This is a genomic window from Lactiplantibacillus sp. 30.2.29, from assembly GCF_018991255.1.
Taxonomy (GTDB): domain Bacteria; phylum Bacillota; class Bacilli; order Lactobacillales; family Lactobacillaceae; genus Lactiplantibacillus; species Lactiplantibacillus pentosus.
On record NZ_JAGYGU010000018.1, the window covers coordinates 1 to 57,671 of the forward strand.

General features: G+C 47.7%; 52 protein-coding genes and 1 other annotated feature. Of the genes, 28 read left to right on the forward strand and 24 right to left on the reverse strand.

Features of this window, described 5'->3' with window-relative positions; all coding sequences use genetic code 11:
• The first annotated feature begins 792 nt into the window (after nucleotides 1-792).
• The 5 genes from KGF65_RS10790 to KGF65_RS10810 all read left to right on the forward strand — a co-directional run bounded on the left by KGF65_RS10790 (nucleotide 793) and on the right by KGF65_RS10810 (nucleotide 7,361).
• Nucleotides 793-2,760, forward strand: coding sequence for a peptide ABC transporter substrate-binding protein (locus KGF65_RS10790; protein WP_101874126.1), 1,968 nt, complete (start codon nucleotides 793-795; stop codon nucleotides 2,758-2,760).
• A gap of 102 nt (nucleotides 2,761-2,862) precedes the next feature.
• On the forward strand, nucleotides 2,863-4,353 hold the full coding sequence (locus KGF65_RS10795) for an ABC transporter permease (protein ID WP_101874125.1): 1,491 nt from the start codon (nucleotides 2,863-2,865) through the stop codon (nucleotides 4,351-4,353).
• Nucleotide 4,354: 1 nt separating this feature from the next.
• Entirely contained in the window at nucleotides 4,355-5,320 is a 966-nt protein-coding gene (oppC, locus tag KGF65_RS10800; protein ID WP_216748463.1) for an oligopeptide ABC transporter permease OppC, read from the forward strand.
• Nucleotides 5,321-5,332: 12 nt separating this feature from the next.
• Nucleotides 5,333-6,424, forward strand: a complete 1,092-nt coding sequence (locus tag KGF65_RS10805) for an ABC transporter ATP-binding protein (RefSeq protein ID WP_101874124.1) — start codon at nucleotides 5,333-5,335, stop codon at nucleotides 6,422-6,424.
• Nucleotides 6,414-7,361, forward strand: coding sequence for an ATP-binding cassette domain-containing protein (locus tag KGF65_RS10810; protein WP_216748464.1), 948 nt, complete (start codon nucleotides 6,414-6,416; stop codon nucleotides 7,359-7,361). The genes KGF65_RS10805 and KGF65_RS10810 overlap by 11 nt, the downstream gene beginning before the upstream one ends.
• A gap of 217 nt (nucleotides 7,362-7,578) precedes the next feature.
• Here KGF65_RS10810 and KGF65_RS10815 read toward each other — a convergent pair whose 3' ends face one another.
• Both KGF65_RS10815 and KGF65_RS10820 read right to left on the reverse strand, forming a co-directional pair.
• The gene (locus KGF65_RS10815) at nucleotides 7,579-8,550 is read right to left on the reverse strand and encodes a GMP reductase (protein ID WP_216788200.1); all 972 of its coding nucleotides are present in this window, start codon (nucleotides 8,548-8,550) and stop codon (nucleotides 7,579-7,581) included.
• Nucleotides 8,551-8,599: 49 nt separating this feature from the next.
• Entirely contained in the window at nucleotides 8,600-9,889 is a 1,290-nt protein-coding gene (locus tag KGF65_RS10820; protein WP_003639882.1) for an adenylosuccinate synthase, read from the reverse strand.
• 316 nt (nucleotides 9,890-10,205) lie between these two features.
• Here KGF65_RS10820 and purB point away from each other — a divergent pair, with 316 nt between their 5' ends.
• Nucleotides 10,206-11,504 carry an adenylosuccinate lyase gene (gene purB / locus KGF65_RS10825; protein WP_050339902.1) on the forward strand — a complete coding sequence of 433 codons (1,299 nt, stop codon included), beginning with the start codon at nucleotides 10,206-10,208 and terminating at the stop codon, nucleotides 11,502-11,504.
• A gap of 1,097 nt (nucleotides 11,505-12,601) precedes the next feature.
• On the opposite strand, the gene KGF65_RS10830 is transcribed toward purB, so the two are convergent.
• Nucleotides 12,602-13,936, reverse strand: coding sequence for an NAD(P)/FAD-dependent oxidoreductase (locus tag KGF65_RS10830; protein ID WP_101874123.1), 1,335 nt, complete (start codon nucleotides 13,934-13,936; stop codon nucleotides 12,602-12,604).
• A gap of 136 nt (nucleotides 13,937-14,072) precedes the next feature.
• On the opposite strand from KGF65_RS10830, the gene KGF65_RS10835 reads away from it, so the two are divergent.
• The gene (locus KGF65_RS10835; RefSeq protein ID WP_101874122.1) at nucleotides 14,073-15,191 is read left to right on the forward strand and encodes a glycerate kinase; all 1,119 of its coding nucleotides are present in this window, start codon (nucleotides 14,073-14,075) and stop codon (nucleotides 15,189-15,191) included.
• Nucleotides 15,192-15,405: 214 nt separating this feature from the next.
• On the opposite strand, the gene KGF65_RS10840 is transcribed toward KGF65_RS10835, so the two are convergent.
• The 3 genes from KGF65_RS10840 to KGF65_RS10850 form a co-directional block, all read right to left on the reverse strand.
• On the reverse strand, nucleotides 15,406-16,347 hold the full coding sequence (locus KGF65_RS10840; protein WP_101874121.1) for an alpha/beta hydrolase: 942 nt from the start codon (nucleotides 16,345-16,347) through the stop codon (nucleotides 15,406-15,408).
• Nucleotides 16,348-16,796: 449 nt separating this feature from the next.
• A complete protein-coding gene (locus KGF65_RS10845) occupies nucleotides 16,797-17,123 on the reverse strand; it encodes a TM2 domain-containing protein (RefSeq protein ID WP_216748465.1) in 327 nt (108 codons plus the stop codon).
• Between the two features lie 905 nt (nucleotides 17,124-18,028).
• Complete coding sequence (locus tag KGF65_RS10850) at nucleotides 18,029-18,727, reverse strand: zinc metallopeptidase (protein WP_101874119.1); 699 nt, start codon at nucleotides 18,725-18,727, stop codon at nucleotides 18,029-18,031.
• Between the two features lie 166 nt (nucleotides 18,728-18,893).
• Here KGF65_RS10850 and KGF65_RS10855 point away from each other — a divergent pair, with 166 nt between their 5' ends.
• From KGF65_RS10855 to KGF65_RS10870, 4 genes are all read left to right on the forward strand, one after another.
• Nucleotides 18,894-19,061 carry a hypothetical protein gene (locus KGF65_RS10855; protein WP_003639876.1) on the forward strand — a complete coding sequence of 56 codons (168 nt, stop codon included), beginning with the start codon at nucleotides 18,894-18,896 and terminating at the stop codon, nucleotides 19,059-19,061.
• Nucleotides 19,062-19,769: 708 nt separating this feature from the next.
• Nucleotides 19,770-20,609: a DegV family protein gene (locus KGF65_RS10860; RefSeq protein ID WP_050339898.1), complete on the forward strand. Its 840-nt coding sequence runs from the start codon at nucleotides 19,770-19,772 to the stop codon at nucleotides 20,607-20,609.
• Nucleotides 20,610-20,785: 176 nt separating this feature from the next.
• Nucleotides 20,786-21,514 carry an LrgB family protein gene (locus KGF65_RS10865; protein WP_216748466.1) on the forward strand — a complete coding sequence of 243 codons (729 nt, stop codon included), beginning with the start codon at nucleotides 20,786-20,788 and terminating at the stop codon, nucleotides 21,512-21,514.
• A gap of 19 nt (nucleotides 21,515-21,533) precedes the next feature.
• Complete coding sequence (locus tag KGF65_RS10870) at nucleotides 21,534-21,953, forward strand: CidA/LrgA family protein (protein WP_050339896.1); 420 nt, start codon at nucleotides 21,534-21,536, stop codon at nucleotides 21,951-21,953.
• A 463-nt stretch (nucleotides 21,954-22,416) separates the two neighbouring features.
• Here KGF65_RS10870 and KGF65_RS10875 read toward each other — a convergent pair whose 3' ends face one another.
• On the reverse strand, nucleotides 22,417-22,959 hold the full coding sequence (locus KGF65_RS10875) for a GNAT family N-acetyltransferase (RefSeq protein ID WP_033619776.1): 543 nt from the start codon (nucleotides 22,957-22,959) through the stop codon (nucleotides 22,417-22,419).
• A 370-nt stretch (nucleotides 22,960-23,329) separates the two neighbouring features.
• Between KGF65_RS10875 and KGF65_RS10880 the strand changes: the two genes are divergently transcribed.
• The 3 genes from KGF65_RS10880 to KGF65_RS10890 all read left to right on the forward strand — a co-directional run bounded on the left by KGF65_RS10880 (nucleotide 23,330) and on the right by KGF65_RS10890 (nucleotide 25,151).
• A complete protein-coding gene (locus tag KGF65_RS10880) occupies nucleotides 23,330-24,202 on the forward strand; it encodes a metallophosphoesterase (RefSeq protein ID WP_181185317.1) in 873 nt (290 codons plus the stop codon).
• 56 nt (nucleotides 24,203-24,258) lie between these two features.
• The gene (locus KGF65_RS10885; RefSeq protein WP_216748467.1) at nucleotides 24,259-24,498 is read left to right on the forward strand and encodes a PLD nuclease N-terminal domain-containing protein; all 240 of its coding nucleotides are present in this window, start codon (nucleotides 24,259-24,261) and stop codon (nucleotides 24,496-24,498) included.
• Between the two features lie 296 nt (nucleotides 24,499-24,794).
• Entirely contained in the window at nucleotides 24,795-25,151 is a 357-nt protein-coding gene (locus tag KGF65_RS10890) for a bacteriocin immunity protein (protein ID WP_101874116.1), read from the forward strand.
• Nucleotides 25,152-25,243: 92 nt separating this feature from the next.
• Here the strand turns inward: KGF65_RS10890 and KGF65_RS10895 are convergent, their stop codons facing one another.
• The gene (locus KGF65_RS10895) at nucleotides 25,244-25,726 is read right to left on the reverse strand and encodes a Fur family transcriptional regulator (protein ID WP_003639868.1); all 483 of its coding nucleotides are present in this window, start codon (nucleotides 25,724-25,726) and stop codon (nucleotides 25,244-25,246) included.
• A gap of 190 nt (nucleotides 25,727-25,916) precedes the next feature.
• Here KGF65_RS10895 and KGF65_RS10900 point away from each other — a divergent pair, with 190 nt between their 5' ends.
• Nucleotides 25,917-26,486 carry a hypothetical protein gene (locus KGF65_RS10900; RefSeq protein ID WP_088770590.1) on the forward strand — a complete coding sequence of 190 codons (570 nt, stop codon included), beginning with the start codon at nucleotides 25,917-25,919 and terminating at the stop codon, nucleotides 26,484-26,486.
• A gap of 248 nt (nucleotides 26,487-26,734) precedes the next feature.
• On the opposite strand, the gene KGF65_RS10905 is transcribed toward KGF65_RS10900, so the two are convergent.
• On the reverse strand, nucleotides 26,735-28,015 hold the full coding sequence (locus tag KGF65_RS10905) for a hypothetical protein (RefSeq protein WP_216748468.1): 1,281 nt from the start codon (nucleotides 28,013-28,015) through the stop codon (nucleotides 26,735-26,737).
• Nucleotides 28,016-28,356: 341 nt separating this feature from the next.
• Between KGF65_RS10905 and KGF65_RS10910 the strand changes: the two genes are divergently transcribed.
• From KGF65_RS10910 to KGF65_RS10940, 7 genes are all read left to right on the forward strand, one after another.
• On the forward strand, nucleotides 28,357-28,908 hold the full coding sequence (locus tag KGF65_RS10910; RefSeq protein WP_003639865.1) for an NADPH-dependent FMN reductase: 552 nt from the start codon (nucleotides 28,357-28,359) through the stop codon (nucleotides 28,906-28,908).
• 35 nt (nucleotides 28,909-28,943) lie between these two features.
• On the forward strand, nucleotides 28,944-29,201 hold the full coding sequence (locus KGF65_RS10915) for a hypothetical protein (RefSeq protein WP_003639864.1): 258 nt from the start codon (nucleotides 28,944-28,946) through the stop codon (nucleotides 29,199-29,201).
• A 106-nt stretch (nucleotides 29,202-29,307) separates the two neighbouring features.
• The gene (locus KGF65_RS10920) at nucleotides 29,308-29,976 is read left to right on the forward strand and encodes an endonuclease III domain-containing protein (RefSeq protein WP_088770591.1); all 669 of its coding nucleotides are present in this window, start codon (nucleotides 29,308-29,310) and stop codon (nucleotides 29,974-29,976) included.
• 245 nt (nucleotides 29,977-30,221) lie between these two features.
• On the forward strand, nucleotides 30,222-32,213 hold the full coding sequence (locus KGF65_RS10925) for a PTS glucose transporter subunit IIABC (RefSeq protein ID WP_101874114.1): 1,992 nt from the start codon (nucleotides 30,222-30,224) through the stop codon (nucleotides 32,211-32,213).
• A 283-nt stretch (nucleotides 32,214-32,496) separates the two neighbouring features.
• Nucleotides 32,497-33,360, forward strand: coding sequence for an SDR family oxidoreductase (locus KGF65_RS10930; RefSeq protein WP_216748469.1), 864 nt, complete (start codon nucleotides 32,497-32,499; stop codon nucleotides 33,358-33,360).
• A gap of 93 nt (nucleotides 33,361-33,453) precedes the next feature.
• Entirely contained in the window at nucleotides 33,454-33,909 is a 456-nt protein-coding gene (locus KGF65_RS10935; protein ID WP_050339885.1) for a MerR family transcriptional regulator, read from the forward strand.
• Nucleotides 33,910-33,984: 75 nt separating this feature from the next.
• The gene (locus KGF65_RS10940; RefSeq protein WP_216748470.1) at nucleotides 33,985-34,815 is read left to right on the forward strand and encodes a Cof-type HAD-IIB family hydrolase; all 831 of its coding nucleotides are present in this window, start codon (nucleotides 33,985-33,987) and stop codon (nucleotides 34,813-34,815) included.
• 111 nt (nucleotides 34,816-34,926) lie between these two features.
• Here the strand turns inward: KGF65_RS10940 and KGF65_RS10945 are convergent, their stop codons facing one another.
• The 3 genes from KGF65_RS10945 to rlmD form a co-directional block, all read right to left on the reverse strand.
• The gene (locus tag KGF65_RS10945) at nucleotides 34,927-35,781 is read right to left on the reverse strand and encodes an NAD(P)H-binding protein (protein WP_101874112.1); all 855 of its coding nucleotides are present in this window, start codon (nucleotides 35,779-35,781) and stop codon (nucleotides 34,927-34,929) included.
• A gap of 310 nt (nucleotides 35,782-36,091) precedes the next feature.
• Nucleotides 36,092-36,535 carry a hypothetical protein gene (locus KGF65_RS10950; protein ID WP_003639858.1) on the reverse strand — a complete coding sequence of 148 codons (444 nt, stop codon included), beginning with the start codon at nucleotides 36,533-36,535 and terminating at the stop codon, nucleotides 36,092-36,094.
• Nucleotides 36,536-36,565: 30 nt separating this feature from the next.
• Complete coding sequence (gene rlmD / locus KGF65_RS10955; protein WP_216788198.1) at nucleotides 36,566-38,011, reverse strand: 23S rRNA (uracil(1939)-C(5))-methyltransferase RlmD; 1,446 nt, start codon at nucleotides 38,009-38,011, stop codon at nucleotides 36,566-36,568.
• A gap of 149 nt (nucleotides 38,012-38,160) precedes the next feature.
• On the opposite strand from rlmD, the gene KGF65_RS10960 reads away from it, so the two are divergent.
• The 3 genes from KGF65_RS10960 (at nucleotide 38,161) to KGF65_RS10970 (ending at nucleotide 40,802) form a co-directional block, all read left to right on the forward strand.
• Nucleotides 38,161-38,811, forward strand: a complete 651-nt coding sequence (locus KGF65_RS10960) for an ATP-binding cassette domain-containing protein (protein WP_050339877.1) — start codon at nucleotides 38,161-38,163, stop codon at nucleotides 38,809-38,811.
• Nucleotides 38,808-39,563 (forward strand): iron export ABC transporter permease subunit FetB, encoded by a 756-nt coding sequence (gene fetB, locus KGF65_RS10965; protein ID WP_003639855.1) that lies wholly within the window; start codon nucleotides 38,808-38,810, stop codon nucleotides 39,561-39,563. The genes KGF65_RS10960 and fetB overlap by 4 nt, the downstream gene beginning before the upstream one ends.
• A 156-nt stretch (nucleotides 39,564-39,719) precedes the next feature.
• Entirely contained in the window at nucleotides 39,720-40,802 is a 1,083-nt protein-coding gene (locus KGF65_RS10970) for a YdcF family protein (protein ID WP_216748472.1), read from the forward strand.
• A 194-nt stretch (nucleotides 40,803-40,996) separates the two neighbouring features.
• Here KGF65_RS10970 and lepA read toward each other — a convergent pair whose 3' ends face one another.
• Together lepA and KGF65_RS10980 are read right to left on the reverse strand one after the other, a co-directional pair.
• Nucleotides 40,997-42,784: a translation elongation factor 4 gene (gene lepA / locus KGF65_RS10975; RefSeq protein ID WP_105923443.1), complete on the reverse strand. Its 1,788-nt coding sequence runs from the start codon at nucleotides 42,782-42,784 to the stop codon at nucleotides 40,997-40,999.
• Entirely contained in the window at nucleotides 42,781-43,443 is a 663-nt protein-coding gene (locus KGF65_RS10980; RefSeq protein ID WP_101874108.1) for a TetR/AcrR family transcriptional regulator, read from the reverse strand. The genes lepA and KGF65_RS10980 overlap by 4 nt, the downstream gene beginning before the upstream one ends.
• Nucleotides 43,444-43,735: 292 nt before the next feature.
• On the opposite strand from KGF65_RS10980, the gene KGF65_RS10985 reads away from it, so the two are divergent.
• Nucleotides 43,736-44,944: an ATP-binding protein gene (locus KGF65_RS10985; RefSeq protein ID WP_101874107.1), complete on the forward strand. Its 1,209-nt coding sequence runs from the start codon at nucleotides 43,736-43,738 to the stop codon at nucleotides 44,942-44,944.
• Between the two features lie 49 nt (nucleotides 44,945-44,993).
• Here KGF65_RS10985 and KGF65_RS10990 read toward each other — a convergent pair whose 3' ends face one another.
• A complete protein-coding gene (locus KGF65_RS10990) occupies nucleotides 44,994-45,926 on the reverse strand; it encodes a YafY family protein (protein WP_105923441.1) in 933 nt (310 codons plus the stop codon).
• A 122-nt stretch (nucleotides 45,927-46,048) separates the two neighbouring features.
• On the opposite strand from KGF65_RS10990, the gene KGF65_RS10995 reads away from it, so the two are divergent.
• Nucleotides 46,049-46,525 carry a GyrI-like domain-containing protein gene (locus tag KGF65_RS10995; protein ID WP_088770607.1) on the forward strand — a complete coding sequence of 159 codons (477 nt, stop codon included), beginning with the start codon at nucleotides 46,049-46,051 and terminating at the stop codon, nucleotides 46,523-46,525.
• Nucleotides 46,526-46,634: 109 nt separating this feature from the next.
• Here KGF65_RS10995 and KGF65_RS11000 read toward each other — a convergent pair whose 3' ends face one another.
• The 8 genes from KGF65_RS11000 to KGF65_RS11035 all read right to left on the reverse strand — a co-directional run bounded on the left by KGF65_RS11000 (nucleotide 46,635) and on the right by KGF65_RS11035 (nucleotide 54,198).
• A complete protein-coding gene (locus KGF65_RS11000; protein ID WP_216748473.1) occupies nucleotides 46,635-47,573 on the reverse strand; it encodes a DUF4097 family beta strand repeat-containing protein in 939 nt (312 codons plus the stop codon).
• Nucleotides 47,557-48,195 carry a DUF1700 domain-containing protein gene (locus KGF65_RS11005; protein ID WP_050339869.1) on the reverse strand — a complete coding sequence of 213 codons (639 nt, stop codon included), beginning with the start codon at nucleotides 48,193-48,195 and terminating at the stop codon, nucleotides 47,557-47,559. The genes KGF65_RS11000 and KGF65_RS11005 overlap by 17 nt, the downstream gene beginning before the upstream one ends.
• Nucleotides 48,192-48,509 carry a PadR family transcriptional regulator gene (locus KGF65_RS11010; protein ID WP_088770609.1) on the reverse strand — a complete coding sequence of 106 codons (318 nt, stop codon included), beginning with the start codon at nucleotides 48,507-48,509 and terminating at the stop codon, nucleotides 48,192-48,194. Before KGF65_RS11010 ends, KGF65_RS11005 begins: the two co-directional genes overlap by 4 nt.
• A gap of 328 nt (nucleotides 48,510-48,837) precedes the next feature.
• Nucleotides 48,838-49,647 carry a transporter substrate-binding domain-containing protein gene (locus KGF65_RS11015; protein WP_216748474.1) on the reverse strand — a complete coding sequence of 270 codons (810 nt, stop codon included), beginning with the start codon at nucleotides 49,645-49,647 and terminating at the stop codon, nucleotides 48,838-48,840.
• 55 nt (nucleotides 49,648-49,702) lie between these two features.
• Nucleotides 49,703-49,934, reverse strand: a binding site (T-box leader).
• A gap of 146 nt (nucleotides 49,935-50,080) precedes the next feature.
• Nucleotides 50,081-50,842 carry an amino acid ABC transporter ATP-binding protein gene (locus KGF65_RS11020; RefSeq protein ID WP_216748475.1) on the reverse strand — a complete coding sequence of 254 codons (762 nt, stop codon included), beginning with the start codon at nucleotides 50,840-50,842 and terminating at the stop codon, nucleotides 50,081-50,083.
• Between the two features lie 11 nt (nucleotides 50,843-50,853).
• Nucleotides 50,854-51,561 carry an amino acid ABC transporter permease gene (locus tag KGF65_RS11025; protein WP_003639843.1) on the reverse strand — a complete coding sequence of 236 codons (708 nt, stop codon included), beginning with the start codon at nucleotides 51,559-51,561 and terminating at the stop codon, nucleotides 50,854-50,856.
• A 65-nt stretch (nucleotides 51,562-51,626) separates the two neighbouring features.
• Nucleotides 51,627-52,427, reverse strand: a complete 801-nt coding sequence (locus tag KGF65_RS11030) for a transporter substrate-binding domain-containing protein (protein ID WP_050339862.1) — start codon at nucleotides 52,425-52,427, stop codon at nucleotides 51,627-51,629.
• A gap of 544 nt (nucleotides 52,428-52,971) precedes the next feature.
• The gene (locus tag KGF65_RS11035) at nucleotides 52,972-54,198 is read right to left on the reverse strand and encodes a PLP-dependent aminotransferase family protein (RefSeq protein ID WP_105921672.1); all 1,227 of its coding nucleotides are present in this window, start codon (nucleotides 54,196-54,198) and stop codon (nucleotides 52,972-52,974) included.
• Between the two features lie 140 nt (nucleotides 54,199-54,338).
• On the opposite strand from KGF65_RS11035, the gene KGF65_RS11040 reads away from it, so the two are divergent.
• Entirely contained in the window at nucleotides 54,339-55,235 is an 897-nt protein-coding gene (locus KGF65_RS11040) for a LysR family transcriptional regulator (RefSeq protein ID WP_050339860.1), read from the forward strand.
• Nucleotides 55,236-56,158: 923 nt separating this feature from the next.
• Here the strand turns inward: KGF65_RS11040 and KGF65_RS11045 are convergent.
• Complete coding sequence (locus tag KGF65_RS11045; RefSeq protein WP_101874101.1) at nucleotides 56,159-56,989, reverse strand: alpha/beta hydrolase; 831 nt, start codon at nucleotides 56,987-56,989, stop codon at nucleotides 56,159-56,161.
• Between the last annotated feature and the right edge of the window lie 682 nt (nucleotides 56,990-57,671).

The following is a 57,671-nucleotide window of genomic DNA, read 5'->3' on the forward strand; positions in this document are numbered from 1 at the left end:
CACGCAGAAACCCACTGCGCAATTTCAAATACGAGTCTTCTTCTAGCCCGGGAAACCCGCCCGGACAAGAAGAACTTCGCCCTTGAGCATTGTCTGCCACCCCCTCCAGTCGGGAACCCGCTCGAATGGCGGATGAACGACCACCTATCCAGGTACAATTGACCATTGAATATTAGAAACTGGATCTTTGTACAAACTTTGATCCAACATCAATGATCACTTGCGGCTTTTAATGCCGATGAGATGGTCTGAAGGTTGTTCACTAGTCTTGAGATTAAAAAGATGAGTTGACAAAATTGCTATTCGTTTAAAATTTAAGACGTTACTATTTCAGACAAGTTGGACAATTCCTGACAGGTTCAGTGATGCTTATAGTTCATCGTCTAAAACCACGAGAAAAGCAGCTAAATATTACCGGCTATTGGCCAAACAGTTGACTGTCAAAATGACGAGCGCAATACACATGATTTAGCTTTATTATAACCGCTTTCATCCGCGGTGTCAGTTAGCAACTGATCAGGTGGTGGGGCAAGCGTGCGTGCCGCAATGAAAAGACCAGGGTTAGTTTGGAAAATTCACAACTAAATGATGACCAGAATAAATTATTTTTGTACTTAAATCCTGATTTAGCGGGATTATTCCAGTTTGTTAATGAAAAGACACTATGAAAATAATGAGAAAATAGCTTGAAATCACTTGCTTGACCGCCTATGATTGCGACACGTATTTTATTTAGCACCAACTGGTTTTGCACTAACGAAGGATTATCGGACAAAAGGGATGGGGACTTTTATGAAAGCAAAAAAGGGTTGGTTAGCAGCGACCTTCTTTGCTGGGACGCTATTGCTAGCAGGGTGTGGTAGCTCTAAGGCGAGTGACCAGAAGCAGGATGCAACTAACCATTATAATTATGTGTATGTGTTAGACCCGGATAATTTTGATTATACCGCTTCATCTAAGCAGAACAACTCGGATGTGGTCTCGAACTTCGAGGATGGGCTGCTAGAACGAAATCCATACGGGAAGTTAACGGGGGACTTAGCGAAGTCGTGGTCGGTCAGCAAAGACGGTAAGACCTACACGTATCACTTACGTAAGGGCGTCAAATGGGTCGACAGTGAAGGCAATCAACACGGGACCGTCAAAGCACAGGATTTTGTGACGGGACTTAAACACGCGGTCGCGGCTAAATCCGAACAGTTATACGTGGTTCAGAATAGTATCAAGGGGTTGAACGCGTATGTGACGGGTAAGAGTAAGGACTTTTCGACGGTCGGTGTCAAGGCGTTGAACGATGATACGGTGCAATACAAGCTGAACAAGCCTGAAACGTACTGGAATTCCAAGTTGACGTACGGCGTGATGTACCCAGTCAACGCACAATTCTTGAAGCAAAAGGGATCCGATTTTGGCAAAGTGTCTGCGGACAGCATTTTGTATAACGGGCCATACGTTTTGGCTAACTTCACTTCGAAATCAGTCTTGAAGTACAAGGCCAATCCTAATTACTGGGATAAATCACATGTCTACTTGAAGACCATCACGCTGACCTATGACGATGGGAGTAATCCAGATGGACTCTATAAGTCGTTTGAAAAGGGCAATTACAGCTTTGCACGGGTCTATCCAGGTTCCGCCGGCTACAAGACGGTCTTGAAGCAGAATAAGAATAATATTATTTGGACGAGTCAAGATTCAAGCATCTTTAATTTCACCTTTAACCTGAATCGGCAGTCTTATAACTACACTTCCAAGAAGACGGAACAGCAAAAGCTGGATACCCGGAAGGCGATTTTGAATCAGAATTTCCGGTTAGCCATTCAATTTGCCTTTAATAAAGCCGATTATAACGCCCAAGTTAACGGGAAAGTCGGTGCGGATAAAGGGTTGCGTAACGAAATCACGCCACCATCCTTTGTTTCGATCAATGGCAAGGACTACGGCACGCAGCTGCAAGCAGACGTGGCAAATACGGACTTTAGCGATATCAAGTTGGCGGATGGTCAGGACGGCACGTACCAACCAGCTAAAGCGAAGAAGTATCTGGCAAAGGCGCTGGCTGAATTGAAGTCGCAAGGAGTCAGTGGCCCAATTCATCTCGACTTACCGGTGGACGAAAAGGCGTCCTTGAATCTGAATCAAGCTAAATCGTTCAAGAAGTCCGTCGAGACCACGTTAGGTAAACAAAATGTGGTCATTGATCTACAACTCCTGAGTGACGATAAGTTCAATGCTGCGACCTTTAACGCGACAACGGGTAAGACGGATGACTTTGACCTCAGCAATGCGTCTGGTTGGACACCAGATTACGATGATCCATCAACGTATCTGGAAATCTACAATCCAACTTCCGGGGCAGAATTGTTCACCTTGGGCTTGGATCCAACGGCGAAAGCAGATTCTTCAGCTTCCAATGCCGCCGCAATCAAGGCAGTTGGGCTTGACGAATACGGTAAGCTATTAGACAAAGCTGAAGCCATTAATACTGATCCGGCCGCGCGCTATAAGGCGTTTGCAAATGCCGAAGCGTGGTTACTGAACAGTGGGATCACGATTCCAGTCAATTCTGGTGGTGCCGGTGCCATCGTCAGTCGCGTTGCACCGCTCAGTGGACCATACGCACCATCCGGAATTGGTGATGGTCGTTACAAGTTCTTAAAGGTTCAAAAGAAGCCAGTCACAACAGCCGAAGCCAAAAAAGCGAAGGCTGAATGGCTTGCAAAGCGTAAACAAATTGCGCAGGAGGCCGCGACGAATTAAGTCGGCACTTGCACGGCGGGAAGAGGGCTAGCAATGGACTAGCCTTTTTTCTGTATCTAATAGTTACGAGCTGTTTCGACGATTCACAAGGAAGTGATAATAGTGAAGAAATACTTGTTTTATCGCGTGCTACGGTCGCTGCTGAGTATCTTCTTGGTGACGACGCTGACCTATATCATGATTTATTCACTCGTCCCGCGCCGTGATATTTTTAAAGCCGACCCGATGATCAGCAAGCTGAGCACTAGCCCTGACCAGCTCGTCGATTACAAGAATACGGCCTACGACAAGATGAATTATATCGATTATCTGGATACTAAGTCACTGCTCAATCAAGCCAGTCGTCCGGGGCAAACGGTGACCGCCGCCCATACAGCCATCAATACTGAGCGGCTGCGTCAGTGGGCCAGCCAGCACCGCTATACGCTCCATCGGTATCCGCAGAGTGGCAGCTATTATGCCACCCGCGAGTTACCGCTGTGGCAACGGGTGACCAAGTTCTATTCGGGCTTGATTCAGATCGATACCCCCTGGGCGGTGCATGATCCAGCTAATCCGAAGCTGCCCCGTTATCTAAAAGTCAGTCATGATCCGATTGTTGGCTGGGCCTTGATTGGGTCTGGAACGCGGTATAAGTATCAATTGTATGTCAATTCAACGTTTCCATTCTTGCATGAAAACTTCATCCATCTGAATTTGGGAATTTCGTACCCGACCTATGCGGGAACGCGGGTCACAGAGGTCATTGGCAGTCATCAGGGTGAAGCGGTGACCCATCAGTATAAGTTTGCGAACGGGCAGAAGTTATTCAGCACGGATGACGTTTATACGCGTCAGTATCAGCCAGTCAAACGCCAGGATCCGGCGCTCAAAGCGCAATATGGCGACAATTATACGGCCGTCTCACAACAACACCAAGACCCGTCGATGATTGGGACTTCTTTCAAAGCTGGGTTGGGCGCATTACTAATTGCTTACTTGGTTGCGATTCCCATGGCGATTTTGATGGCGCGCTACAAAGGTCAGTGGTTCGACAAACTGGGGACGGGTATCGTGACCGCCCTAATTGCAGTACCTAGTCTGGCGTTCATCTACGCCTTCCGCTACCTCGGCAGTGCGGTCTTCAACTTGCCAGATAGCTTCCCCACAAGTGGTGCGGGGGCCCTCGTATCCTGGATCTCGCCAACCTTGATTTTAGGCCTACTATCGGTTTCCGGCCTAGTCATCTGGTTTCGGCGTTACATGATTGACCAACAGTCTGCAGATTACGTTAAGTTCGCTAAGGTCAAAGGGCTGACGGACAACGAAATTTATCGTAAGCATATTTTTAAGAACGCCTCGTTGCCAATCGTACAAGGGTTGCCCGGTTCGATTATTGGGCTGATTGGTGGCGCAACGATGACTGAAACGATTTTCGCGATGCCCGGGATGGGGAAGATGCTACCGGATGCGATTTTAGCGCACAATAATCCGATCGTGATTGGTTTAGTCTTTATTTTTACGACGATTGCGGTCTTTTCAATTCTGTTAGGGGATATTTTGATGACGATTGTGGATCCACGAATCAAATTAACAGCGACGGGGGATGATTGAAATGGTAACTAGTCCAGATAAGCAGCACGCACCAGCTCGTCAGGAGCAACTCACGGCGGCGGATTTTAAGTTCGTTGCGTTGGATGATCAGGCGACGGAGAAAATCGATACGCCGACGTATTCCTACTGGCGGTCCGTGGCGCGGGTGTTTTTCGCGAATAAACTGACGATTGCGATGTTTATTCTGATGCTCGTCATCTTGTTGCTAGCGTTCATTCAGCCGCTGTTCAGTGGCTATAGCCTGATGAATGTCAGCAATATCAATGATTTTAGCGCTCGGTATAATTGGCCTAGCTGGCACTATTGGTTTGGCACGGATGCTGATGGTAAGTCCCTCTTTGACGCTATCTGGGCAGGGGCCCGGACCTCGATTTCGATTGGGGTGATCGCCTCACTCATTACAACGGTGATTGGCGTGGCGGTCGGCGCCTATTGGGGGAATTCTAAAAAAATCGATCGACTTATGTTGGAGATTTATAACGTCTTGTCCAACGTGCCCAATCTGCTGATTATCATCGTTTTATCGTATACCTTTGGCAATGGCTTTTGGAATCTGATTTTTGCGATGACGGTCACGACTTGGTTGGATACGGCGTATTTTATTCGCGTGCAAGTCATTTTACGCCGTGATCGTGAATATAACATCACTTCCAAGACACTCGGGACCCCAACGATACGGTTGATTGGCCGCAATATTCTACCGTACCTGACATCGGTGATCGTGACCCAATTGTCCCAGTTATTACCGGCCTTCATTTCGTTTGAAGTTTTCCTCTCGTTTTTGGGCGTTGGGTTGAGTGCCAACGTGCCGTCACTGGGACGGTTGATTTCACAATATTCGCCAGATATCACGAGCTATCCATATCTGTTCTGGTTACCCGTACTCGTGCTCGCCTTGATCACGGTGTCGCTGTATATTGTTGGGCAAAATCTGGCGGATGCGTCGGATCCACGGACTCATCGTTAGGGGGATGGTGTGATGAAACAGCAAGTTGTGTTAGCGGTTGATGATCTGTCAGTTAGTTTTCGTGTGCGCGGCCAGGATTTACAGGCGATTCGGCACGTTTCCTTAGCCTTATATGATCAGGAAATCTTGGCATTAGTCGGCGAATCTGGTTCTGGCAAGTCGGTGCTGACCAAAACGTTTACTGGCATGCTAGAGGATAACGGGCGCATCACCAGTGGCCGCATCATGTATGGCGACACCTGTTTGAGCGATTTAAAACGGGACCGGGAGTGGGATCAGATTCGGGGCAAGGGGATCACGACCATTTTTCAAGACCCGATGACGTCGCTTGATCCTATCAAAACGATTGGGTCGCAAATCGCAGAGGTCATCATCAAGCACCAGCAGAAATCGCCGGCAGAAGCAAAGGCCCAGGCAATCGAACTGATGACACGGACGGGGATTCCGGATGCGGCTGAACGCTACAACGCCTATCCATTCGAGTACTCAGGTGGCATGCGCCAGCGAATCGTGATTGCCGTCGCACTCGCTTGTCATCCACGGATCCTGATTTGTGATGAGCCGACCACCGCACTGGATGTCACGATTCAGGCGCAAATCCTGGACCTGATCAAACAACTGCAACGTGAGTACCATTTTTCAATTATTTTTATTACCCATGACTTAGGCGTCGTGGCCGCCATCGCAGACCGAATCGCGGTGATGTATGCCGGACAAATCGTGGAGTTAGGGACCTGCGACGAAATTTTTTATGACCCACGGCATCCGTACACTTGGAGCCTGTTATCGGCGTTGCCCCAACTGGCGACCGCAGACTCCGGACTCTATTCGATTCCCGGTACGCCACCATCGCTATTCCACGATATTGAAGGAGATGCCTTTGCGCCCCGTAATCGCTATGCGTTAGCGGCTGACTTCAAGCAGGAACCGCCGCAATTTGACGTTAGTCCGACGCATTGGGCGAAGACGTGGCTACTTGATCCGCGGGCCCCGAAAGTCGAAAAACCAGCACTAATTCGCAACCTCCACGCGCGGCTCGTGGCGTTGACAAAGTCGGAAATGCAGATCAGCCAAAAGACAGGAGGACCCACTAGTGACGAATGAAAAGCAGGCACTGTTGACGGTTAAAAACTTAGAAATTGCCTTTGGCGCCGGTAAACGGCGATTTGTGGCGGTCAAGGATGATAATTTTGACCTGTATCCAGGTGAGACGCTGGCCTTGGTGGGTGAATCTGGTTCGGGCAAGACAACGATTGGGCGTGCGATTTTAGGCATTATTCCGACTGCAGCCGGCACGATCACGTTTCATGGTCAACCCATCAATCAGGGCTTGGCAGCCAAAGCCCACCGTGATGTAATGCGCAAGATTCAGATGATCTTTCAAGATCCCGCGGCCTCGCTGAATGAGCGGGCTACGATCGATTATATTATCTCAGAGGGACTATTGAATTTTCACCTGTATCACTCTGAACAGGACCGACGTGAGCAAGTCGCACGGATGATCAAAGCGGTCGGCCTGTTGCCCGAGCATTTATCTCGATATCCGCATGAATTCTCAGGTGGGCAGCGGCAACGAATCGGCATCGCCCGTGCCCTGATTATGCGGCCGGAGTTGGTTGTGGCGGATGAACCGATTTCGGCACTGGACGTTTCGATTCGGGCGCAGATTCTAAACTTGCTCAAGCAATTTCAGCAGGAAAGTCAACTATCATACCTGTTCATTGCACATGATCTCTCAGTGGTCCGCTTCATTTCAGACCGAGTCGCGGTGATTCACAACGGCCGTATCCTAGAGCTTGCACCGACCGCAGAGCTCTTTGCACATCCGCTACACCCGTACACCCAATCGCTGTTGGCGGCCATTCCGATTCCGGACCCGCAGCTGGCGCGCCAGAAACAACTGGTCGCCTATCATGAAGTGGTCCATGAAGACCCGGCTGATGTGCCCCAATTCAGCGAAGTCGTGCCGGGACATTTCATTTATGCCACTCAGACGGAGTTGGCGGCTTACCGGACCCAGCTAGCGGTCATGCGGTCGTGAACTAGGGTGGTTAGCTGGCCGGCTGCAGGCTTGGCGGTAAGTCGGGTAGAGTCTAGTGGAACTGCCGTACTACTTGTTTGAAAGCTGGAAAAATGGCCGGAAACGGCGAATATGGCGATGGAACCGCGGGACTAGGGGGCAACGCTAAGTCATCGCTGGCACGAGGTTCATACCGCAAAAAAATGCCGCAAACCAATTTGGCTTGCGGCATTTTTGCTTAATCACCGTTATAGATGGAATTCTTAACGACCACGTAATCGCACTTGGTAATGGCCTTTAAGTCGCGGCCACCCGCGTAGGAGATCGATGATTGTAAGTCTTCTTGCATTTCGTTGAGGGTGTCGGCTAAGTGGCCACGGTAAGGGACCAACATCTGCTTGCCTTCAACGTTTTTACGTTCGCCTTTTTGCGTTTCACTGGCTGAACCATAATATTGTTTATAAGTCTTGCCATCGATTTTTAAAATGTTGCCGGGTGATTCTTGGTGCCCAGCTAACATCGAACCAATCATGACCATCGTCGCACCGAAGCGGATGGACTTGGCAATATCGCCATTGGTCCGAACACCGCCGTCCGCGATGATTGGCTTACGAGCGGCCTTGGCGCACCAGCGGACAGCCGCTAATTGCCAGCCACCCGTTCCGAAGCCCGTCTTGACCTTCGTGATGCAGGCTTTACCAGGGCCCACGCCAACTTTGGTGGCATCCGCACCGGCGTTTTCTAGGTCACGCACGGCGGCCGGGGTGGCAACGTTACCGGCAATCACGAAGCTGGCTGGCAGGACGTCCTTGATGTGTTTGATCATGGCAATGACGCTGTCAGCATGACCGTGCGCAATGTCGATCGTAATGTATTCAGGGACGATTTGATTAGCAGCGAGGTCGTCGATAAAGTCGTATTCGCTCGCTTTGACACCGACTGAGATCGATGCATACAGTTTGTCAGCGTGCATCGTTTCGATAAAGGCCCGCCGTGTTTCTGGCGCAAAACGATGCATGATGTAGAAGTAGTCGTTGGTCGCAAGCCACTTAGCGATGTCGTCATTAATGACGGTCGCCATGTTGGCAGGTACCACTGGAATCTTGAAACGCCGGCCGCCGAGTTCCACGGTGGTGTCAGCTTCGGAACGACTGTTAATCACACACTTGTTTGGAATTAATTGAATGTCTTCGTAATCAAAAATTTCCATACCCATTCTGTTACAGCTCCTTTAAAGTTCGTTGGGAAGGTGGTCGTCCTTATCCCCAAATGTCGTGGTCGATCACGTTGGTTTGTTCACGGTCGGGACCGACAGAGAAGGTCGCAATCTTAACGCCAACGAGTTCTTCTAATTTACGTAAATAATTTTGGGCATTCGTTGGGAGTTCTTCAAAGGTCTTGACGCCCGTAATATCTTCGTCCCAGCCAGGTAGTTCTTCGTAAATCGGCTTGCAAGCTTCCAATTCCTTCAGACTGGCTGGGTAGTGATAGATGGTTTCGCCGTTCAGGTCATAAGCGGTACATACCTTGATGGTCTTCAAGCCAGTCAAGACGTCCAAGCAGTTCAAGCTGAGGTGGGTAAACCCAGAGACTCGTTTGGCATGCCGTAACACGACGCTATCAAACCAGCCGATTCGCCGTGGCCGCTTCGTAACGGTACCGTATTCGTGGGCCGTTTCACGGATGAAATCACCCACTTCATCGAAGAGTTCAGTTGGGAAAGGTCCGTCACCAACGCGAGAGGTGTAAGCCTTTAAAACACCGACACAGTTGTCGATCTTAGAAGGGCCGACGCCACTACCAATGGTGACCCCACCGGCGACTGGGTTTGAGGAAGTGACGTAAGGATAAGTCCCTTGGTCGATATCCAACATCACGCCTTGAGCGCCTTCAAAGAGTACCCGTTGGCCGTTATCGAGGGCGTCGTTGATCACCACGGAAGTATCCGTCACGAATGGTTTCAAAGTTTGTCCATAAGCGTAATAGTCATCAAAAATATCTTCAAATTTAAGTGGTTCCAGATCATAGAGCTTGGTAATGATTTGGTTCTTTTCGGCTAAGTTACGTTTGAGTAAAGCGGCAAACGTGTCCTTGTCGAGTAAGTCGGCTACCCGAATCCCGATTCGTTCGGCTTTGTCCATGTAAGCTGGGCCGATCCCTTTGTTGGTCGTCCCAATCTTGCCGCCAGCCTTAGCCTTTTCTTGAGCACCATCTAAGGTGATGTGATAAGGCAAGATGACGTGGGCCCGATTTGAAATTCTCAGGTTATCAGGGTTAACGCCGTTATCGCGCAAATATTGTAATTCTTCAACTAATGACTTGGGATTTAGCACGACGCCATTCCCAATTACGGCGAGTTTGTCGTGGAAGAAAATCCCAGATGGAATCAGCCGTAATTTGAAAGTTTGTCCATTAAATACGATGGTGTGGCCGGCGTTGTCGCCGCCTTGGTAACGTGATACCACATCTGCTTCCTGACTCAAAAAGTCCGTGATCTTTCCTTTACCTTCATCGCCCCACTGGCTACCTACTACTACGACTGATGCCATATTCTTCCACCTCATTAAATAGTTTAATTATGAATAATTAATCCTAGAGAGTAGTCAAACGTTCACTACTCCAACAGAAATGAGTATAGCAACTTTAGCCCCAAAACGCAACCTGAAATCCGAATGTTCTTGTTTTAATGTTAATTAATTGTTCATAGTTAGACACAATTGTTGTCGATTAACCGGAAAAACATGATAATGAAATGAAAAAAGACGGGATATTTTCATTGTTCGTCCCTATGATTAAACTGGCTGATGTGATATAATAATGTTCGTGTTTTGTTAGTGATTACCTAAATAGAAATGAGGATTAGCAATGATTGATCGTTATACGCGTCCCGAGATGGGCAAAGTATGGTCGTTAGAAAATCAGTATCAAGCGTGGTTGGAAGTAGAGATTGCTGCAGACGAGGCCTGGGCTGAATTGGGGAAGATTCCGGCAAGTGATGTTGCTAAAATTCGAGAAAATGCCAAGTTTGATGTTGATCGGATCGCGGAAATCGAAGCCGTAACGCATCATGATGTGGTTGCTTTTACGCGTGATGTTTCCGAATCATTAGGCGCCGAACGTAAGTGGGTTCATTATGGCCTGACAAGTACTGACGTGGTCGACACTGCTCAGGGGTACCGTTTGAAGCAGGCCAATGCGATTATTCGCCAAGACTTACAGGACTTACGGGCGACACTAGCACAACAGGCGAAAAAATATAAATATACGGTTGAAATGGGCCGGACGCACGGTGTTCACGCTGAACCAACTACCTTTGGCTTGAAGATTGCCCGCTGGTATTCAGAAATCAACCGGGATATCGAACGCTTCGAACACGCAGCCGCGGGCGTTGAAGCGGGTAAAATCAGTGGCGCCGTGGGGACGTTTGCCAACATCCCACCGTTTGTCGAAGAATTTGTCTGCAAACGACTCGGCTTGCGCGCACAAGAAATCTCAACACAAGTCTTACCACGTGACTTACACGCGGAATACATTGCGAGCTTAGCCTTGATTGCAACCAGCGTTGAAGTGTTCGCGACCGAGATTCGGGGCTTACAAAAATCTGAGACCCATGAAGTTGAAGAATTCTTCAATAAAGGACAAAAGGGGTCTTCAGCGATGCCGCATAAGCGTAATCCAATCGGTTCTGAAAACGTGACTGGGTTGGCACGCGTTATCCGTGGTCACATGATGACGGCTTACGAAGACGTACCACTGTGGCATGAACGCGACATTTCGCACTCATCTGCAGAACGGATCATTTTACCAGATACGACGATCTTGGTGGACTACATCTTGACGCGAATCAACAAGATCATTAAGACGTTGACGGTCTTCCCAGAACGGATGAAACAGAATATGGATGCGACTTACGGGTTGATCTATAGTCAACGCGTCTTGTTAAAATTGATTGATACCGGCATGTCACGTGAAAGTGCCTATGACCTGGTTCAACCGTTAACGGCTAAGTCCTGGGATGAGCAGCTCCAATTCAAGCCACTCGTCGAAGGCAACGCCGAAATTCGCGAACACTTGGACCAAGCCGCTATCGATGACGCCTTTGACTACCATTATCACTTACGTCACGTTGACGAGATTTTCGAACGATTAGGATTAGACGATTAATTTAAAACTAATGAAGCCCCAGCGAATGATTCGCTGGGGCTTTTTGGGGCATTTTGTTACTGTGTTTTTAAGTTCAAAACCAGCCAGCTTGGAACCGCTGGAAACAGTGCGAGTTAGCGTAAACTTGCAGTCGTGGCGTCGTCCTACACCGGCTTCCAGGCATTCTGTGCAATGGCTGGAACGTGGTGGACACAGATTTAAGCCGAAGTCCGCGTCTTAAATACTGGTCTTTCACTAACCAAGCAAAGAACGCTTGCTAAGTGAAATTTCACCACTGAGCCTTGCACAGAATGCCTTCCAGCCGGGATGGTATTCGAAAGGCAGACATGTGCGGACTCAACTTTTGGTTGGATTAGTCGTTGGTTCCTTAGTACATGGTTATCTTGATATTCAACTGTCAGACTGGGTTCTAACAATAGTTAAATGTCCTTACCCATGGTTTAAGGTTTTTGACAAGCAACTTCACTGAAATTACCTGTCAGAATTTTCGCTAGTCGTCTGAGATAACAAAGTCTTGAATTATAAACGAAGGCAATTTTATTGAACAATTTCAAGCTAGTTGTAATTGGAAGTAGTGAATAATATTCAGGTAATCTTCTCAGCGTTCAACTGCCTTAAAGAATTAATGATACCAATTTGAAGTTTTACTGAAAGTCCAGTCACCTATATCCAGTGGTCAATTGCACCAAGTTAGGTGGCCGTTCATCCGCCATTCGAGCGGGTTCCCGACTGTAGGGGCTGGCTGACAATGCTCAAGGGCGAAATTCTTCTTGTCCGGGTGGGGTTCCCGGGCTAGAAGAAGACTCGTATTTGAAATTGCGCAGTGGGTTTCTGCGTGAGTTCAAATCGATGTCCGCCCTGTTCCAGCGTTGTCAGCCGGCCCCGGAAGTCGGACTAGGACGAACAATGCTGACGGACAGTAATCCGAATTAACTGGCAAGCTTTAATCATGATTCATGACCAATCACTAGCACAATGCGTAAGTGTAACGTAACAAAAAGCGATTCAAAGCAGTTGGCCTTGAATCGCTGTATTTTATGCCTAGACTGTGATAACGAGACAATTCAAATCATCGTGTGAAATCAATCTTTAACATCTTAAGCCCGGTGCCATGCGGCATAGCCGATGGTTGGAAAGATGCCGATCAAGCGGTCGACTTGGTCCCGGTCCAATTGATATTCAATGGCTGGTAATAGCGCGTTGACTGCGTTTTCGGCCTGGTCGCTGATTTCAGTGACGCCGACGAGATGGCCGTCCTTGTCATGAACTTGTTTGCTAGCGGCGATCGGTTCACGGGAGACTTGGTAATACCAGTAGTTGGCTAAATCATTTTCGGCCACGTCCAAACCAGCTTTTTCCGCGTCTGGAATCTTCATCCCGGCTTGAGCGATTCGTGGTGAGGTGAAGACCACGGATGGAATGACCGGATAGTCGATGGGGTCAGTGGTCTGACCAGAGAATAGGCGCATCAAGTATTTGGACTCGAAGTAAGCGGCAGGGGTGACCTTTGGCAAGTCGTTGGCGAGCACATCACCGGCCGCGTAAATGTTATCGATGTTGGTTTGGAGATAATCGTTAACGTAGACCCCGTGGCGGTCGTATTTGACGCCGACTTGGTCCAAACCTAAGCCGTCTAAGTTCGGAATCCGGCCGGTGGCATCTAAAATCCAGTCAGCCGTTAATTGCTGATGGTCACCATAACTCACCTGGAGTTGGTCGGTTTGTTGTTCGAACGCTTGAACGTTCGCATTTTTGATGAATTTGACGCCTCGTTCGGTTAAGTCAGCAACGACTTGTTCAACGTAAGGTTGATAGAAGTTGCGGAGCGCTTGGTCACCGTGAAGCATCACTGTCACGTTAGCGCCAGCGGCATTGGCAATCGTCGCGAATTCCATGCCGATATAGCCGGCCCCAATGATGACGAGGTTTTGCGGCAACTGCTTGAGGTTCATGAAGTCGCTGCTGTCATGGGCTAATTCAGTACCCGGAATGTCCAAACGGTGGGGCTTCAAGCCGGTCGCAATCACGATCTTTTCAGCGGTGATCGTTTGGTCGTCATCCACGATTACGGTGTGGTTATCTTTGAACGTCGCGTGGCCATGAATAATCTTGGCGCCACCATCTTCCAAGCGAGCGGTTAGACCAGCTGGTAAGGGGTCGATGATTTCTTGTTTATGCGCCACGTTGGCCGTCCAGTTGATGGTCGGCGCACTACTTAACAGGTCGTTCAAGCGAGCAGCTTCACGGGTGAGTTTGACTGGTTCATCGAGCGTGATTTTGGCATTACACCCGCGATTAGGGCAGGTCCCACCAATTAAACCACTTTCAATCACACCGACTCGGACCCCGGTCTTAGCGAGTGGGGCCGCGCCATCAAAGGTCGCGTGGCCCGCACCAATGTATAATACGTCGTAATCGTACTGAGTTGCCATAACTTATCGTCCTCCATATGAATTATTTGATACTTTAAGCTTAACGATTTTCATAAATGTTGACAACTGATATGAATTGCCGATTAGACGTTGGTTCTCTATACTGGAAAGTAGTTATTGAATAGGGGACGATAAAATGCACGCATTAATTGCCATTGATTCTTTCAAAAATTCCATCACGAGTATTCAGGCCAATCAGCTGGTGGCCCGGCGTTTTGAAGCACACGGATTAGCAACGACTCAGGTGGCGATCGCGGATGGTGGTGAAGGAACGGTTGCGGCCTGGTTAGCGAATCATGCGGGTGGTCAGTCGATTACGGCGCAGACCGTCGACCTAGCCCAACAGCCGCTGGAAGCCACGTATGGCTATTTTGCGGCTGAAAAACTAGCTGTGATTGAGGTCGCCGCTGCATCCGGCATTCAGTTTGTCACGGAGGAGTTGACCCCGTTAGCCACGAATACTTACGGGACGGGCCTGTTGATCAAGGACGCAATCAAGCACGGGGCACGTAAAATTATTCTGGGCCTCGGTGGTAGCGGGACAGTCGATGGGGGTGCCGGCATTTTGCGAGCGCTCGGCTATCGGTTCCTAGATGCCGATGGGAACGAACTCGCGATGATTGGTGCTGATTTAGGCAAAGTGGCTACAATTGATATGCAGCAAGTCTTACCACAACTCGCCGACGTGACGTTTATCAGCGCGGCGGATGTGACGAATCCGTTGACTGGGACCAATGGCGCGGCGAGAATCTTTGGCCCACAAAAAGGGTTGCCCGTAGCCCAAATCGACGCACACGATGCGGCCCTGGCGCACTATATGACGATTGCGAGTGGTCAGGTAAGCGCCTGTGCTGGCGATGGTGCAGCGGGTGGAATCGGCTTTGCTTTGCGCTATTTCTTACACGCTCAGGTGCAATCTGGCTTTCAACTACTCGCCGACGTGAGCCAGTTGAAGGCCAAGGTCGCGCAAGCTGATTTGGTCATTTCGGGCGAGGGCCAAGTCGACGACCAGAGCTTTATGGGCAAAGTCCCGATTCAGTTGAGTCAAATGGCACAGGCAGCTGACAAACCGTGTTATCTCCTCGTTGGCCGGCAAAAAGGGACTAACGCAACGTTTGCCGAACAGGGCGTCACTGCCGTCTTGCCCATCGTTGACCAAGTCATGACCTTAGACCAAGCCATGGCACAAGGACCGGCCAATCTGGAACGGATGGCTGACCGGTTAGCCCGAATTATCAGTCGGACTGCACGCTAGTAAACTGTAGAAAAGTGAACCTGTTGGCAGACAAAACAACCTGAGGTGGGGGGAAGTGCCCCCGCTGGTAGACAAAAACTGAGTGCTGCATCGTGATTCACACGGTGTAGCACTCAGTTTGTTATTTAGTCCGTTTTATTGTAAAGGCCTCGTTAAACGCAACGATCAATCGCTACAGTTGCCTACCAGCGTTGCTTCAGAGACAGACGGCCGCTTAGTCTGCAGGCACGTATTGGTCTAAAAAGGCGGCGATATGCCGTTGATATTCGGCCGGGCCAATCCAGAAGCTTTCCGCGTGCGTGGCATTAGGGACTTGCCACATCTGCTTGGGACCATTAGCGGCTTGATAATTTTCTTTGAGCATCCAGCTGGGCACGTAGACGTCTTTTTCGCCGTGGATGAAGAAGATTGGGAGGTGATTCCGTTTTAGCTGTTCAACGGAACTGACATCACTCAAGTAGTAGCCCATTCGGTGGCGGTTAATGAAGCTGACGATCGGCACAAAGGGGTATTTTGGTAAATGAAATTGGCGTTTTAGTAAGTACGCTAATTCTTCTTCGATACTGGAGTAACCGCAATCGGCGATGATTGCCTTGACCTGTGGCGGTAGCTCTTCACCACTCATCATTTCAACGGTCGCGCCACCCATGCTGACACCAAATAAAATGATTTTGGTGTGCTGACCGTTGATGCGGAGGACTTTATCGATCCAGCCGAGGTAGTCGCGGCGATCTTGCCAGCCAAAGCTGATATATTTACCAGCACTTTGGCCGTGACCGCGGTCGTCTGGCAATAAGACGTTGTAGCCCATTTGGTGAAACATATAGGCGTAGTTGGCCATCGTCTCGCCGTCGCCCTTATAGCCGTGGGAGATGATGACGGTACGGTTGCTGGTCGTTTTGGCGGGCACGTACTGCGCAACGAGGTGGTTCGCTTCGTCTTGCACGTTGAGTTGCCACTGTTTGACTGGCTGACGATGCAGCCAATCGACGTAAGCGTAGTATGCATCGGCGTATTTTTGTTTGTCTGCGGATGTTTCGGGCACGTAATCGACGCGTTTGAAAGCAAAATTATAGAGCTTTTCACTCGCAATTAGGGCAGTTGAAAAGATGGCTGCCGGGGCCCCGATTCCTGCCAACACGCGTGTTTTCTTCATAAGCTATCACTCCTAATCTCTCATAAATATGATACGCCGATTGGAAGAAATATGAAAATATTTATCACGACAAACAAAAAGGCCACCGCGGCGGGCGATGACCTAGAAATTGACCTGGTCGCTAGGTGGCATCCCCAGCGAACTTGCTTTTCATTAACTTTGGAGGAGTAAATGAAAAAGGTTCAAGTGGCTGAAGGAGATGTCCAGTCACTATATGTTTAGTATAGTAGTTTGACCGTTAAAAGGTAACTAAATTGCATACTTGAGCGGCTAAAAATCAGAAAATTGCTTGTGGGTGGTCAATATTGCGGTGTGGCTGGGTTAATAAGTGCAATCCTGGCCGGTAATTGGTGCTGGCTAGTGGCATTTTTGTTGATTTAAACCTGGTCTTAACGTTTGATGGTTGCTAGCGATTAGCCACGCAGTTAGCACGCCATACTTACACGACCTTACCGCTTATTCAAGATGTTTTGAATCGTGTTGGCTTCAATTTGTGAGCGGTCATCTTGTAGCCAACCGTTGATCAGAAATAAGTCAACTAGTGCCCAGATTCCCGTCACAATGGCGCCAAAGCCTAATGCCAGCACCGTAATCAAGGTCATGGCGATTGCCGAACCAGTTTTGCCCACGTAGTAACGATGAGCGCCTAATGTGCCGATGAATAGGCAGAGTAGGTAGGTAATCAATGCTGACTTCTTCCGTAGTTCGATTTCAGAGTTAAGCACAAGTACTTCTTCATTGGTCAATTGTCCCCGTAAATTAGCGTTATTGATCATTGTGTATAATTCCCCTTATGTTGTGGTACTAAAAGCACCGATATTTTGACAGAATTCTATCATACAACAAGTCAGTCAATTAATTAACTAATATTTTAATTAAAATTAATCATTTATGACATCAATTGTTAGAGCGGTAGCTAAAATGAAAATTATCGCCTTAGCCGGTGGTCCTTTTAGGGTGAATACATTGCCGTGTCATTTATTTTTTTATTGAAAATCTCCCCCAAAAGTTCCCCCCAATCGTGGAAATTATATGCATATATACAGAATTCTGGAATTATCAAGCACTTATATATCAACGATTCAAACTGAAAAATGCATAAAAAACAAAAACCACCGTATCGGGGAATACGGTGGAAAAAGGAGTAGGGTAAACATGTGACGGGGAATCACATGTTACTATGAATTTCATTACTTTGGAGGAGTAAATGAAAAATTTTAGGTTGTGTTATAGCTGATTGAGTTAACCTCAATTGCTATGATGTAATCATACCGAGGTTGTGTGAAGAATTTGTGACTGAATGTCTCTAATCCCGTGAAAAAAAGGGAAAGGCTTTGTTAAGCATTTGAAGAATTATCAGGTAGCGTAGGTTGTAACGAGTGGACCTATGCTGCGTTAATGCCTAAATGAAGCGGCAGTCGTAAGAAATCCAACAGTCAATTGCGTAGGTTATTCTGCAAGTCTCCTGAAAACTAGACGGAAGCGATTTACCTGCTCACGAACACAACTCTAACCAATGACGTACTCATGAACACAAATCCGACTAATGTTAGGACGCAAGGGCCGAGCAGCCCAAGTGAAACTTAAAAGAACGCCCGATTAGCAATCAGTTTGACAAAAATGATTGTTAATCGGGCGTTCTTTTTAAAGTAGATCATTGATCTGATCGAGCAGATGCAAGTTAGTTATCGTCGCGATTGCCACCGAACAAGATGATCAGACGCAGCAATTGTAAGAACGTCGACAGTGCCGCTGCGACGTAGGTCAAGGCAGCTGCAACGAGCACTTTACGCACCATTGGGACTTCATCGCGGGTTAGCACTTGGCCATCTGATAAAATCTGTAAGGCGCGACGTGAGGCATTAAATTCAACGGGTAGCGTGACTAATTGAAATAGTAACGCCAATGAGAAGAGCGCGATTCCCAAGTGAATCAGGGACTGGTTGTAACTAAGCAAGACGCCAATAATGATCAGCGGTAATGATAGTGACGACCCGATGTTGGCGACGGGAACTAAAGCAGTCCGTAGTCGCATTGGCCAGTAGCCGACGTTATCTTGAACGGCGTGTCCACATTCGTGAGCGGCAACCCCGATTGCGGCGACTGAAGTGGAGTCAGCGGTTGCTTCTGACAAGCTAAGGATTTTGGTCTGTCCATTATAGTTGTCAGTCAGGTCACCGCTGATTTTTTGGACGCCCACATCGGTAATCCCAGATTGACTAAGGATGAAACGGGCCGCATCGGTCCCCGACGTTCCGGATTGGCTCCGGTAGGCATCATAGTGGCGGAAGGTACTGTTGACGTAACCCGAGGCAGCCATTGAGATGACCAACCCAAGGATCACGAGTAAATAAGTTGGGTCAAAAAATGAATAGAACAAAGTCCAATCCTCCTATTGGTTTGATGTTAATCCGTATTTTATCAGATTTGTGGCGACATGCCTACTGAAGAAAGTCATTGTAAAGTGTCTTTACTATCCAAAAATGTCGGCAGATTATATAATGAACCCAGTTAATCGCTATTGGCAAAGTGAGAAGGAGTTTTCTATGGAAAAGACGTATCGGACCAAGACGTATGGAGAGATGCCGCTTAAGTTGGATACTGGAAAAGGTTGGATTTTTCCTAAGGGTGTAGAAGTCAAAGCCCACGTTGACTTAGAAACTGGGCAAGTGAGCTTTTTTATCGCCCCGGAAGACCTTGAGAAAATGAAATAGTTCGTATTAGTGTTGCGATAGTGACGTTCAGTGACTGGTTTTGGCCGGTGACTGGGCGTCGCTATTTTAGTTTACGCGGCGATTGGTTAAATTATTCAGAAGTTTTTAATGCGTCGAATGATTTGCGCGTTAGTTTAACGACAAGTTCGAACAAGGTGTCCACTTAAAATCCGAGAGTTAGGCATCGGCAATTGTCAGACGGCTCCGTAAGTTGGAGTATGGAAGCGCACCGGCTGACGAATAGTAAACCAAACAAATGGCATGATTTAATCCACTTTAATGCTAAAAAAAAACTAGCACAATGCATATCAGAACAAAATAAAAACCTCCGTATCGGGGAAATACGGAGGAAAAGGGAAGTAAATCGGTAAAAATGTAATTAAGTACACACACATCATTACTTGGGGAAGTAATCATTAAAGTTAGGGGGTCGTTAAGGATTGGGATTTCCTTAATGACTATAAACATAGTATAGCGGCGATGCATGAAGAAAGTGTGACGGGAAATTTTTAAAAACGTGATTTCCCGACGAAAAAGTGCGGTCAGTTGAATGCTAAATATGATGATTTTTACAAAGTTTATAACAAAATAAGACTAGTCGGAAAGGCAGAAGTGGCTTGAAATGTTGATATAACAGGATAACTACGATGTGGTTTGGTCGAGATGCTATAATTGGGCACAAATTGATTGAAAGGTGTTTTCTAAAATATGACAATTAAAATCGTCACCGATTCTTCGGTCCAATTAACGGCGGCCGAGATTGAACAGTATGATATTGAAGTTGTTCCGTTACTCGTGGGGTTCGGTGGCGACTTGATTGCGGATACAGCGGTCAGCGCGGCTGAATTCGATCAACAAATGGCAGTCAGCCCGATTCTGCCTACGACTAGTCAACCGCCAATCGGTGACTTTGTGACCTGCTACGACGCGCTGACGAAGGATGGCAGCCAAGTCTTATCCCTTCATCTGACCGAGACGTTGAGCGGAACGGTGAACGCAGCCCGTCAAGCAGCTAAGTTGGCTAGTGGTGATGTGACCGTCATCGATACCCAAGCCGCTGACCGGGGCATGTCTTTTCAAGTGCTGACGGCTGCGCGGATGGCCCATGCCGGAGCGGATATGGCGGCCATTTTAGCTAAAATCGCTGTTATTCGGCAACATACCAAGACTTATTTATTCGTGGATACCCTGGATAATTTGGTCAAAGGTGGCCGGGTGCCGAAGTTGGCAGGGGTGGTCACGAACTTGATCAAATTAAAATTTGTCTTTGAATTAGTCGATGGAAAATTAAAATTCTATACGCGCGGTCGGGGGAAGAAAGCGCTGATTAAAGCGCAGGCCCAAATCCTAGACCAATTGGCGGATGCGACCCGGGTCGAAGCAGCCGGAATTTCGTACGTGGGGGAACCAAGCGTTGCGGAAGCGCCTGAAAAGCTCCTTCAGCAGGTCGTGCCCCAAGCTGATTTACTGGTTGCACGAACTAGTCCAATTATTGCGACTCACACGGGTGTTGGCGCTTACGCGTTGATGTTCTATACCGTCGATTAAATTTGACAGGACGCACTACTATTAAAGAATGCTTTGATGTGTTATAATTAATGAATAATAAATAAGAACCGTGTTGGTGCACTGTTCTGAGCCTAACCACCATTTTAATGATGACTAGACCCGGATGGGGCACCTTTTTTGTCACTCTTTTTCACCAAAAGAAAGTAGGAACTTATGTGAGTTATCTTCTCAATAATCCGTTTTTCGGGATCGGGTTGTCGGTCTTAGTTTATGGGATTGGCGAGTATTTCTATCACAAAACAAATCGCTTTGTGTTATTCCAACCATTGTTCTTTGGAATGCTGCTCGGGATTGGTTTATTGGTATTGATTGCGTCGATTCTTAAGGCACCCGTGCAAAAAGTTTATGAAGCGTACCAAGTTGGTGGCGATTGGCTATTCTGGTTTGTGGCGCCTGCCACGGTATCGTTTGCCGTCCCACTGTATAAGCGTAATGATATTTTTAAGAAACACTGGGATGTCATCTTGATGGCCCTCGCGATTGGCTTGTTATTGTCATTATTCGGGATTTACGGTGTGTCTCGCTTACTTGGATTGACCGATGCGGCGCTGGGCGCGATGTTAGTTCAAGCAGCCACGACCCCGATTGCCTTGCCTGTCGCTGAATCGGTGGGCGGGGATCAAGCAATTGCCGCGTTTGCCGTGATTCTGAATTCAGTTCTGATCTACGCGTTAGGCGACCATTTTATTCGGTGGTTCAAACTCCACAAAAATCCGCTGGGCGCGGGACTGGGTTTTGGTATCGCGGGTAACGCCGTCGGGGCCACCAAAGCGATTGAAGTCAGCGAGGCCGCGGGTGCGACAGGGGCGATTGCCTTCGTCGTTGCGGGAATTTTGGTCAATTTTATGGTTCCAGGTTTTGCACAGTTGATTGGGTTAGGCTAGACGGTCCGGGAGGGATTCGATGAAAAAAGGCGCATTTATAAAACAAATTGTCATTTACGGCTTGATTTTATTAGCTAGTAGTTTGATTGCTAATTTAGCCAACAAACTCTGGCCCGCATTTCCAATGCCAACGCCGCTCATTGGAATGATCATGTTATACCTGTTGTTGACGTTCAAAGTGGTCAAGCTTGAGCAGGTTGCCGGCGTTAGTAACTTTTTCGTTCAATTCATCAGTCTGATTTTTATCCCATCAGGAATCGCGTTGGTGACGAAACTAGACGTGTTGAAAGCGGAAGGCGTTCAAATCGTGATCGTGATTATCGTTTCGACGTTGATGTTATTATTGTTTACCGCGGGAATCGCCTGGATTTTGATTCAAGTCAAAGAATGGCTAGCAGCGCGACGAAGCAGTAATCAGATGGAAGTTGAAGAAGATTAAATCTTGGTGGCACATAATTTACTTGCGAGTAGATTGGGTACCAGTTGGATCTAATCGAAACGAGGGCACTTGAACTCGTTTTGGCTATGACGAGCTCGTGATAGCAGGCCGTTACCGGTAATTATCGGTAGTGGCTTTTTTAGATACGGGCGAAAACAACACGCTGTTGAATGGCCGCCATCCTTGCCAGGTTGCGTTTGGATAATAAAAAAGCCACCACATCAGCGGATGTAGTGGTCAAGGAGTAGGAAACATCAAAGTGGGGGCTTTGATGAACCCCATTCATTAGACTTGGGGGAGTCTATGAATGAAAGTGATTATTGTGGTACGTTATGGCAGCAACGCACCCATAATCTAAAAAACTAAAGAATATTAAGGATCGATAGTTAGTTGGTCACTTTCTATCAATCTGCGACTATTATAATTGCAAAAGTTATTGGCTGCAACTAATTGAGCTGATTAATTAGTTTAAAGTGACTCTAGGCTGAAAATCATCCGCAAATAATCCCATGTGATGAAGGTCGATGCGTTGCCCGTCACGCTTGATAGCGCGCTTGTTTGTGCCCTCAAATTCGAAGCCACTATTCTGATAAACAGCGATGGCCGCGGTGTTTGTTGCGATGACGTCCAAACAGACCTTATAAAGGTTCAATTCGTTAAAAGCATAGTTGAGAATCAAGCTCAGCGCTTCGGTCCCATAGCCATGACCACGTTCTTCAGGGTCTCCAATTGCAATCGCCAGCTGGGCAATCTGGTTGTTCCATTCGATGTTGAAGAGGGTCACGAAGCCCATTAAGTGGTCGTCCTCAAGACTATGAATATGAAAGTAGTATTCCGTATGACGGTCCAGGTTGCGGTAAGTCCGTTCAAGGTCTTCGCCAGTAAGCGGTCGCGCCGCCGCGGTGTCCATTTTACGAACGAAATCAGCGTCCGTATACCAGTCACTAATTTCATCAAAGTCTTCTGGTTGTGGCACGGCTAAGGCCACGTGGGGCCCAACAAACATATTTTTCAAAATAATCCCTCACTTGTATGATCAAATCTTACTTCAATGGTGGCGACTTAACGGGTCGTTGTCAACTGCAAATTTTAGCGTGATCACGCCTGGTCAGTAGTTACAGACCTAGTTATCAGTCTTACGCTTGTTTAGCGACCGCAGACCTAGTTATCAGTCTCGCGCTTGTTCAGCAGCTACAAGGCTAGTTATCAGTCCCATGCCTGGTTCTTAGCCAGTGCCTAGTTAATAGCGTCATGACTGGGCTAGTTGGCCGTGCGTAAAGAGACGTTTGCATAAACTTTACAGTTACTTTATATGAAGGTTGGTAAAACTTTACGTTGGCTCGCTATATTAGAGGTAACCATATGGTGATTAAAGTATGAGAGGGAGGATCGAATTGCGTCCTTTACAAGTTGTTCAGATTTCTGATCTACATTTAACCCCACGCGGCCAAGTTCCAGTACACGGCCAACAGTATGATCCCTGGGCCAAGTTAGCGAATATCATCGAAGACATCCGCCAATTACCAACATCACCGGATTTGATCGTCTTTACCGGAGACTTGATTCATGATGGCAGTGCCGATGACTATCAACGGTTGCACGCTATCGTCCATACGATGGAAGCGGAGTTCGATTGTCACGTGCGCGTAATTTTAGGAAACCATGACCAGCGCGCCGCCTTTTATGAAGGCTACTTGCCGGCGGACCCCGGCCCGTATTATGCGAGTCGGATGCGAATCGGCAATAATGATTTTTATTTCTTGGACTCCAAGGTCAGCGGCTACGAGGCCGGTTGGTTAGCTCCGGCCCAGCTGCAGTGGCTCGGCAAGCATTTACGCCAGGCGCCGACGAAACGGGCCTTTATCTTCTTACACCATCCGTTAGATGGGCCCACATTGACGAATATGCACTATGCGATCTTGCAAAATACCCCAGCGCTACTTTCCGTCTTACGCGGGCATAACTTAGGTGGCGTCTTTTCCGGCCACGTTCATTTTGCCACGCAGTACTTAATTGGGGACAATATTTTGAACGCGGTTGCAGGTTCGGTTGCCTACGCAATTGATTGCCACGATCCGTACCACCACTACGTCTATGAAGGTAGTAGTTACCAAATCATTACAATCGATCGTGGCCAGGTCGGTGTGACCACCCGGCAACTTATGCACGGGACCAAAGTGATCGACGAATTCACGATTGCAAGTACGAAATTTGTGGAACATACTCCCAAAGGATACCAGTCAAGATAGCGCTTTCTTGATTAAGCGCGTATAATGAAACCAACTAATCAGGGAGGTGCTTGACAATGCATTTATGTGGTCATCACAAACAAGAACGGCGTGCAATGCCACCGAAAATCAAACGGCGCTTACAGCAACGCTTGCTACCGATTGCGGCATTAGAAATCACGGCAACGACGATTGTGGTCGCGGATGTGTTACGGGCGAAATCGTTCCGGCATGGCCATCGCTTAGGATGGTTACTGCTAGCATTTGTTCAACCATTCGGCCCATGGCTATATTTCATGTTTGGTCAAGAACGTTAGGCTAGCTAGCGAATTAATGGGTCAGTTGAAAAGTCTGAGTGTTGCTCGGGCTTTTTTGTTACGGGGATTTAAGCTACCGATGAAGAACGGCATACATCAGTTAAGTGAACCGTCTGAATATTGGCGGCATTGTTCGACTGATTTTGACGTTTATGAGTGAATCGTTGACGTTTATGATTATGATGCCCCGTTTCATTAGCAAGCGTGTACAATGGAGGTGGAAATCAAAATAATTGTGACTTGAAATTAATCATTTGTTATGAAAGGGCAAGTTGCAAGTAGGGGGATTATTCGCGATGCAGAAAGAAGTAGAATTGCGGCAACAAGCACAACGGGATATTCAAGGACTGATTGTCAAATTGAGTGAATGGCCTGACCAATCGGGGGATTTGTTGGACATCATCGACGTTCTCGCGCAAGTCGATAAAAAGATCGGAACGGTTCGGAATCCGGAAGCACTGGTCAATCGGCTGGTCAACTATATCCGAAGTGTTGCCATTAAGGGCCGGTTGCATTTTCCTGATGACGAAGAAAAACTCATGATTGATTTGGGAACCATTGGTCAAAAAGCTGGACTAAACGGCGCCTACATGGCTGACTTTTCCGACAAATCACAATTTTACGGGATGTTGGAAGAGGTGCCACAACATTAGGCCACGAGTGGGCGGATGTTGAGTTAACGTAAACGATAAAATGATTGCAACTTGATAACTAATCAGGTCGCAATCATTTCGTTTACAATCAATTATTCACTATGCGTCAATTTCAACCGTTTCAAATCAGTAGTCTTAGTAACATTGAGCAATTTCTGGCAGTCAGGGCACAATCCGTAGACTTCCATGTTGTGGCCCGTGACTAAATAACCGGAGAGTTCCGCGGCCTTGGCTTCGACACTGCGGAGGTCTGGCTCAAAAACGTCGGTGATTTTACCGCAATTTTCACAAACAACGTGATAGTGTGGGCGCCCGAAAAAGTCGTAGTGGGTGCCGGCATCGCCATTTTGGAGCTCGATGACGATCCCTAAGTCCACGAAGAGTTTCAAGGTGTTATACACGGTTGCGAGACTAAGATTAGGTAACTGACTTGCTAACTCCTGATAAATTGTTTCGACGGATGGATGATTATGGTGAGTAATCAAATAATTAAGAATAATTTGCCGTTGCGGCGTTACACGAATCTTGTGGTCCTTTAATTGCTGCAAGGCTTGGGTCAACATATCTTCTGCCACGACGCGATACCTCCTTTTATCATATTCACCCTTATTAAACCACACTTTTTAGAAGGATTCCAATTTAGAAACATTACTAGATAAAACTTTTGACAAAATTAATTAACGAAATCCATGAAACCCCTTTACTGGGGGTGGATGAGTGAGTAAACTAACGATAATTAAGTTGAATTCTGATGGAGGTGGTAATATGACACAAGCAATTGTTCCAGCCTTACCAATTGAGCGCGCACGGTATGAGCAAGCCTATGTGCTCGGATTAGAAGCGATGACGCGTGTGATTCAGCGGCTAACAAGTGAATGTGAAGCTGGCGTGGGACCAGATGACCGGTTTCCAATCTTCGAAGTTAGTTATCAAATCACACCAACGGAACTGACGTTGGCAACGATGCAAACGCGTGCCAATCAGCTGGCGATTCGTCCGGTCCTCTTGAGCGCCGATTCTCGCCAGGTGACTTTAAGATTCCAGCTATTACCACCGACTGGCAAAGCGGTCTGGACACCAACGGCAGGGGCACTCTGGCGCTTGTATGACGGCTTTCTCAGTAATTTGCGCGGCATGCGTCTACCAGCAACTGCCATTCGCGTTAGTCTTGCGGCTAGTTCGCAAGCTGACGCCATCGTGACGCCGCTGCGCCCCAGTTTTCGGAACTATGCGATTCAGGGGCCCACAATAGTTCGTTATCAGCGACACAGGCATCCGCTGCCGACACATTCACGGCGAGCGACCATTTATCAGCTGAGCCATTACTTACGCTGAAACGAGCGGGAAATCATCGTTCAGGTTGTATCTGAGTAGTCATCATGAATTGGCTGACAACCGCCTATGATTGGCGCGAGAGACTTCTGGCGTTCATCGCGGCGGATGGCTGGCCAGAGAATCAGGTTTCACATGAAATAGGCCGATTCAAGGCAGCCAGGTCACCCAGGCGCACTTACCAACCAAAACTAGCCTACTAAAAGAGCAGTCACTCCAAATCGGAAGTGACTGCTCTTTAGGTTACAAAATTAAGCTTGATGACGCAATGTCGTTGCATCGGTTTCGGCCACGGCTGGTTGTGGCTTGGTTTGGGCCCAGACGAGCAATTGCGCCTGGATGTTCTCCAAAATCTTCATTGAATGCTGATAATCGCGTTCGGAGCCGGTACTGTTGAAGCTTAACGTACATGTTCCGGCGAAGGTGCTCGCGGCAATCTCCATGGTTGGTGAGGGATGGAAAGCACCGGAAAAGACGCAGTTAACGACTGATAGCCCGTGAAAACGCAGGCGTTGTTGGTCGATCACACCAAAGTTGGTGTAGCGCAAGGCGGGCTGTGGGAGCCAGCGATTGGTCATTTTGCGCATGACGGTAATTGGCATCGTGTGGTTCATTTTTTGTAAATTGCTGAGACGATATAGGAACGCGACCCGGGTTCGTTCAACCGTCAATAAATCGTGGACTTGCTTCACTAAGTCGTTGAAGGGTGCGTCGATATCAACGTGGATCGTGAGAAAGACGTTGACGGTCAGGTTAGCGACTTGGGTGACGTCTTCAGCTTCAGCGGTAAATCGGCGTAAATCAATTGGGCAGGGTAACGTCACAGTGGTGTGGCCAGTCAGGACTTGGAGGGCTTTGGCGTAAGCAGCCAGGATTGCTTCGCTAATGCCGACATCTTGAGCCTTAGCCACACGACGGACGCGCATGAATTGCGTACTGCTCAGCATGACATGGCCACCGTGGCGGAGATTGATACCCGGATAGTGGGGTAGTTTCACCATGCCAGTCACCATTGGGGCGTGTCCGCGTGGTCGGGAGAATTGCCGCTGAATCTTGGTGATAATTGGCCGTAAACGACGCTCATTATGGAGGTTAGTCAGGTCTTCTTCATTGTAGGCTTGTGCGAGTAAATATAAGTATTCTTTGAAGCCCCGATTGTCAGTCAGCAGGTGACTCATAAAAGCCTGCAAGACATCGTAATCGCCATGATGGATGACGAAGAGTCGCAACTGGGGCCCGTTCGTAAAGTCAAAATCAGTATTTTCAGGACTGTACGGGCTCTGAACTTCTTGGATAACTTGGTTGACTGGTTGATCAGTAACGACGAAGCGATTACGGTCAACTTGGTAGTGGCCGAAAATCTCGGGCACGACTTGTGCGGAAGTGAGAACGGCAGCCTTGAGTCGTTCAACATCGATCTGGCTGGAAAAGACGATGCGTGAACGCATGAGTGGTGCGGTGCCAGTTGTATGTAACATATTTAAAAAATCAAGTGCTTCACCACGATAATACACGATTAACCCCCCAATCATTTTCTCTAATCATTAGTATAGCAGACTCAATTCAATGCGATAGGTACGGCAGTTTGTTTTTGGAAAAAGTTAAGAAACATTTTTGAAAATTTATTAATGTGCCGTTCAAACCGGGCTTGAGTCACTCATGATTGAAAATCATTAGGGTGCTGGCCTGCGGATTAAAATAATTATTGTCGTCAACGTAAATGATTTCAACTAGTACGACGGTGGCACCAGTCACGTGGTCAACCAAGCTTGCGTTGGCCTAAAAGAATCGTATTTTTTTGAAACCGGTTCCGACCATTGCCAGAAAAAGGGGTATACTAAAGTTAACTACAACTTAAAGGAGTTTGAACACGATGAAGATTGTCGCACTTGTCGGAAGTATTCGACGTTCCTCGTATAACCGGCGACTGGCAACGTTTGTCCAAAAACGTTATGCGGATCAGATGGACGTCACGATTCCGAATCTCAGTGAGTTACCTTACTACGATCAGGATATTGAATTAGAAGCACCGGCGGATGTTCAGGCATTCAAGCAGTCAGTCTTAGCAGCCGATGGTGTGATTTTTGTCACACCGGAATACAATCATAGTATTCCTGGGGTGCTGGGCAACGCCATTGACTGGTTGTCACGTGTCGAGCGACCGTTGATCGGTAAACCGGCGATGATTCTAGGCGCGACCATGGGCCCCCTAGGAACCGTACGGGCGCAGAGTCATTTACGCCAAATCCTAGATTCACCAGGCGTTGGAATGCGCGTCTTACCGGGCGATGAATTCTTGCTAAGCACCGTTCAGGCCAAGATGAATGCCGCTGGACAGATTACGGATGACAAAGTGGTGGCATGGCTCGATCATTGTGTTGCAGATTACCTTAAGTTTGCTCACCAATTAGCTGTTCGCGACTAATTCGGATCAATTATATGGATAAGGGGAAGTTTCAGATGAACAAAGAACGTAAGTTGATTTATGTCATTTTAAATGATGAAGATGTTGAATATGATTTGGAAGAATTACCAGATCAATACGTGGTCTATATTCGTCAGCAGGCTGGTGATCCACGCGACTTGCCGTTAGTGAACACTGAGATTCAAAACTTATTTAAGGACGCCGAATTGGACTTTGAAGAAAAGGTCAAACCAGAGAATCACAAGGCTGACATTGTCTTAGCCGTAAAGCGCAGTGTTGTTGCCGACGATTAACCTAAATAGCATCAAGTAATATGGTCGTAGCGGATCGGAATTTTGCCGCTACGGCTTTTTTTAGTTAACATGACGTTAGCAGAACTGATTCCAAGGAGCATAGAAAATGACAATTGAAACCTTATATCAACAACTATTAGCGGCGATGGGCCCGCGGCATTGGCTTGAAGATGGTGTCCCACCGGCCGAAACGCCGTGGGAGATTTTATGGGGTGGCATCCTAGTTCAGAACACCAACTGGCGCAATGTGGATTATGCGCTGGCGAATTTGAAGACGGCGACCGGCTTTGACCCTGAACGGCTACTAGCTTTAAGTGATGAGACGCTGACGAAATTGGTCAAACCCGCGGGCTTCTATACGCGCAAGGTGCCGACATTGAAAAGTCTGGCGGCGTGGTGCGGCCGATATGAGTTTGATCTGGCACGGATGCGGGCGCTACCGGCAACGCAGCTCCGCAGTGAATTGAAGGCGTTACGAGGCATTGGCGATGAGACGGCTGACTATTTTAGCATGTACGTCTTTCATCAGCCGACGATTATCGTTGATACGTACTTGCGGCGTTTGTTCACATGGCTCAACCAACCGTTACCAAGTAACTACATGCGTGCGCAGCAGTTGATTATGCAGGCGTGGGACTACGATTTGACGACGGCATGGGAGTTTCATGCATTGGTCGTGGATTTCGGCAAGGATGTCAAGACTGCGGCTGATTTTGCACACTCATCCTTGGCAACGCAACGATTAACACTTGATTCTAAAGGTTTGGCAAACTAATTAAGTAAGCTCTGAATCTAGTCAGAACCGCTGGATTTCAAACGGGTTTGATTGACCGTCCGAATGGGGGCGGTTATTATTAGATTTATAAAAGAAAGCGCTTTTATAGTTAAAGGCGTGACTTGGTGAGTTAGGTCAACGACGATTGGTTGTTCGGGGTCGTATTAGCTATTTTTAATCGCCAGTGGTCGTTGAGCTTGGTTTGTTAACAACGCGATTAATTGAGTCAAAGGGGGAGAATCGCTATGAAGCAAGTGCATTTATTAACGCCGGTCGCAGGGCAGCTAGTTCCGCTTAAGGCGGTCCACGATCCAGTATTTTCACAAGGTATGATGGGCGAAGGCTTTGGTATTGAACCAACTGAGGGCCAGGTCGTCGCGCCAATCAGTGGTAAGGTAACGATGGTGGCGGCTAGCCTTCACGCCATCGGTTTTACGGGGAACAATGGTCTGGAAGTGCTCGTACATTTAGGAATCGATACGGTCGAATTGGCAGAGAATCCACCGTTTACAGTTACCGTCCATGTCGGGGATACCGTGGAAGCGGGTGACAAAATTGCCACGATGGATCTGATGGCGATTGCGAATGCGCATAAGGCCACCACCGTCATTATGGCCGTTACGAATTCGATGGATCACGTCACCAAGCTGACACCAGAAGTCGGCAAAGTCCGTGCGGGTGTCGTTGGCGCAGTCGTTGAACTCAAAGAGGATGTGCCGGCACAACCTATTGTTAAGGGTCAGGGTGGCAAGTACGATGAACTCGCCACTCAAATCATTGCCCAAGTGGGTGGACCGGTCAATATCAAGAGTGTCATCCACTGCATTACCCGAGTTCGCTTTTACTTGAAAGACGAAGGCAAGGCAGACGATGACGCGATTCGCAATCTGAAGGGCGTTATCGATGTAGCCAAGGCGGGTGGTCAGTATCAAGTCGTGATTGGTCCCGCCGTTAACGACGTCTACGATGCAATCGTTGGTCAACTTGGCGCTGGTTTTGGTGACGCGGATGCCTCCGCCGTTGCGATGGAAAAGGAAGCAAACCGGCTCGCCTGGCAGAAGATGTCACCGTGGCAGAAAGTGAAACACGGATTTAGCAGTCTGATTGGGGTCATCACGGGCTCCATGATACCAGTGATTGGCTTGTTGGCCGCTTCTGGTATCTTAAAAGGGATTCTGTCGTTGCTGACTAATTTCAAGATAGTTTCGGCAACCACGCCGACCTACGTCATCATCAATGCGATGGGCGACTCGGTCTTCTACTTCCTACCGATTTTCGTGGGCTTCACCGCTGCTAAAAAACTCGGTGCGGATCCCGTTATCATGGGAATTGTTGGTGGGGTGCTCACTTATCCAGCCATCGTTGGGATGGCGACGACTGGTAAGGTGACCGGACACCTGTTGGGCATGGCGATCAATGCCAACTTCTTCGGAATCCCGGTACACGTGGCTTCCTACACGTACTCGATCTTCCCAATGATTGCGGGGGCCTGGTTAGCAAGTAAGTTGGAACCATGGCTCAAACGGGTGATTCCAACGGTGCTACGGATGATTTTTGTGCCACTGTTTGAAGTTGTCTTAATTTCTGGTGCGATTATTCTGATTCTCGGCCCAGTCATTACCGCGTTATCTGGCGCTTTAGCTGCCGGGATCGTAGCGATTTACAAACTAAGTCCGGCTATCTCTGGCTTGATTATTGGTGGGTTCTACCAAGTATTGGTTATCTTCGGTTTACACTGGGCGATCATTCCAATCGTGGTCAACGACATTACTACAACGGGTCACAGTTACCTGAACGCCATCGTTTCTGCAACGATGGTCGCGCAAGGTGGTGCGGTCTTGGCCATTGCCTTGAAGTCTAAATTCGCTAACATCAAGGAACTCGCATGGCCAGCGACGATTTCAGCTTTCTGCGGTGTCACTGAACCTGCAATGTACGGGATCAACTTGAAATACGGTCGGGCCTTCATCACCGCAAGTATCGGTGGTGCGGTCGGTGGGTTCTTGACTGGACTCTTTAACGTCAACATGTGGGGCTTTGCCGGCTCCCTGATTGGATTCACCTCCTTCTTCAATCCGAAGGGCATCGACTTCAGCTTCTACGGTTTCTTGATTGCATCTGCAGCTGACTTGATTGTCGCCTTCGCATTGACTTGGATGTTCGGCTTCTCAGACAATGACGTTAAGAATGTGAAGACGGCGCCGAAGAAGAAGCATCTTGGGCAGCAGGTCGCATAGGCTAAACGGGTCGAATTGAATGGTTTACTGAGATTCGGCTAAAATTTTTAGCGTAAAATTGAGATCTTATTGGCAGTCATCGTAAATTGGTGGCTGCCAATTTTTTGTGGTCGCAGCGATGACGGTTGGGGGACGATGACTTAAGCGCAGTGCATGCCAATCTCTAAGTCAGCAGGAAACAGACTTTTATGGTACCTTCCTGACCATAAGCAGTTTTGATTGACAAACGCAACTAAATCCGTTTTAATGTAACTAATGAAGTTACAAGAAGGAGCGGATTAAGATGAAATATGCGATTACAGGTGCCACGGGTCATTTGGGACAACAGATTGTTGCGGCTATCAAACCGTTAGTGGACCCCAGTGACTTATATTTGGGTGTTCACACGCCTAGTAAGGCACAGGGTTATCAACAACAGGGCATGCAGGTGATGGCAATTGATTACCAACAGCCAGAACGATTAAAAGCTTTTTTCCAAGATAGTGATGTCTTGATTTATATTCCAAGTAAGAGCCACGACAGTTATTCGCGGGTACAAGAGTTTGAAAATGTCTTAGCGGCAGTCCAGCAAGCGAATGTGCAGCATTTGTTAGTGATGGGCTTTATTGCTGATCAAGTCAACAATCCCTTTGCGCTGTCGGCGTTTTACGGCTACGTGCCGCGGCGATTAGCTGGGACTGACCTCAATTATACGATTGTCCTCAATGCGCTGTATGCTGATCCGTTGGTGCCGTATTTACCAGAATTAATCGAGCGGCACAACGTCATTTATCCGATGGGCGACCAAGCTTTGAGCTTTATCAGTCAGGCGGATAGTGCCGCGGCATTTGCCAAGGTCGCAACGACGCCAGATTTATTACAACTCGGCCGCATCTATACGCTTACTCAAGAGCAGGCCTACACGATGCCAGAATTGGCGGCCGTTTTGAGTCAAGTCAGTGGACAATCGATTGGCTATCAACCGGTATCGTTGCAGGCTTTCAGCGATATGTATAATCAGAATAATGAAGGTCCAATGTTAGCGTCAATGTACGCGGGTGGGGCCATGGGATTGTTAGCAACGGTCAGCGATGACTACCAGCAGATTATGGGCCAGCCAGCACAATCCTTAACTGACTACTTACAAACGACGTACCGTCTTAGCTAATTAATCACACAAAATTCCCAGTGAGTTAATGGTGGCGACTAGATTCCATGCTATAATCTAGTGTAATAGCAATTTTGGAAAGGAGGCGCCAGCATGGCAAACGGGACGCGTAGAGATTTACGCGAGCTATTCCATAAGGGTCAACTAACGATTGGCATTAGTGAATTGAGCAGAATGACTGGTGTCTCGCCACGACAACTGCGGTATTGGCAAAAAAAGGGGTACATTATTCCTAAGAACGAGGATGAGCCAGGTCAGGCACGTATTTATACCATGAAAATGGTTATCAAAGCGGCCGCGATGAGTAACTTACTCCAAACTGGTTATACGTTGAAGGCGGCGGCCGCTCAGGTGGATGAGCGGATGCGACCAGCCCAAACGATGTATCACGTCATCTTTGATCGGTATCAAGGGTATCAAGTGGCGGACGATGGCCAGATTCTAGTCGATTTGGGGCCATTTGACCCCCAACCCGAGCAGGAATTATTTGCCAAACTCGTGGGGGACAAAGTGGTGTTTGATTTGAAGAATCGGCGGGAATTAGAGTAGTGAAGTACTTAGGTCTGGGGGAATCTCAGGCCTTTTTGTGACGGATAGGCAACTTGTGAAAGTAGGAAAAGCAAGATGAAAACAATTAAACTGATCGTAAGCGACATCGACGGTACCCTAGTCGACAGCCACGGCCAATTATTACCCGCGACGATAACGGGTGTTCAAGCGGCGGTTGCACAGGGCGCAAAGATGGTGTTAGCTTCAGCGCGCTCGCCAAAAGGGATGTTTAGCATCGCCCAGCAGTTGGGGATTAATTCTACGATGATTGCGTATAACGGAGCGCTAACGGCAACCACTGATGCCAATGACCAACTGACAGTCTTTGAGGAACGGGCGGTTGCTCCTGAATTGGCGCGGTCGGTTCAGGCGTTGATCGCGCGAGAATGGCCAACTGCTTCCATCAATATTTATACGAATAATGACTGGTTGGTGGCCAGCATGGGTCAGTGGGAGCAACAAGAAGCAGACGGCATCGGCTATCAACCACACGTGGCTGACCTTGCCGACTGGCTACAGGTGGCGCCAACGCCGGTGCACAAAATTATGATTATGGCAGAGGCTGCTGTGATTCAAGCAATCGAGCAACGACTACAAACGTCTGAATTTGAGGACTTAGCCGTTTATCGTTCTAAGGCGACGTATCTAGAAATCGTGGCCACCGGTGTCACCAAAGCCGCTGCTTTGAAAAAACTGTTGGCGGATGAACAACTCACAACAGCTGAAACGCTGGGGTTCGGCGATAACTTCAACGATGTTGCGATGCTCCAAGAAGTGGGCGTCGGAGTGGCGATGGGCAACGCGCCCCAAGCTGTTAAGGATGCCGCGGATATGGTGACAACGGATAATAATCATAACGGTATTCAACTAACCTTAGCACGGTATTTTGCTGATGTAACGCGTTAATTAGTACGTTCGGCTGAGAAACGTTAAAATAATACAAAAGAGGAAGTCCCCAATATGTGGGCTTCCTCTCTTTGCTGTATCCAAAATAGTGTCTGATGGATAGCTGGCTTATTATGAGCGCGCTAAGATTTCTTGAATGGCCGCACTAGCTTCCAATGGTTGATGTCCCAAGACATTTGCCAAGTCTGCTGACGTTTCAGCTAGGGCACCATCATTGATTGGAGCTTGAAATGAGGCAAATAAAGCAGCGGTATCATAATCGAGGCCAGTCGCTTCAAGGGATTGCGTGTATGCTTCCTGACTGACTTGCGTAATCTTAAATTGGTTACCAGTTGCTTTTTGAAGTGCTTGACCGAGTTCGGCATAGGTGCGAGCTGCTCCTGCAAATTCGTACACTTCTTGAGGATCTTCTGCCATCAAAACGTTCGCGGCAGCCGCTGCGTATTCTCGTTCCAAGGCCCAGCCAGCCGTATTGTTAGCCCAATACAGGGCTTCTTGATTATGATTGCCGCTTTGTAAGAATCCCATTTCGTTTTCCAAATACCAGTTGTTGCGCAGAAAGCTGTGCGCAATATTGGTCGCTGTAATGGCATTTTCGGTCGCACGATGGTCACTAGCGAGGGCACTAACTGCTGTCTGTGCGTGGGGGAAACTAGTGTAGGCGACAAATTTAACATGTGCGGCGTTGAGTGCGGTCACGACATTTTTATGAGCAGTGGCCCGGTCAACGGGACCGCCGGGTTGTGAGGAGACGAAGAGCACGCGTTCGACATCTTCGAAGGCTTTCGTCATGGCGTCGACATCATCATAGTTTCCGATTCGAATTGGATTATCAGGGAACAGCTGCGTGGCTTTGTCCTGATTACGAGCAATTACTAACACATTTTCAGGACCGACTTTAGCATTAAGCGTACTAACGGCACTTTGGCCAAACTTGCCAGTAGCGGCAGTGACGGCAAATTTCATAAGTAAAACATCCTTTCAGCTTGCTGTATCAATAAAAATTACAGTAATCAGCTTATCACATGTAACTTCAAAGTCAACAACTTTGCTTGTAACAATTGGAAAGACTACTACTTATACGCCGAATATCGGTTGGTTTCCTAGAGAAATAATGGCTGTGATTCTGTCGTAATGTGTTACTAATGTAGTTTCACCATGGATTTTGGGTTGCCCGCAATAGCCGCCGTTTTTGATTCATGTCCAAAAAAATAGGATTAAACAACATTGCGTTATCTAATCCTATTGATGAAAATCAGTGGTAAATGATGTGGCGTTATTTATTATTCAGCGAAGTCAAAATCCGCTGCGCGACCTGGCTGTTAAAGTCGTTGGTCTGCAAGCGTTCGAAGACCTCTCGCATAATGTGCATCAATTGTTCGTCTGACAATCCTTGAGCGGACAAGGTGTTGAGCATGACTTGCAAGAGATCTAGGGGCAATACTGGACGCTGGTCAGGATGGGCGCTGAAGAATTCCTGTACCGCTTGGTCGTGTAATTGCCAGTATACGGGGTTTTGCACGTCGTCGAAAATCGTTTTGAGTTGTTCCAGCGCCGGGGTCAACGGAATGTTTTTGGCGATGATCGTCGTCAACACGCCATCACGGGCTGGAATGCGAACATCCGCCACGTAATCCTTTAACAATAAGAAGTGCGTCTTGAACGGTGGCCGTAGTGTAAAGGTCATCGTGAGTGCAATTTGGCTATCAGTAGCTGCCATGGAGATTCCCCCTTCGAAAAAATAAATTAATTAATGGCGTTTCGTAAAGCGTACGACCGCCTCACAGCGCGCCGTTTGCGGGAACATATCGATCGACTGAATGTAGTCGACTTGGTAGCCGCGTGTCAATTCTTGTAAATCACGCGCAAGGGTCGATGGATTACAAGAAATATAGACGAGTTTTTCGGGTGCGCTTTGTAAGATAGCGTCGATTAATACGCCGTCCAGACCGGTACGTGGTGGGTCGACGACCATCGCGTCCGGTGCGAATCCGCTGGCTAACCATTGTGGCAGTAAGACTTCGGCTTCGCCAACTTCGTAGTGGGCGTTCGTGATTTGGTTGCGTTTCGCGTTGGCGTTGGCATCCGCGACTGCGGCCGGAATGGTGTCCATACCCCGAACTTCTTTGGCGACATCGGCTAGCGATAAACCAATCGTTCCGACCCCCGAATAGGCGTCGACTAAGGTCTCGTTAGGGGCTAAGTCGAGTGCTTCGCGTGCCAAACGATACAACTTCTTGGTTTGTTGCGGATTCAGTTGGAAGAACGCCCGTGCGGACAGGTCGAAGACTAAGCCGTCGAGTTCTTCCGTAATCGTTGGTTTACCAGCGAGTAAGGTGGTTTGATCACCCCATATGAGGGACGTCTTACCAGCGTTAACGTTTTGCATGACTGAGACGACCATTGGTAACTTTTCAGCAATCTTCATCAACAGTTGGTGCTTCTTGGGTAGCTTAGGCGTATTGGTGATGAAGACTAGTTGGACTTCACCAGTTGCGGTGGCTTCGCGAACGACCAACGTTTTAACGATGCCTGAGTTGTGAGTTTCATCGTAAATCGGCACTTCGAGTTCTTCTAACCAGGCGACGACTTGACGCATCACCGTCATGGTTGCTGGCATTTGAACGGAACAAGTCGGTAAGTCGACTAGGTCATGACTATTTTCTTTGTAAAGTCCGGCGGCGACGTGACCATCGATCATCCGAACTTGAAATTGGGCCTTGTTGCGGTAGGCATACGGGTCAGCCATGCCAATCGTTGGCCGGACGTCGTAGTGGCGATAACCGGCTGGTCGATATTTTTCGAGTGCTTGGCGAATCAAATCTTGTTTGAACGTTAATTGTGCCGGGTAGTCGAGGTGTTCGAGCTCGAAACCACCCACTTCGCCCGCGTAGACGTCTTGTGGATCGACGCGGTCCGGGCTTGGTTTACGAATACTGCGAATTTTAGCTTCCAAATACCGCGGATGGACTGCGGTGACTTCAGCGACCACGACTTCTTCTGGTAGGGCGCCTTTGACGAACGTAATGACGTGCTTATAGTAACCGATTCCTTCGCCATTGATGCCGAGGCACCGAATCGTGAGTGGAAAACGTTGGCCGATCGTAACGGTCGACTGCACCTTTTCGGCCGGTTGCTGCCGGCGTCGATCATTGTGTGATCGGGATTGGTGCGAATAATGGTTAGATTGTGGCATAAGTTTAATTTTGACCTCGTTTTTCTGTGAACTGTGTTAACTCCCATTATAGCATGGCGGGAAAGCGACAATCACTGAGTAGTTTTCATTGAAAGCAGATACATTATCAGGTTATAATGATTCTAATCTAATAACGGGGGTGGCTAGAAATGAAGGCGTTAATTTCGTTGTCACAAGTTAATTATCAAGTTGCGGATCAGCACATTTTGCATGATATTAATTGGCAGATTCCGGCGGGGGCCCACATCACGTTGACTGGGCCGTCGGGGGGCGGTAAGAGTACGTTATTGCGAATCATGGCGGCCATGATTTCGAAAACGAGTGGTGACTTGCAGTTTGAGGGCCGACCGATTGAAAGTTACGACCCCATTATGTATCGGCGGCAGGTCTCGTATTGTTTCCAACAACCGACCTTATTTGGCGAAACGGTAGCGGACAACCTAGCTTTTCCCTATCAGATTCGCAAACAACCAATGGATACTAGCCGCGTCGTGACGGCTTTACAGAACTTTGGTTTGTCAGAACGGACCTTACACCAACCCGTCACCGAGCTTTCCGGTGGGGAGCGGCAACGGGTGGCCTTGATTCGCAACGTGTTATTTTTACCACAAGTCCTACTTCTAGACGAAGTGACGGCGGGATTAGATGAAGCGAACAAGGATATTGTCCACCAGTGGTTACGGCGACTTAATGAGCAGGAACACGTCACGACCATCATGATTACGCACGATACGACGGAGATTGCCGCAGCCGACCAGCTCGCGAAAGTTGTCGATGGACGCTTGGAGGTGCACGCATGAATTTAGCAGTTAATAATACATCGTTGTTTCTCGCAGCCATGTTAGTCTTAGTTGCGCTCGGGATTAGCTTGTGGCAGAAGCTCGGTTTAGACAAGGACATTATTATTGGTGTCGTTCGCGCAGTCGTTCAGTTGTTCATTGTCGGCTACTTGTTGAAGTACATTTTCCGCGTTAATAATTTATGGCTGACGCTAGCGATGATGGGCTTCATTATCTTTAATGCGGCGTGGAATGCGAAAAAACGTGGCCCGGGCATCGACCACGCGTTAGGAATCTCACTATTAGCCATCTTTGTCAGCACCGGCGTGACGTTGGGCGTACTCGTTTTATCAGGGGCCATCAAGTTTATTCCGTCCCAGATGATCCCAATCTCTGGGATGATTGCGTCGAATTCAATGGTCGCGATTGGGTTGGCCTACCGCAGCTTAAATAGCCAATTCCATGATCAACGTCAGGGCGTGCTGGAACGACTGGCACTCGGGGCGGGCTTGCTAGATGCTTCGATTGCCATTGTCCGCGAAGCGATTCGTACTGGAATGTCGCCAACAATTGATTCTGCCAAAACAGTCGGGTTGGTCAGTCTGCCAGGTATGATGTCTGGGCTGATTTTTGCCGGCGTCGATCCTGTGCGGGCCATCAAGTACCAAATCATGGTGACATTCATGCTCTTGTCAGCGACGAGTCTGGGCTCGATCATCGCGTGCTACTTGGCTTACCGCAACTTCTATAATGCCCAGAAACAACTGAAGTAAGCTGATGGCAGCACGGATGGTGTGTTCTATTCCGGATTTAGCCTAAATGACGACAATAATCAAATCAGTTAGGCCAAAGTAATGGTTCCTGATTGCAGTCCCGCGGTGACTCCGATATGATGGGAGCTGAATAAAACGTTATGCGGGGGTGTTGATGTGAATAATGCGGCAGTGTGGGTCCCAGTTCCAGCCGTGTTTTACTGGGGTTGGCTAGTGCCAATCTTCTTTGGAACTGGCTTTGGGTGGCGGTACCATCGCGATAAAGTGCGCTTAGGTAACGGCATCTGGTTTTCGCTATTTTTCTATTCCTTTTTAACCATGTTAGCCGTGACGATTCTCGGCAGTAATATTCATTGGCTAATCATCATCAGCGGCACGTTATTTGTGTTGTTACTACTCTTGATTGGGCTGATTTTCGCGTTACAGGCCTTTCTTCTATTATGGAACGCCTGGATTATGTGGCGTCATGAAAGCCATACCTTGGCCAATATGTTGACCTTGTATCTGGGGTTAGCGATTCTGATTTTGCCATTTATCGGCAATCGGGTGAGTCAGTATGTCCCACAACCAGTCAGCCATTTCATGGCGATTTTTCCCAACCTCGTAATACTCTATGTGGGATTTTGGTTCTATAACTATTTGACGATGCTGACGATTTATCAATTTAACTGGCCGCGATTACGGCAAGATTATATTATTGTCCTGGGGGCGGGCTTGCTGGATGGTAACCGGGTCTCACCATTGCTAGGTCAGCGGATCATGCGTGGCTTGCAATTTTATCAAAAGCAACAGCGTAAGACGCAGCACCCCGCCATCATGCTTTTTTCTGGTGGTCAGGGTGGTGACGAAACGGTTCCAGAAGGCCAAGCGATGCTAGATTATGCGATTGCCCACGGTTTACCGGCGTCGGCTGGTTGGGCGGAGACGAAGTCCAAAACGACGCTGGAAAATATGCAGTTTAGTAAGCAATTGATTGACCAGGGCCCAATCAAGCAACCGCGCACGATTTTTGTAACCAATAACTACCATACGCTGCGAGCGGGGATGTTTGCCAAGCAAGCGGGGCTCAAAGCGGATGGCATCGGCGCGCGCACGGCCCGGTTCTTCTTGCCTGATGCGATTTTGCGAGAATACATTGCCATCTTCGTCCGCAATAAGTGGTGGCACGCGCTGGCGGTGGTGGGGCTATTGATTATGTCACTACTGCTGGTGTGGTTTGATGCTTATTATGCTGGGTGATGACAGAACGGCTCGTTAGCAGCCCCAGTTCAAGTCGGTAGCGACAATCGTTTTAGTGAGCTAGGTCCAGATAATGCTAGATTAAAAGTGGGGCCTCAAGAATTGATTGCAAAATTCTTGAAGCGCCACTTTAGGTTTTCGGTGGATCAAAATGAACAAGTTGTTGGCCGTAGTTGGTCGGGGTCGTGTATGTGTTAGATACCAAGGATCGTATTGAACACGCTTTGCGGTAATTTGATAGTGTTCTTGGTAGCACGCCGTTTGTTCGCGCTTTGGCGGCGTAACAGGGCGGCCTTCTTGGAAACACTATGCTTGTCACCGTTAACGGCCGCGTTTTTACGTAATGGCGGCACATCCACGCGCGCCAGAACTTTCCCCTCAACGATTGCCTGAACGGGTGTTGGATACAATTGGCGTGGCACGGTTGATTTCAGCCCAATGACTAATTGCTGGGTCATTTGTGGCGCGTCTTCGCGATGAACGACGAAGGTGAGCGCGTCCACGGGTGCGTAGTTGATATCGACTTCTACTTTGACGAGATCACTCACTTCATTATCGTAAAAGGTCGTGTTGAGACTTGCAAACCCATGTGAGACGGATTTGAGTTCAGAGAAGAAGTGGGACGCGATTTCAGACAACGGAATTTTGACCACAGCAACGACTAGCTCGCCATTGTTCGATAAGTCGATTAGGGTCCCTTTGTGTTGTTCAGCGAGCTTCAGTACCGCGTTCAAACTAGCATCGGGCGTCGTAATTTCGGCTTTCATGAAGGGTTCTTCGACTTGCTCGATCAAGCTGAAAGCGGGAAATTGCACTGGATTGTTGACGACGACGTGCTGCCCGTTTTTGAGCGTCACGTGATAGGTCACATTCGGCGCGGTCGTCAGAACATCGATGCCATACTCATCCTGCAGTCGCTCACGGATGATCTGAAGGTGAAAAGCGCCCAGAAAGCCACAACGAAAGCCGACGCCGAGCGCTTCTGACCGTTCTTCAACGAATGTAAATGATGGATCGTTCAAGTTGAGCTTTTGGACTGCGGCTTTGAGTGCGGGGAAATCATTGTTTTGTGGATACAAGCCAGCGAAGACCATTGATTTTGCAGGTTCGTATCCGGGAAGGGGCTGACTAGTTGGTGTTTCCGCCGATGTCAGGGTGTCGCCGACGCGAATTTGTTTGGGGTCTTTGATGCCCGTGACCACGTAGCCCACATCGCCGGCATGTAAGTTGGTTTGGGGCAACATGTTCGGCGTCATGACGCCAATTGATTTACTGGTGAAATGACAGTCAGCAGCCATTAAATTGAGCGCTTGTGGGGACTTGAGTTGACCGTCAATCAGTCGAACGTAGGCGATGACGCCTTGATAGGGATCGTACAATGAGTCGAATACTAAGGCCTTTAGCGGAGCGGTAGCATCTCCAGTGGGTGCGGGGAGCCGGGTCCGAATGGCTTCTAAGACGGCGGGAACGCCTTGGCCCGTTTTGGCAGAGATCAATAAGACTTGGTCTGGTGTAAACGCTGAATCGAGGTCGTGTAATTCTGCTAAGGCAGCTTCGATATCAGCTGAGGCTAGGTCGACTTTATTGAGCACGGGGATCAGTGGCAAATGGTGCTTTTTGGCAATGCGATAATTGGCGATGGTTTGGGCTTGGACGCCCTGAGTCGCATCGACTAATAAAATTGCACCCTCTGTCGCTGACAAACTTTTAGCCACTTCATAATTAAAATCAACGTGCCCCGGGGTATCAATTAAATTGTATTCGTATTCCTGCCCATCTTCGGCCTGATAATAATTGCGAACGGTCCGTGCCTTGACTGTGACGCCATGGGCTTGTTCAACTGCCATATCATCTAACAGCTGGGCCCGTTGTTCGCGCGTGCTGACAGTCTTGGTCAGTGCCATGATTTGGTCTGCCAAGGTCGATTTGCCGTGGTCAATATGGGCGATAATAGCAAAGTTACGAATATTGCGCTGGTTCATTTTTTCGAAAACTCCTCTAAATATTGGATTAAATAAAATTTGATCTGTTGTTGTGCTTCAGGGACCAGTTGGATTTCAAAATCCGGATAGGTCCGTGCTAACTTCTGGTGATTAAAACTCGTCAACGAGGCCATGTTCATGAGACCGCTGATGATGCCGCTTTGCACGATAAATAGGTGACTGAACTGGGCCTGTGCCAACAAGTTGTCGGTTTGGACCACTAACTGCTGACCCAAGCGCTGGCTGACAGCATACAATGCGTCTCGTTGCGCGATAGTCTCAGCCATGTTCGCTTTACCCTCAAGGATTGGCCCGCGAATGGCATTCAAACGAATCAAAACGTCATGCTGCTCGATCAATCGTTTCGTCTGCTCGACCATCCAGGCGATATACTCAGATGCTGAAAAGTTTGCTTCTTGTGTCAGTGCTGCAATCAGCTGCTCAAAATAGCGCTGGTAATCTTCCAACAAGATGGTCATGAACAGGTCTTCCTTGGTGGCAAAGTAGCGAAACGTCGTGCCCTTAGAACTACCCACAGTTTCGGCAATCTGCTGCATTGTAATTTCTGTGTAACTCTTGTGAGCAAAGAGATCGATGGCGGCCTGCATGATTGCTTGCCGTTTAGCCGCTTTTTGGTTGGGGGTGTAAATATTAGCCATGTGAACACCTTCTTTTTAAAAATGACTGGTGGTTATCTTTGGATAGGGTACACCAAAAATAACTGGTGGTCAATTTTGATGATCAACCTAATGGAAGCTAAGCGGTCTGGTCGAATATGGAAGTATAGTTCCATATTTTAGAAAGTTGGGTGTAAATGGAAGTATAGTTCCATATTTGATAAAAATGAGTCTAAATGGAAGTATACTTCCATATTTAACAAATAACAGCTAAAATGGAACTATACTTCCATTTCAGAAATTAACCGCTAAATCCAAAAGTGAGGTGCTATCCATGATTAAGCGTGCGGAATATCTAAAAAAACTCATTCAATTTCGAGATACCGATTTGATCAAGGTTATCACGGGCGTTCGGCGCTCCGGTAAGTCGGTTCTGTTGATGCAATATCGAGATTACCTAAAGTCTCAAGGCGTTGCCGACAATCAAATTATTTATTTGAACTTTGAAGAATTGGAACTTTTGAGCGTGCGTACTGCCGACGCGTTAGTCAAAGTGTTACAGCCTAAGCTGGATAAGCAACGTCACCAATATATCATGCTGGACGAAATTCAAATGGTCGACGGCTGGCAGACGGTGGTCAACGGTATTCGCGTCAGTTATGATTGCGACATTATTGTGACTGGCTCTAATGCAAAGATGTTGTCTGGTGAACTGGCAACACTCTTAAGCGGGCGTTATGTGGAGATTCCCATTTATCCATTTTCATTTAAAGAATTTTTAGCAGCTAAGGAGATCACGTCCGATTCACGTGAGGTGGACCAAGCGTTTTTGGCCTATGAAAAGTACGGTGGCTTCCCACTCGTTACCTTAAGTACGGTAGCGCTAAAAGATGACATTTTATCGAGTTTGTATGACACGATTACGTTAAAAGACGTCGCAGAGCGAGCACAGGTTCGTGATATTACCTCACTGCGAGCGCTAGTCGCGTTTTTAGCCGATAATATCGGTCAATTAGTCCAACCTGCCAAGGTTGCGGGCGTATTGAAGAATGAAGGCATCTCGATTAGTAATCATACGGTTGAAAACTACCTACAGTTGCTAGAAGATGCGTTCTTATTCTACCGGGCGCGACAATACGATTTACGTGGCAAAAAGTATCTGAGAACTGCTGGTAAATATTTTATCGTGGATCCCGGGTTGCGACGGACGGCAATCGGTCGGCGGCCAGGCAATTATGCTGGTCAGCTTGAGAACGTGGTCTACGTAGAATTACAGCGACGGGGCTACACAGTAGACGTTGGCAAAATGAACACGAAGAAAATTGACTTTGTGGCCCGTAAAGTTGACCGCGTTTTATACGTTCAAGTATCTTATGAAATCCCGGCCAATAGCCATGAAACTGATAATTTACTGCAATTACGAGACAATTACGAGAAGTTATTGATCACGCAACGACATTATCCAGACATTCACGATGTTGACGGGATTCCGGTCATTAATATCGTAGATTGGTTATTACGTGATGCCCCTAGTGAGATGTAAACCAGGTTTAGCGGAACAAGCCACGCCGAAATGCTCATTTTATGACGATTTAGTTATACCGGCGCTTCAAATAATCGCGCAATGCTGCCGGTATCTGCACCACCGTGACATCTTCGCCGAGAAACTGCAACCAATCACCAAAGAAGGCAATTTCATCAGTTGTTGATGGTAGGTAGTGTCTCAAAATGCCTTGCATTTGATAAGGATCGGTGTAGGCAAGTGAAAGTGAGAATGGGTGGTAACGTTTAAAACGGCTAACGGCGGTCGCCCCGAGTTGTAACACGACATTTGGTTTGGGTGTGGCCGCTTTTAATTTGTCGGCAATCGTCTGGGAATCCAAATCGTTCTGTGCGGCTGCCACGCCAGTAATCTTGGCTAAGGGTAATTGGACTAAAGTCGTGGTGTCTAACTTAATAAATTCAAGCCACCACTGACTTTGTTCATGATATAGATGGGTAACGGCAATTTGATAGGTTTGACCGTGATTATCCGTGATCTGCATACACTGGCTGATAAGTAGCTGTTGAATTAGGGCCTCGAGGACGGGGTCAGGTAAGTCAGCGCGGTCAAGTAAGTTGGGATTTTGGGGATGAGTCCCATCAAAGACTAATTGTTGACTCAGGACTAGTAAATCGTCTTGTTGGGTGATTGGAATTAGGCCAAGCAACTTTTCAGTAACGGTCCGACGACTAGTGAGGTAAGGCAGCTGTTGGTTGCGGGTTGCCATGAATGCAATGAACATCATTTTGATTTCGTCGGTCGTAAAATGAATGGCTGGGAGCACTTGATTACGCATGACTACGTAGCCACCGTTGCGACCTGGTTCGGATACAAGCGGTAGTCCTAAATCTTCGATTGTCCGAACATAACGAATAGCGGTTGAACGCGAAATGTCGAATTCTTGCATTAGTTCTTTGAGTGTAAACTGGGAGCGGTTGTTGATATAGCGCATAATTAAATTAATGCGAGTTGTTTTATTCATCGGAAACCTCCTCTTAAATTAATGCTCTTGAATTAAAGGTGTCATTTTTTGATACGGTTTGTTGCTATTATAAAGGCAATCAAACGGAATACCAAGGTAATTCCCAGAAAGTAGGATTAATTATGACAACTTATCAAATTGAAACAAAGGAACAATTTACTGTTGTGGGCTTGGAACTGACGATTAAGAGTCAGTTCAATGATTTTGCCGGAATTAGCCGAGAAAAGGCTGATTTTTGGCAACGCATCGAGGCGGATGGGGCGTTGGCCGAACTCAAATCTGGCGCCAAAGATGATTGTTTGTACGCAGTAAATGAAGCCGTCAATAATAAGATGATGTACTATGCAGCTGTTTTGCCCAAAAACGATACCCTCCGTGCTGACCGACGCATTGATTTTCCTAGTGGGCCTTATCTAGTCGTTACGGGAAGTGCAACGTCCCAAGATGAATTGGCTGGCCAACTAACTGGCGCTGTCTTTGGCGAGATTTTACCCCAACTGACCAGTCATCGTTATGTTGGTGGTCCCAACGCGATTCAAATCCAAGCTGTTGGTGACCAATTCAAAGGCGTCGCATTAGTCCCAGTCGTTGCCAACTAGGCCGCTTCAGTTCAGTCGCTGATTACTAAACATGTCAAAAAGCGCGTTCAGACCAAGTTCCTAAACAGGTCTGAACGCGCTTTTGGGTTTGGTGAGAAATCAAGGGTGGTTAATTACTGCTGGTAACCGTAATATCGCCGTCGTTGGTTGAAAGTCGATACTGGCTGGCAGCGGACGGATTCACTTGGTAGACGCCGTTGTCATTGGCATGGTGGCCGAAGATATTGAGGTCGCCGTCGCTGGTGTTAGCGTGAATCCCCGTTGTCCGGGGCGCTGTTCCACGGATGTCGCCGTCACTGGTTGAAGCCGACAGACTGTCTGTGATCCGATTATTATTGAACAAGATGTCGCCATCACTAGTAGTCATCCGCAGGGCTTTGAACCGGTTGTTGGTCAGGTGGATATCACCTTCATCGGTCGTGATTTTAGAAGCTGCGGTGGTGAAGTGGCTGTTAGTGACGCTGACATCGGGGTCACCGGCAATTTGCAGACTAGGGGCCGAGACCCGTGATAAACGGATGTTGCCACCTGATAACGCCATGGACTGATTGATTTTAACGTTGCTCAAATTAACGTCAGCATCATCGTTGAACACGTTTAATTGGTTGACAGTCACATTTTGTAAGGACAGGTTGCCGGTCTGATCGGATTCAGCGGTCACTTTTTCAACCGTAGTCCCCTTAGGAACCGTAATGGTCGTCGTATCGGTATACTGACCAGCGTTGCCGAACATGAAGCCGACACTGTGCGAATCGTCGGCAGTCGAGGTAATCGTCAAATGCCCGTGACTAGTTTTGATTTTTGGAAACGTGCGGGCGGCCGTCACGGTAATCTTGGTGCTCGTCCCTTGCTTGATGATGATATTGCTGCTGGTATCAAGCGTGATTTCCTTCAACTGACTAACGTGGTAACTACGACTGCGATGACGCACGATATGAAAGCCTTGTTCCCAATAAATGCTTTGAATCCCGTTATTAGCGATGCCAAACATCGTTAAGATGAGGCCCAGCACTAATAAAACAACGCCAATTCTAATTGTCTTTCGCATGATGACGACCTCCTCTCTCTGCACGATTCTTCTTGACGAACCGGTGGTATAAGTTTTGCACGATTTTTGCGATCCCTTGAATAATCAAACTGATGAGCCAGATGAAGAGTGGCATGATCAGTAATTCGGCGCCAATAATCGCAAGCCCGCTACCGAGATAGAATAGGGCAACCCAGAGTGACTGACCAAAGACCCCAATTCCAGCGGTCAACATAGCGAAGGCTAATAGGGTGACGGCTACCAGGATGGCACCGACCGCGATAATAACGGCAAAGGCCGACACGGCGATGGCAAAGAACACGGCTAGGATTGCAATCAGGGCCGGAATGGTGATTGGCGTTGAGAGTAATGCCAGGACAATCAACCAGATCGTGCGAACGTTGGCCTGTGATTTTTGCCGTTTGGACGTATTGGCACTGAGATTCTCATTGAAGCGAATGGAATAATCCGCCAGCACTTTGCGCGCTAACTGCTTGGGTAACCCCAATTCAGCCACACAGTCATCGTAATTGTCGATGCCCGCGTCGAGCAGATATTCGCGATAAAATTCAACGACCTCATCGCGTTCGTCGTCGGTCAGCTGAACGAGTAAGGCTTCAAATTTGGATAAGTAGTCGTTCATCGGTGATCCTCCCCCTGTAATAGTTGATTGATAGCTAGGTAATACGTCTGCCACTCGGTCTGAATCGTGGTCAGTTGGGTCAACCCCGCGCTAGAAATTTGATAATAACGGCGGTTGCGCCCTTGATAAGCCTGGTCATAAGTGGTGACCCAGCCATTCTTTTTCAGTCGTCGTAACACTGGGTACAGTGTGGATTCAGAGACCTTAATGGCTGCCTGTAGTCGCTGGGTCAGCGCATAACCGTAGTAATCCTGGTCTTTAAGACAAGCGAGCACGCAACCGTCGAGAAGCTCAGAACTGATTTGAATCGCCATTATTATCCCTCCTGTTATATTATACGTCGTATAGTATCGTTCACAGAGTAGTATACAGGCCGTAGTTGGGGATTGTCAAACGGGAATCGTGATTTGTTGATAGGATGCAAAGGTCTGTATGTATAATTAAAATAGCGGATATTTCGAGGCCTGGGACATTGAAAACCAACGAGATGACGCTATTAAATGTGGAACGGCATATTAAAATGCGCATCGTAATGCCTAATTGAACCCGCACACTTAAAACAGGTGATAAGACTAAAAAGCCCCACTAGAAAACTTCTAGTGGGACTTTTCAGTCGTGTTTTGCTTTAGCTAACCAGACAACTTATTTATCCGTCACGTTGCCACCAAAGTACTTGTTAGAAAGTTTCTTCAAGGTCCCGTCTTTCCGGAGTTCTTGAATCGCTTTGGAGATTTGTTTTTGGAGTTTGGCGTGCTTCTTAGTGAGGATGGCGCCAATCTTTTGTGTCTTGATTTCAGAACCGCCACTGATTAATTTCAAGTTGGCTTTTGGGTTCTGCTTGAAGTAAGCGTAGAAGGCTTCCCGTGAATTGATGGTCCCAGCGACACGGCCTTGATTGACCAGGTCGATCGATTGCTGGAAGCCGTCAGTTGGCGTCACGGTCGCGCCTAAACGTTTCGCGTCGGTCGCATTATTAATGGTCGTCGTTTGGGCGACTTTCTTACCCTTAATGTCTGTGATCTTATTGATGGATGAATTCTTCTTAACGGCCAATTGTGATTTCGAATAGATATAAGGCGTTGAGAAGAGGTACTTTTGTTTACGTTGCGCCGTTTCGGCAATGTCGTTGATGACCACGTCATACTTATCGACATCGAGTCCGGCAATCAGTGAATCAAACTTGGTTGGGACGAACTTGGCTTTTAACCCTAATTTCTTGGCGATGGCCTTGCCGAGGTCGACTTCAAAACCGGTTAACTTGCCGTCTTTGCGGTAACTGTAAGGTTGGAAGGTGCCTTCCAAGCCAATCGTTAAGGTGCCACTCTTCTGTAAGTCCAACTGACTGCTGGCTGAAGAAGATTTGGAAGAACTAGAGCTGCCGCAAGCCGTTAAGGTCACGGTCAATGCGAGTCCAAAAAGTGCTAACGCAATGGTTTTAAGCCATTTTTTCATGAGATTACCCCCGTAATGTGTTGTTGTGACTAAAAAAATCAGCAGTCATCCTGTCAAAAAGGACGACTGCTGATCGTGGTACCACCTTAGTTTCCAAGCGCGTGCACGACGCCTGGCTCTATGAGTTAATTAACTCAGTACGCTAACGGGTACGACACGTCACTGGCTTGCAACTGCTCACCAGCACCATTTAGAGACCATCTTCGCGGCATAATCCGACCGTTTCTCACCAACCAACGGCTCGCTAAGCGTGATTATTCCGCTACTCATCTCATCACAACGTTTTGATATTGAAGCTAGTTTACAAGAGTAAATGATAATTGTCAAATCATTTTGCCATCTTTGATTAACGATATTATCATTTTAGACAAAAAAAGACGCCCAGCCCAGGCGAGATGCGTTGGGATGGACGCCGAACAAAATCTAATTTAGTTTATTGGTTGGCCTTGTCCGAAATCGTCGTAAAGGTCATTGCGGCTAAGAAGTCGGCAATTCGTTGGGTCGGTTGTTTGAAGAATTCTGCGGGTGTGCCGTCGAATAAGATCTTACCGTCTTCGACAAACAGAATCTTGTCGGCCACCGCCCGTGCAAATTCCATGTTATGCGTCACGATGATCATTGAATCTTGTTCTTGAGCCAGCGCTAATAGCACGCGGAGGACGCCAGCTTCTAATTCAGGATCCAAGGCACTCGTGGGTTCGTCCAGTAAAATATATTCGGGATTCATCGCGAGTGAGCGCGCAATCGCGACCCGTTGTTGTTGCCCACCAGATAGTTGGCCAGAGTAAGCGTCCGCCTTATCCTGTAAGCCGACTTTGTCCAGCAGGTCTAAGGCCGTTTTTTTGGCAGCCGCGGCGTCTTGTTTCAATACCTGTACGGGGCCTTCCATGACGTTTTTCAACACACTGAGGTGGGGGAAGAGGTTGTAGCCTTGAAAGACCATCCCAGTCTTGCGCCGAATCGTCAGGATCGTTTTGCTCGTCAGCGGTTTGGTGAAGTCAATCGTTTCGTCATTGAAGTGATACAAGCCGTTTTCAGGGCGTTCTAGTAAGTTGAGGGACCGGAGTAAAGTCGACTTACCAGACCCGGAAGGCCCGACGATAACGGTCGTTTGATGTTCCTTGAACTCAGTATTGATGTCAGTTAACGCCTGGTGATTGCCAAACGTCTTATTAAGATGCTCTAACTTGATCATTGTGCAACCTCCTAGTTAAGTGGCCGTAAATAGCGGGACGTCCGTTTTTCCAAGTAGCCTTGTAGCCAGCTGAGAATCGTACATAAAATCGCATACAGCGCGGCAACCAGCGAGTACATCACGAGTGGTTGGTAGTTCTGCGCGGCAATCTGTTGACTAACTTCGAACATTTCGATGATCGTGATTGAAGCGGCCAGTGACGTATCCTTCACCAGACTGATGAAACTGTTGGCCAGTGGGGGTAGTGAGACGCGAGCGGCCTGTGGCAAAATGATGCGTTTAAGGACTTGCGACTTAGTCATCCCGATGGAATAGGCGGCTTCCCACTGACCTTCAGGAATCGAGAGAATCGCGGCCCGAATCGTTTCAGCACAGTAAGCCCCGGTGTTCAACGAGAAGGTCGCGATACCGGCAGTCCAGGGGTCCAACTGAATCCCGTTTGGAAAAACACCCTTGATTTTGAGGTAGGGTAAACCAAAGTAGACGATAAAGAGTTGGACTAGCAGTGGTGTGCTCCGGAAGAGCCAGACGTAAAAGTTAGCGATAGCTTTGAGAATCAAGAACCAGCCGCGCCGAGTCGAGATTTTGACGAGTGCGGTAAAAACGGCCAGAATCAAACCGAGAATAAATGAAATAATGGCAATCGGAATGGTGTATTTGATCCCTGCCGCAACGATTTGAGGGGTCGATGTAACGATAATGTGCCAGATTGAATCCATAGGGTGCCTCCTGTGATAGTTAGATTATGGTGCTATGTATCCCGCGTGAATCGCGGGCGTGGTCATTACTTGTCAGTAACGTTACCACCAAAGTACTTGTTAGACAATTTCTTCAAGGTTCCATCCTTACGAAGTTCTTGGATGGCTTTTGAAATTTGCTTCTGGAGCTTTGGATGTTCCTTAGTGACGATCGCACCGATTTTTTGAACGGCAATCTGGTCACCAGAATTGATCAACTTAATGTTGGCTTTCGGGTTCTGCTTCAAGTAAGCATAGAAGGATTCCCGGGAGTTAATGGTCCCAGCAGCCCGGCCTTGTTCAACTAACTCAATCGATTGTTGGAAACTGTCGGTTGGGGTAACGGTCGCGCCTAAACGTTTCGCATCTGTAGCGTTGTTACTAGTGGTCGTTTGTGCCACTTTCTTACCCTTGATCTGGGTAATCTTGCTGATGCTTGAGTTCTTCTTGACTGCCAGTTGGGACTTAGAATAAATGTACGGCGTTGAGAAGAGGTACTTCTTCTTACGTGCAGCCGTTTCAGACATGTTATTCATCACGACGTCAAACTTGTTGGTGTCCAGTCCGGCAACTAATGAATCGAACTTCGTTGGGACGAACTTAGCTTTTAAGCCCATCTTCTTGGCGACAGCTTTACCAAGTTCAACTTCAAAGCCAGTTAACTTACCATCTTTACGGTAACTATAAGGTTGGAAGGTGCCTTCCAAACCGATTGTCAACGTCCCCGATTTTTGTAGCCCTAAGTCGCTGGACTTACTGCTACTAGAGTTGCTTCCACAGGCGGTCAACGTGACGGCTAACCCGAGCCCCAAAATCGCAACACCTAATTTTTTAACCCATGTTCTCATGATTCACACTCCTAGAAATTTTTCACGACACTCCTAGTTTATCCGAAAATGAATCTGTTAACAAAAAATAAGCATTGGATCTCCAATGCTTATTTCATAATCGGCTAGTATAGCGTTAGTGTAGCGAATCGGCGCAGGACTGTCAAACCTTTTTTTGGCGGCCAAAAGGTGGTTCGTAGTTGCTACAACGGCTATTTGGCCATTGACAGCGAGGATGTGTAAAAGTTTACCCGCTAACTGGCAATCGTCACGGCGCTTCAGTCACTAGTTGGCTTGACGGTGGAGGAGACGTCAGCCCACATGACGAACCGGCGCGATACGATTGGGACTGGATGACGAACTGGTACTAGACCAACGCTGGCTTGGCGGCCAGCACCGGTTGGGAATGCACCATTAATATGAGTTGGTGAGCGGATGCTGTGGTCAGTCGTGGTCACTACAATCTAAGACCACGAAAAACGATGGCATTTTCAGGTCCACCTTCCTTAAAATGAAAAATGCGGCGGCAGTCGTGGTTGACCGTCGTCGCATTTGAGTGGGCTAATTAGAATGGTGTTGCTAAGGCAGTCGTTGGTACCGTGACTTGAACCGGTTGGAGAATTTGTCCGAGTCGCTGGATGCCTTGCGTGATGGTTGCCACGTCGGAGTTGGTAAAGTTCAAGCGGAATCCGTTCGTGACTGCGCGGCTAGCAAATTGGCAAGCCGCTGGGACGTAAGCGACGTGCGCCTGTGGCAGAACCACGTCATTTAATAGGGCTTTGGCGTCCACGCCAGCTGGTAAGGTGACCCAGATGAAGAAACCACCGTTTGGCCGCGTGTATTGCACGTTCTTTGGGAAGTAGTTATCGAGTGCCGTCAGCATCGCGTCGCGTTTTGTCCGATATGCACCACTAATCGCTGCGACGTGTTCATCGATGTCGTGGCTGTCTAGGTAGCTGTTGATGGCCGCTAAAGTCACATTTGGTGATTGGACATCGATGGCGGATTTTAGTCCGACCAATTCTTGCATGATGGTGTCACTCGCCACGATCCAGCCCGTCCGCAAAGCGGGTGAGAGAATCTTAGAAAAACTGGAGATAAAGATGACCCGACCTTCAGTATCGTAATGCTTGATGGCAGGAATGTTTTGCCCGCTATAACGAAGGTCCCGGTATGGGCTGTCTTCCAAAATAATGACATCATATTGATTAGCAAGAGCAACCATTGCTTGGCGACGTTTGGCACTCATCGTCGTCCCGGTCGGGTTGTGGAAGTCAGGAATCGTATAAATCAATTTGATTTCAGGATGAGCCTTCAAGGTCTTGCGAAGTTGCCGAATGTTCATGCCATTATCATCCACTGGAATTTCATAATAAGTTGGTTCGTAAGTGTCAAAGGCGGCGAGGGCTCCCATGTAGGTTGGACCTTCAACGACCATTGCATCGCCGTGGTTTAATAGTAGTTTTGCAACTAGGTCGATGGCTTGTTGCCCACCTTGAGTCATTAGGACGTTGTCAGCACTGACTTGCACATCCGCATGAGTTGCCATGCGGTCAGCGATTTTTTGCCGTAGTGCCGGTAGCCCTTGCGTGGATGAATATTGGAAGATGCCCTGGCCGTCTTGTTCGATGGCGTCACGATAAGCTTGTTTCAAATCGTCATCCGGAAAGAGGTGCTGGTCCGGAAAACCGCCAGCGAAGGAAATGTTTTCCGGGTTGGCACTATTCTTGAAGATTTCATCGAGGTCTGAAGTGTCGTTGTTTAACACACGGTTCGCAAATAAGTTTTTCATGATAATTTCCCCCACTCAATTTTTTGTCCTTAAACTGTTTTCTTTGATTATCAATATGATAAAATAAACCTTGGGATTAGTAAAACTCAACTTTTTCAATATTAAGTGAATTCTATTCATCTAAGGAGGGTAAAAATACGATGGCTAACTTTGCTTATGAGGTTTTTTCGACTGTAGTTGCGCAACATACGTTTTACCAAGCCGCTGCGACGCTTAACGTGACGCCGAGTGCGGTCAGTCATTCCATTAATCAATTAGAGAAGGAGCTCGGTTTTCCGCTGTTCATCCGGAACCGTTCAGGCGTTGAACTTACTAGTGATGGTCGGCAGGTTTTGCCGTATGTCCAGGAGATCTTGAATACCGAAAGTAACCTCCGACAGGTCGCTGATAATATCCAAGGACTGCACTCCGGATCCGTGCGAATTGGCGGTTTTAGTAGCGTTTGCATCAATTGGTTACCCCGAATTATCCGCGAATTTAATCGTGAATATCCCGATATTGAGATTTCGGTGATGCAAGGTAATTTTAATGAAATAACCAACTGGGCCAAAATCGGGACGATCGATATTGGCTTTACGTCGATGCCAGTCAATGAGAATTTACTCGTTCATTCGTTGATCAATGATCCAATCTACTGTGTCACGCCGGCAGACTTCATTCCTGAAAACGGGGAGTACATCACGACTGACGATGTGGCCGACAAAAACTTTATTCTGCAACAAAGTGACTATGACCGGGATACGAAGCTGGCGCTGGACCATTACCACGTTACCAATAATTTCTTGCGGTTCTCCATTGATGACCAATCGATTATTTCAATGGTGGAATCCGGCCTAGGAATGGGAATTCTACCGCAATTAGCGCTGCGTAAACTGACCGGGGACGTCAACACGTTTTCCTTCGCCGAACCGTATAACCGTGAAATTGCACTAGTTGCCAATAAGACGCAGGCGACGGCCCCTTCAACGGCGATGATGATCCGGGCCATCAAGCAGTTTCTGACCAAGGAATATCCAGACCAGATGTTATGGCAGTAGGGTGGTGGCATGCAAGCAACTGGATGCTTTGAACATTAATAATCTAACGCATTGTGATTTGTCATGAACTATGATTAAAACGTGCGGGTAGCTTGCTGTTGGTCAGCCGAGGCGCGTCCTAATCCGACCTACGGGGCTGGCTGACAATTGCTGGAACAGGGCGGACATCGATTTGAACTCACGCAGAGAACCACTGCGCAATTTCAAATACGAGTCTTCTTCTAGCCCGGGAACCCCACCCGGACAAGAAGAACTTCGCCCTTGAGCATTGTCAGCCAGCCCCTTCAGTCGGGAAGCCGCTCGAATGGCGGATGAACGACCACCTAACTTGGTGCAATTGGTTATGGAACATTAAGAAACTGGACCTTCAGGCAAACTTTTTGAATCAGCAGCAACGCTGATTTACGGCAATTTAATACTGAGAAGATTGCCTGAAGATTATGGATTACCTCAATGAAAACTAGCTGAATACCATGCTTACGGTTAGACGGAAAAGTCGCGTTAGTCTTCCAATTCAAGACTTTAGGGCATCAGCTTAACCTAGAAAAATCCAGTAAAGTTGATGGTTCATAGAATAGTTGGCCGAGAACTCATTGGAGACCAGTCTCACAGTTGAATCTCAAAATACCCGTTTATTGAGAATCAACGACTGTCCATCAAAAGTTGAATTCGCACATGTCTGCCTTTCGAATACAATCCTAGAATGCCTGGAAGACGGCTTAGGACGCGTCTATCACAGAAGGTTTACGCCAACTCGCCCCATTTTCCAGCGGTTCTCAGCTGGCTGCATTTGAACTTAAGAACTAGCACGTTTTAATCATCATTAATTCCGAATCACAATTAAGTATATAAAACCGGCTCCCTCGAATCAGGGAGCCGGTTTGTTAGATACGGTATTAGTATGGTACGCCTGACTGACAGGCTTAATTGATGAAGGATTGAATAATGTTACCAATGCGCCGACTATTCAGTATGCCGGATTCGGTGCGCCAAGTGCGTACGACATGTTGCTGATAGCGTTTGACAGTCGGTTTGAAAATCGATTGGCCGGCCAAAGCGCTTTGAAGCGGGAGCGTTTGCTTGGATTTGGCACTTTTTTCAGCAATGATCAATACCTGTAACTTGGGATTGATGGTCTTACGCTTGGCAATCAGTGTCTTGAGCGCAGCTGTCTGATTTTTTGCAGCCACTGGCGTTGTTTTGCGACGACGGTTTTGTGAGCCGGTCCCGTTGAAAGGGGTCGCGATTAAAACCAAATGTTGCGGTGTCAGTGCAATCGTGGTCTGTTCGACGTAAGAAGTGGCGGTTAGTCCGCCATCGCCATAACTGACGAGGTTGAACCGCCGGAATTTGAAATGCTGTTGAGCAAGTCCGAGCACCCGTTTGAGTAATTGTGCTTTTTTCGTTGTACTGATGCCAGTTGGCAACTGCACTTGAATGTAAGGCCGATTATCACTATTTAGTAGTTGCCCTTTGAATACCACGGTACCATTGGTGCTGGCTTTGGTCGTGACGAGTGTTTGTGAGGCACTGTTATGTTGAATATTGGCCGTTAATTGTTGATTTTGTTGATGCGTCAAGTGGCTATCTAGTAGTAAGACCATTGGAATGCGTTCAGTTGAGGTCACTGTTACCGCTGTGACCGGTTTGGCCTTACGAACTTGATGTTGCCACAAGATGACGCCCCCAATCATGGCTAGTAGGACGGCCAACCAAGCCGCACCAGTCAGGACTTGTTTCGTTGTTGCTTTCATATGCACTACTCCATCTTTTCGAATAAGCTTCATCTTAAATGTAAGCTACCCGCACAAAACTTGCAACTGTTTCTACATCTTTAAGACAGCAAAAGTCCCAGCCAACAAAATTTGGCTGGGACTCCTTAAAGGTATCAGTCTTGTGCTCCGAACAGGGCAGAGACTGATGCTTTAAGATTACGTTTGGTACTCAAAAAGCATCACCCCCTTTCATTAATTGTCCGTAGTTTAGTCTCTTTTGCTGGTAAGGTCAACTAATTAGTTTCCAATCTTGCCAAACGCGGTATAATAAAGTTCCTTGGCAGGGGCACTCGGCAGTTGCCGGGTACTTGATAACTGAATATTCAGTTATGGCATTGGTTATTTGGCGGGGGAATACTCGTGAGAAGCCGTGCTAAAAGGCCTGATTCAAATTTGAATCAGGCCTTTTGATGTTTGACGGTAAAATTAGAACTATTTTCATTCACTAACTAGCACAACGCGTATCAATCCGTCAGTGATATGCCGATAGCCTATCACTGATGATTAGTGTTTAGAACTAACTGGCCGATGCAGCGCAAATATTAACAAGCTTGCGATATAAGCAAGAAAAGTGATGAATAGTGCCCATGCGTGACGAGAACTATTAGCAATTGAAATCGTGATATTGCTGCGACCTGCTGGTAATTTGGCTTTTAACTGA

Bases quoted from the DNA above. Each gene is read 5' to 3' on its own strand.
- KGF65_RS10790 (WP_101874126.1), top strand. From the start codon at position 793: ATGAAAGCAAAAAAGGGTTGGTTAGCAGCGACCTTCTTTGCTGGGACG.
- oppC (WP_216748463.1), top strand. From the start codon at position 4,355: ATGGTAACTAGTCCAGATAAGCAGCACGCACCAGCTCGTCAGGAGCAA.
- KGF65_RS10805 (WP_101874124.1), top strand. From the start codon at position 5,333: ATGAAACAGCAAGTTGTGTTAGCGGTTGATGATCTGTCAGTTAGTTTT.
- KGF65_RS10815 (WP_216788200.1), bottom strand. From the start codon at position 8,550: ATGGAAATTTTTGATTACGAAGACATTCAATTAATTCCAAACAAGTGT.
- KGF65_RS10820 (WP_003639882.1), bottom strand. From the start codon at position 9,889: ATGGCATCAGTCGTAGTAGTAGGTAGCCAGTGGGGCGATGAAGGTAAA.
- purB (WP_050339902.1), top strand. From the start codon at position 10,206: ATGATTGATCGTTATACGCGTCCCGAGATGGGCAAAGTATGGTCGTTA.
- KGF65_RS10830 (WP_101874123.1), bottom strand. From the start codon at position 13,936: ATGGCAACTCAGTACGATTACGACGTATTATACATTGGTGCGGGCCAC.
- KGF65_RS10835 (WP_101874122.1), top strand. From the start codon at position 14,073: ATGCACGCATTAATTGCCATTGATTCTTTCAAAAATTCCATCACGAGT.
- KGF65_RS10840 (WP_101874121.1), bottom strand. From the start codon at position 16,347: ATGAAGAAAACACGCGTGTTGGCAGGAATCGGGGCCCCGGCAGCCATC.
- KGF65_RS10845 (WP_216748465.1), bottom strand. From the start codon at position 17,123: ATGATCAATAACGCTAATTTACGGGGACAATTGACCAATGAAGAAGTA.
- KGF65_RS10855 (WP_003639876.1), top strand. From the start codon at position 18,894: ATGGAAAAGACGTATCGGACCAAGACGTATGGAGAGATGCCGCTTAAG.
- KGF65_RS10860 (WP_050339898.1), top strand. From the start codon at position 19,770: ATGACAATTAAAATCGTCACCGATTCTTCGGTCCAATTAACGGCGGCC.
- KGF65_RS10870 (WP_050339896.1), top strand. From the start codon at position 21,534: ATGAAAAAAGGCGCATTTATAAAACAAATTGTCATTTACGGCTTGATT.
- KGF65_RS10875 (WP_033619776.1), bottom strand. From the start codon at position 22,959: ATGTTTGTTGGGCCCCACGTGGCCTTAGCCGTGCCACAACCAGAAGAC.
- KGF65_RS10880 (WP_181185317.1), top strand. From the start codon at position 23,330: ATGAGAGGGAGGATCGAATTGCGTCCTTTACAAGTTGTTCAGATTTCT.
- KGF65_RS10885 (WP_216748467.1), top strand. From the start codon at position 24,259: ATGCATTTATGTGGTCATCACAAACAAGAACGGCGTGCAATGCCACCG.
- KGF65_RS10890 (WP_101874116.1), top strand. From the start codon at position 24,795: ATGCAGAAAGAAGTAGAATTGCGGCAACAAGCACAACGGGATATTCAA.
- KGF65_RS10900 (WP_088770590.1), top strand. From the start codon at position 25,917: ATGACACAAGCAATTGTTCCAGCCTTACCAATTGAGCGCGCACGGTAT.
- KGF65_RS10905 (WP_216748468.1), bottom strand. From the start codon at position 28,015: ATGATTGGGGGGTTAATCGTGTATTATCGTGGTGAAGCACTTGATTTT.
- KGF65_RS10910 (WP_003639865.1), top strand. From the start codon at position 28,357: ATGAAGATTGTCGCACTTGTCGGAAGTATTCGACGTTCCTCGTATAAC.
- KGF65_RS10915 (WP_003639864.1), top strand. From the start codon at position 28,944: ATGAACAAAGAACGTAAGTTGATTTATGTCATTTTAAATGATGAAGAT.
- KGF65_RS10920 (WP_088770591.1), top strand. From the start codon at position 29,308: ATGACAATTGAAACCTTATATCAACAACTATTAGCGGCGATGGGCCCG.
- KGF65_RS10925 (WP_101874114.1), top strand. From the start codon at position 30,222: ATGAAGCAAGTGCATTTATTAACGCCGGTCGCAGGGCAGCTAGTTCCG.
- KGF65_RS10930 (WP_216748469.1), top strand. From the start codon at position 32,497: ATGAAATATGCGATTACAGGTGCCACGGGTCATTTGGGACAACAGATT.
- KGF65_RS10935 (WP_050339885.1), top strand. From the start codon at position 33,454: ATGGCAAACGGGACGCGTAGAGATTTACGCGAGCTATTCCATAAGGGT.
- KGF65_RS10940 (WP_216748470.1), top strand. From the start codon at position 33,985: ATGAAAACAATTAAACTGATCGTAAGCGACATCGACGGTACCCTAGTC.
- KGF65_RS10945 (WP_101874112.1), bottom strand. From the start codon at position 35,781: ATGAAATTTGCCGTCACTGCCGCTACTGGCAAGTTTGGCCAAAGTGCC.
- KGF65_RS10950 (WP_003639858.1), bottom strand. From the start codon at position 36,535: ATGGCAGCTACTGATAGCCAAATTGCACTCACGATGACCTTTACACTA.
- rlmD (WP_216788198.1), bottom strand. From the start codon at position 38,011: ATGCCACAATCTAACCATTATTCGCACCAATCCCGATCACACAATGAT.
- KGF65_RS10960 (WP_050339877.1), top strand. From the start codon at position 38,161: ATGAAGGCGTTAATTTCGTTGTCACAAGTTAATTATCAAGTTGCGGAT.
- fetB (WP_003639855.1), top strand. From the start codon at position 38,808: ATGAATTTAGCAGTTAATAATACATCGTTGTTTCTCGCAGCCATGTTA.
- lepA (WP_105923443.1), bottom strand. From the start codon at position 42,784: ATGAACCAGCGCAATATTCGTAACTTTGCTATTATCGCCCATATTGAC.
- KGF65_RS10980 (WP_101874108.1), bottom strand. From the start codon at position 43,443: ATGGCTAATATTTACACCCCCAACCAAAAAGCGGCTAAACGGCAAGCA.
- KGF65_RS10985 (WP_101874107.1), top strand. From the start codon at position 43,736: ATGATTAAGCGTGCGGAATATCTAAAAAAACTCATTCAATTTCGAGAT.
- KGF65_RS10990 (WP_105923441.1), bottom strand. From the start codon at position 45,926: ATGAATAAAACAACTCGCATTAATTTAATTATGCGCTATATCAACAAC.
- KGF65_RS10995 (WP_088770607.1), top strand. From the start codon at position 46,049: ATGACAACTTATCAAATTGAAACAAAGGAACAATTTACTGTTGTGGGC.
- KGF65_RS11000 (WP_216748473.1), bottom strand. From the start codon at position 47,573: ATGCGAAAGACAATTAGAATTGGCGTTGTTTTATTAGTGCTGGGCCTC.
- KGF65_RS11005 (WP_050339869.1), bottom strand. From the start codon at position 48,195: ATGAACGACTACTTATCCAAATTTGAAGCCTTACTCGTTCAGCTGACC.
- KGF65_RS11010 (WP_088770609.1), bottom strand. From the start codon at position 48,509: ATGGCGATTCAAATCAGTTCTGAGCTTCTCGACGGTTGCGTGCTCGCT.
- KGF65_RS11015 (WP_216748474.1), bottom strand. From the start codon at position 49,647: ATGAAAAAATGGCTTAAAACCATTGCGTTAGCACTTTTTGGACTCGCA.
- KGF65_RS11020 (WP_216748475.1), bottom strand. From the start codon at position 50,842: ATGATCAAGTTAGAGCATCTTAATAAGACGTTTGGCAATCACCAGGCG.
- KGF65_RS11025 (WP_003639843.1), bottom strand. From the start codon at position 51,561: ATGGATTCAATCTGGCACATTATCGTTACATCGACCCCTCAAATCGTT.
- KGF65_RS11030 (WP_050339862.1), bottom strand. From the start codon at position 52,427: ATGAGAACATGGGTTAAAAAATTAGGTGTTGCGATTTTGGGGCTCGGG.
- KGF65_RS11035 (WP_105921672.1), bottom strand. From the start codon at position 54,198: ATGAAAAACTTATTTGCGAACCGTGTGTTAAACAACGACACTTCAGAC.
- KGF65_RS11040 (WP_050339860.1), top strand. From the start codon at position 54,339: ATGGCTAACTTTGCTTATGAGGTTTTTTCGACTGTAGTTGCGCAACAT.
- KGF65_RS11045 (WP_101874101.1), bottom strand. From the start codon at position 56,989: ATGAAAGCAACAACGAAACAAGTCCTGACTGGTGCGGCTTGGTTGGCC.